Source organism: Streptomyces sp. NPDC059454, assembly GCF_042749965.1.
Taxonomy (GTDB): domain Bacteria; phylum Actinomycetota; class Actinomycetes; order Streptomycetales; family Streptomycetaceae; genus Streptomyces.
In genome coordinates, this window is sequence record NZ_JBHYVC010000003.1 from 169,317 (window position 1) to 226,987 (window position 57,671).

General features: G+C 73.3%; 26 protein-coding genes and 1 riboswitch (2 of these 27 cut by a window edge). Of the genes, 6 read left to right on the top strand and 20 right to left on the bottom strand.

Annotated elements, in window-relative coordinates; genetic code table 11:
• The 4 genes from ACFXAE_RS03360 to ACFXAE_RS03375 form a co-directional block, all read right to left on the bottom strand.
• Nucleotides 1-91: the 5' end (the start) of an ABC transporter substrate-binding protein gene (locus tag ACFXAE_RS03360; RefSeq protein WP_384707243.1), read on the bottom strand. The gene continues 1,580 nt to the left of window position 1, outside the view; the window shows 91 of its 1,671 coding nt (coding positions 1-91); its start codon is at nucleotides 89-91; its stop codon lies off the left edge, out of view.
• Nucleotides 92-532: 441 nt separating this feature from the next.
• Complete coding sequence (locus ACFXAE_RS03365; protein ID WP_384707246.1) at nucleotides 533-1,321, bottom strand: enhanced serine sensitivity protein SseB C-terminal domain-containing protein; 789 nt, start codon at nucleotides 1,319-1,321, stop codon at nucleotides 533-535.
• Between the two features lie 189 nt (nucleotides 1,322-1,510).
• Nucleotides 1,511-2,290, bottom strand: coding sequence for an enhanced serine sensitivity protein SseB (locus ACFXAE_RS03370; RefSeq protein ID WP_384707249.1), 780 nt, complete (start codon nucleotides 2,288-2,290; stop codon nucleotides 1,511-1,513).
• A gap of 53 nt (nucleotides 2,291-2,343) precedes the next feature.
• A complete protein-coding gene (locus ACFXAE_RS03375; protein WP_384707252.1) occupies nucleotides 2,344-3,012 on the bottom strand; it encodes an AAA family ATPase in 669 nt (222 codons plus the stop codon).
• A 222-nt stretch (nucleotides 3,013-3,234) separates the two neighbouring features.
• A riboswitch (glycine riboswitch) is annotated at nucleotides 3,235-3,335 on the top strand.
• A 170-nt stretch (nucleotides 3,336-3,505) separates the two neighbouring features.
• Here ACFXAE_RS03375 and gcvT point away from each other — a divergent pair.
• From gcvT to ACFXAE_RS03395, 4 genes are all read left to right on the top strand, one after another.
• The gene (gene gcvT, locus ACFXAE_RS03380; RefSeq protein WP_384707255.1) at nucleotides 3,506-4,624 is read left to right on the top strand and encodes a glycine cleavage system aminomethyltransferase GcvT; all 1,119 of its coding nucleotides are present in this window, start codon (nucleotides 3,506-3,508) and stop codon (nucleotides 4,622-4,624) included.
• Between the two features lie 113 nt (nucleotides 4,625-4,737).
• The gene (gcvH, locus tag ACFXAE_RS03385) at nucleotides 4,738-5,115 is read left to right on the top strand and encodes a glycine cleavage system protein GcvH (protein ID WP_384707258.1); all 378 of its coding nucleotides are present in this window, start codon (nucleotides 4,738-4,740) and stop codon (nucleotides 5,113-5,115) included.
• A 15-nt stretch (nucleotides 5,116-5,130) separates the two neighbouring features.
• On the top strand, nucleotides 5,131-6,390 hold the full coding sequence (glyA, locus tag ACFXAE_RS03390) for a serine hydroxymethyltransferase (RefSeq protein ID WP_384707261.1): 1,260 nt from the start codon (nucleotides 5,131-5,133) through the stop codon (nucleotides 6,388-6,390).
• A gap of 162 nt (nucleotides 6,391-6,552) precedes the next feature.
• Nucleotides 6,553-7,920 carry an L-serine ammonia-lyase gene (locus ACFXAE_RS03395; protein WP_384707264.1) on the top strand — a complete coding sequence of 456 codons (1,368 nt, stop codon included), beginning with the start codon at nucleotides 6,553-6,555 and terminating at the stop codon, nucleotides 7,918-7,920.
• Between the two features lie 433 nt (nucleotides 7,921-8,353).
• Here the strand turns inward: ACFXAE_RS03395 and ACFXAE_RS03400 are convergent, their stop codons facing one another.
• From ACFXAE_RS03400 to eccD, 11 genes are all read right to left on the bottom strand, one after another.
• The gene (locus ACFXAE_RS03400; RefSeq protein ID WP_384707266.1) at nucleotides 8,354-8,725 is read right to left on the bottom strand and encodes a hypothetical protein; all 372 of its coding nucleotides are present in this window, start codon (nucleotides 8,723-8,725) and stop codon (nucleotides 8,354-8,356) included.
• 54 nt (nucleotides 8,726-8,779) lie between these two features.
• Nucleotides 8,780-9,388, bottom strand: coding sequence for a type VII secretion system-associated protein (locus tag ACFXAE_RS03405; RefSeq protein WP_384707269.1), 609 nt, complete (start codon nucleotides 9,386-9,388; stop codon nucleotides 8,780-8,782).
• Nucleotides 9,389-9,419: 31 nt separating this feature from the next.
• Nucleotides 9,420-33,809 (bottom strand): lonely Cys domain-containing protein, encoded by a 24,390-nt coding sequence (locus tag ACFXAE_RS03410; protein WP_384707272.1) that lies wholly within the window; start codon nucleotides 33,807-33,809, stop codon nucleotides 9,420-9,422.
• Nucleotides 33,810-34,157, bottom strand: a complete 348-nt coding sequence (locus tag ACFXAE_RS03415) for a hypothetical protein (protein WP_384707275.1) — start codon at nucleotides 34,155-34,157, stop codon at nucleotides 33,810-33,812. It abuts the gene before it with no gap.
• A 2-nt stretch (nucleotides 34,158-34,159) separates the two neighbouring features.
• A complete protein-coding gene (locus tag ACFXAE_RS03420) occupies nucleotides 34,160-34,672 on the bottom strand; it encodes a YbaB/EbfC family nucleoid-associated protein (RefSeq protein WP_384707278.1) in 513 nt (170 codons plus the stop codon).
• Nucleotides 34,673-34,688: 16 nt separating this feature from the next.
• The gene (locus ACFXAE_RS03425; RefSeq protein ID WP_384707281.1) at nucleotides 34,689-38,051 is read right to left on the bottom strand and encodes an AAWKG family protein; all 3,363 of its coding nucleotides are present in this window, start codon (nucleotides 38,049-38,051) and stop codon (nucleotides 34,689-34,691) included.
• Between the two features lie 12 nt (nucleotides 38,052-38,063).
• On the bottom strand, nucleotides 38,064-38,510 hold the full coding sequence (locus ACFXAE_RS03430; RefSeq protein WP_384707284.1) for a type VII secretion system-associated protein: 447 nt from the start codon (nucleotides 38,508-38,510) through the stop codon (nucleotides 38,064-38,066).
• Between the two features lie 28 nt (nucleotides 38,511-38,538).
• Nucleotides 38,539-38,859 carry a WXG100 family type VII secretion target gene (locus ACFXAE_RS03435; RefSeq protein WP_384707287.1) on the bottom strand — a complete coding sequence of 107 codons (321 nt, stop codon included), beginning with the start codon at nucleotides 38,857-38,859 and terminating at the stop codon, nucleotides 38,539-38,541.
• A 69-nt stretch (nucleotides 38,860-38,928) separates the two neighbouring features.
• Nucleotides 38,929-39,279: a hypothetical protein gene (locus ACFXAE_RS03440; protein WP_384707290.1), complete on the bottom strand. Its 351-nt coding sequence runs from the start codon at nucleotides 39,277-39,279 to the stop codon at nucleotides 38,929-38,931.
• 372 nt (nucleotides 39,280-39,651) lie between these two features.
• Entirely contained in the window at nucleotides 39,652-41,124 is a 1,473-nt protein-coding gene (gene eccB / locus ACFXAE_RS03445; protein WP_384707293.1) for a type VII secretion protein EccB, read from the bottom strand.
• A 17-nt stretch (nucleotides 41,125-41,141) separates the two neighbouring features.
• On the bottom strand, nucleotides 41,142-42,539 hold the full coding sequence (gene eccD / locus ACFXAE_RS03450) for a type VII secretion integral membrane protein EccD (RefSeq protein ID WP_384707296.1): 1,398 nt from the start codon (nucleotides 42,537-42,539) through the stop codon (nucleotides 41,142-41,144).
• 300 nt (nucleotides 42,540-42,839) lie between these two features.
• Between eccD and eccCa the strand changes: the two genes are divergently transcribed.
• The gene (gene eccCa, locus ACFXAE_RS03455) at nucleotides 42,840-46,826 is read left to right on the top strand and encodes a type VII secretion protein EccCa (protein ID WP_384707390.1); all 3,987 of its coding nucleotides are present in this window, start codon (nucleotides 42,840-42,842) and stop codon (nucleotides 46,824-46,826) included.
• Between the two features lie 77 nt (nucleotides 46,827-46,903).
• On the opposite strand, the gene ACFXAE_RS03460 is transcribed toward eccCa, so the two are convergent.
• Complete coding sequence (locus tag ACFXAE_RS03460; protein ID WP_384707299.1) at nucleotides 46,904-48,121, bottom strand: S8 family serine peptidase; 1,218 nt, start codon at nucleotides 48,119-48,121, stop codon at nucleotides 46,904-46,906.
• 86 nt (nucleotides 48,122-48,207) lie between these two features.
• Between ACFXAE_RS03460 and ACFXAE_RS03465 the strand changes: the two genes are divergently transcribed.
• Nucleotides 48,208-51,540: a right-handed parallel beta-helix repeat-containing protein gene (locus ACFXAE_RS03465; protein WP_384707302.1), complete on the top strand. Its 3,333-nt coding sequence runs from the start codon at nucleotides 48,208-48,210 to the stop codon at nucleotides 51,538-51,540.
• Between the two features lie 54 nt (nucleotides 51,541-51,594).
• Here ACFXAE_RS03465 and ACFXAE_RS03470 read toward each other — a convergent pair whose 3' ends face one another.
• From ACFXAE_RS03470 to ACFXAE_RS03485, 4 genes are all read right to left on the bottom strand, one after another.
• Nucleotides 51,595-52,893: a hypothetical protein gene (locus ACFXAE_RS03470; protein WP_384707305.1), complete on the bottom strand. Its 1,299-nt coding sequence runs from the start codon at nucleotides 52,891-52,893 to the stop codon at nucleotides 51,595-51,597.
• Nucleotides 52,894-52,956: 63 nt separating this feature from the next.
• A complete protein-coding gene (locus ACFXAE_RS03475) occupies nucleotides 52,957-56,406 on the bottom strand; it encodes a hypothetical protein (RefSeq protein ID WP_384707307.1) in 3,450 nt (1,149 codons plus the stop codon).
• Entirely contained in the window at nucleotides 56,403-57,080 is a 678-nt protein-coding gene (locus ACFXAE_RS03480) for a type VII secretion system-associated protein (RefSeq protein WP_384707310.1), read from the bottom strand. Before ACFXAE_RS03480 ends, ACFXAE_RS03475 begins: the two co-directional genes overlap by 4 nt.
• 8 nt (nucleotides 57,081-57,088) lie before the next feature.
• Nucleotides 57,089-57,671 carry the 3' portion of a sugar-binding transcriptional regulator gene (locus ACFXAE_RS03485; protein ID WP_384707313.1) on the bottom strand. Its footprint extends 455 nt past the window's final position, so the window shows 583 of its 1,038 coding nt (coding positions 456-1,038); the start codon falls outside the window, past its right edge; the stop codon is at nucleotides 57,089-57,091.

The window sequence follows — 57,671 nt, forward strand, 5'->3', positions numbered from 1 at the left end:
CGTCCCGTTCGCTGGAGCAGCCCGTGGCGATCAGACCGACCGCCACCGCGGCCGTGATCGCCCGAGCGCCTCGGGACTTGAATATGCGCATACTGGGGCCACTCCGGGTCCGCTATGTGGATGCATCTTGACCGGCCGAACACTACAGACGATCGCAGGGCGTCAGGAACAGTCCGGATAGCGGTGATACCTACCTGAGATCTGAACAGTTGACATAAGGGACTGTTCAGGCGTCCCTTCGTCAGGATTTAACCCGCCGGACACAGAACGACCTTCCCGACCGCCGCCCAGGTGACGCCGGACGCCGTGAAGAACGAGTGAAACCGCAGGTGACAGGCGGTCAACGGACTGTCGCTGAGTGCGCATGGCCGAAAATCTGGCGTGAAGCCGACGGTGTGCGGCGGGCGGTACGGACGCACCGACTCCGGTTCGCGCCCCTGTCCACTCCGTGGACGGTGACACCCCGTCAGTACGGTGACGTCCGGGCCGGTCAGCCCCGGTGCGCGGGCGGTCAGCCCCGGTGCGCGGGCGGTCAGCCCCGGTGCGCGGGCGGGTAGCCGTAGGCCGCGGCGGGGGACGCCGCGGCGCCGTGGGCCTCGCGGTCGTAGAACGGGCGGGAGTTGGCGCGCAGCCACATCGCGACCGGGTCGTGCCCGTCGGACATCGCGACGGTCGACACGGGCAGCCCGTCCGGGACCGCTCCGAGGGACTGCTGCATCATCGCGCGTACGGCGTCCACGGCGGGCGGGGAGGTGTCGTACACGTCCAGGCCGATGGCGAGGTACGGGGCGCCCAGCGCGGGCTGCACCCAGGCCCGGCGCAGGGCGCGGACGGCCGGGGTGCGGTGGGCGTTCTGCGCGAGGAGGGCGTAGAACTGCGGGATCTCGATGGCCGGTTCGGACAGCCGCAGCGGTCCGGCGGGCTGACGGTCCAGGCCGCCGGCGATCCGGCGCAGGTCCAGCCAGGGGATGCCGACGCCGCCGCCGGGGGCGTGCGGATTGAGCCAGAGCCCGTAGTGGTCGGGATAGAGCGCGCGGGCCACTTCGAGGCCGTCGACCACCTCGTACGACCGGTTCCAGCCACTGGCGGACAGCTCCTGGGCCGAGGTGACGCAGGGCGCGTAGCCTAGGCCGTCGACCTCCATGTTCCCGTACTGGGCGTCCGAGGAGCCGGCCTGGCCGTGCCAGAGCAGCATCCAGACCTGGCCGGAGGCGGGGGTCGCGAGAGCGCGCAGCAGCGCCTCGTACGCGTCGTAACGCCCGGGCGTCACCTGGCGCAGCATGTGCTCGACCTGTCCGGCCGCCGCGGTGCCAGCGCTCACTTGTATCGCCCCTCCGTACCTCGCCAGCGGATGAACCTAGCTTAAGCCGACGCCGTGCGGCGGGCTGCTGTGCGGCAAGCGCGCAGAAGGGCTCGGGGCTGCGCGTCGTCCGGCGGGTGCGGGTGCGTTGTGGTTGACCGCGCCCGCGCGGCGGAGCCGCACATCGATACAGCCCCGCGCTCCTGGGGGCTACAGCTCGCGTCGGTAGAAAGGGTGAACCTTGGTGCGGAGCCAGTCGCCCACCGGGTCCTGGGCTATGTCCAGGACGATGAGGTTGACCGGCCAGGGGGCCGGGGTTCGGCCCAGGGCCCGGCCCAGGGCGTTCAGGGGGAGGGTGCGGGCGTCGCCCTCCCACTGGGAGAGTTCCACGCCGATGAAGAGGACCGGGTCGGCCGTCTCGATCGCGGCGAGGCAGCGGCGGGCGGTGGTCACCACGCCGAGGGAGTCGAACTCCGCCGAGGCCGCGGCGAGGAAGTCCAGCGGGTCGTCCTGCCAGTCGGGCTCGAACAGCCGGACCCGGCCGCCGGCCGCCGGACCGTCCAACGGGCCGCGTCCGGCCCGGCACAGTTCGGCGACGGCGGGCGGCGGCAGCGGAATGCCGACCACGCCGCCGGGGTTCACCGCGATCCCGGCCTGCGGCGGCAGGCCGCGGGCGAACTCCACGGCGGGCGCGACGGTGTACGCCAGGTGGGAGCCGACGACCTGGCGGAACTGCTCCTCGGAGCTGAAGACGGGGACGTAGGCCTGGCCGTCGATCTCCATGGTCGGCAGGTCCAGCGAGCCGCTGTCCGGGCCGCCGCCGTTCGGCAGCGGGACCCAGACGAAGCTGCGGCCCAGCACCTCGACGATCCTGCCGCCCGCCGAGGGGACGCCCAGGGAGGCCGAGAGCACCTCCTCCAACTCGTTGCCGGGCCATCCGCCGTGCGGGTGGGGGTGTGCCTGTGCCGGGAAGTCCGCCGGGAAGTCCATCTGCCTACCGCCTGCTGCCTGGAACCACTGCTGTGGCTGGAAAGGCTATCCGGTCAGCCCGTGAAGCCGACCCGGCGCAGCGTGTCCGCCGCGTCCCGGTCGATCAGGACCGCCGAACCGCAGCCCGCCGGCAGCGCACCCCGCTCCACCGCGCGCAGCAGCCGCTCGCTCGCCGCGCGGTGCCGCAGGAACGCGTACCGCGAGACACCGCGCCCGCGTTCGCGCTGGCCGGCCAGGGCCTGCTGCGGGGTGACGTCGAGCAGCAGCAGATGCAGGCTCGCGCCCCGGCGGCGGGCCTCGCGGGCCAGCCAGCGGCGCACCCAGGCCTGCGTACCGCAGTCGTGCACGACGACCGGTCCACCGGTCCGCAGCACGCGGCGCAGCCCGGCGTAGTGGGAGAGGCGGACCAGCGGGCGGTACACCGCGTACGGCAGGAGGCGCGGCATGCGGCGTTCCCAGCGGTCCCGGGTGTCCTGGGAGTCGACGCGGGTGCCGCGCACCGTGTGCCGCATCAGTGTGGACTTGCCGCTGCCGGGCAGCCCGGTGACCACGACGAGGTCCCGGGGTCCGAAGAGCAGGGCGCGCGGGCTGCGGCCGGCCCGCGCGCGCAGATCGCGGACAACGGGCGCCGGCAGCGCGCCGCGGGCCCCCCGGGCCTGAGCGGCCGGCTGCTGGGGCAGCGTGACGCCCGTGGTGGTGGCGCACGCCGTGGTCCTGTTCACCGTGATCGTCCTCCCCTGGGGCCGGGTACGAGTACCGATCCCCGCCGAGTGTAAAGAAAAGGTAATGCCGGGGTCTGTCGTTTCCGTCCGTTTCCTGAAACAGGCTTGTCACAGCCCCTTGTGACGGCGCCCGCACACCCTGTGCACCCCCTGGGAAGGGTCCCCCTGCCGCGCCCCCGCGATGCGTGCAATGATGGGCGCGCCAACTGCATACCGGCCGCTTGAATCCGCGCGGGAGAGTCCTCGGCACCGTTTGCCGCCGGGGCGCCGAAGGAGCAAGTCCCTCCCTTGAATCTCTCAGGCCCCGTTACCGCGCGGGCGAGGCACATCTGAAAAGCGGGCCACCGAAGGGCATCCAGCAGTGCTCCGGTGGCTCCACCCAAGGTGCAAGCCAGGACGCCCCCTGTGGGGGCGGTCATGGCGAACCTCTCAGGTTCCGATGACAGATGGGGAGGAAACGCCCTCGCCTGTCATGCCTTTGGGAGACCGACCGATGAGCAGTACCGAACCCCGCCGGACCGCGCTCGATGCCCTGCATCGTTCGCTCGGCGCGACGATGACCGACTTCGCCGGCTGGGACATGCCCCTGCGCTACGGCTCCGAGCGCGACGAGCACAACGCCGTCCGTACGAAGGCCGGCCTGTTCGACCTCTCGCACATGGGCGAGATCACCGTCACCGGCCCGGAGGCCGCCGCGCTCCTCGACCACGCCCTGGTCGGCAACATCGGGGGCGTCAAGCCCGGCCGCGCCCGCTACACCATGATCTGCCGTGAGGACGGCGGCATCCTGGACGACCTGATCGTCTACCGGCTCGGTGAGTCGGAGTACATGGTGGTCGCCAACGCCTCCAACGCGCAGACGGTGCTCGACGCGCTCGTCGAGCGTTCGGCCGGCTTCGACGCCGAGGTCCGCGACGACCGCGACGCGTACGCGCTGCTGGCCGTGCAGGGTCCCGAGTCCCCGGCGATCCTCGCGTCGCTCACCGACGCCGATCTGGACGGCCTGAAGTACTACGCCGGTCTGCCCGGCACGGTCGCCGGTGTGCCCGCGCTCATCGCCCGTACCGGCTACACCGGTGAGGACGGCTTCGAGCTGTTCGTGAAGCCCGAGCACGCGGTCGAGCTGTGGCAGGCGTTGACCAAGGCGGGCGAGGGCGCCGGCCTGGTCCCCTGCGGGCTGTCCTGCCGGGACACGCTCCGTCTGGAGGCCGGCATGCCGCTGTACGGCAATGAGCTGAGCACCTCCCTCACGCCCTTCGACGCCGGTCTCGGCCGGGTGGTGAAGTTCGAGAAGGAGGGCGACTTCGTGGGCCGTACGGCGCTCGCCGAGGCCGCCGGGCGCGCCGCCTCCGAGCCGCCGCGCGTCCTGGTCGGCCTGGTCGCCGAGGGCCGCCGGGTCCCGCGCGCCGGGTACGCGGTCGTCGCCGGCGGCGAGGTGATCGGCGAGGTCACCTCCGGCGCACCCTCCCCCACCCTGGGCAAGCCGATCGCGATGGCGTACGTCGACGCGGCGTACGCGGCGCCGGGCACCGAGGGTGTCGGCGTGGACGTCCGCGGCAGCCACGAGCCGTACGAGGTCGTGGCGCTGCCGTTCTACCAGCGGCGGAAGTGACACCGTCGTAGACGGCTTCACGCGCGTGGGGTGAGCACGTCGTGCCTGCTCACGGGCGCCGTACGCAGTCCCCTCAGTCATCAGCAGTTCCCCCGTACAGGAGAGTCCAGGCCATGAGCAACCCCCAGCAGCTGCGTTACAGCAAGGAGCACGAGTGGCTGTCGGCCGCCGAGGACGGCGTGTCGACGGTCGGTATCACGGAGCACGCGGCCAACGCGCTCGGCGACGTGGTCTTCGTCCAGCTCCCCGAGGTCGGTGACAGCGTGACCGCGGGCGAGACCTGCGGCGAGCTGGAGTCGACCAAGTCGGTCAGCGACCTCTACTGCCCCGTCAGCGGTGAGATCACCGAGGTCAACGAGGACGTGGTGAACGACCCGTCGCTGGTGAACTCGGCCCCCTTCGAGGGTGGCTGGCTGTTCAAGGTGCGCGTCACCGACGAGCCGGCCGATCTGCTGACCGCCGCCGAGTACGACGCCGAAATCGCCGGCTGAGGAGTCTGTAGCCGCATGTCCGTTCTGAACACGCCCCTGCACGAGCTCGACCCGGCGGTGGCCGCCGCGGTCGACGCCGAGCTGCGCCGCCAGCAGTCCACCCTCGAGATGATCGCCTCGGAGAACTTCGCCCCGGTCGCGGTCATGGAGGCCCAGGGCTCGGTCCTCACCAACAAGTACGCCGAGGGCTACCCCGGCCGCCGCTACTACGGCGGCTGCGAGCACGTCGACGTGATCGAGCAGATCGCCATCGACCGGGTCAAGGAGCTCTTCGGCGCCGAGCACGCCAACGTGCAGCCGCACTCGGGCGCGCAGGCCAACGCGGCCGCGATGTTCGCGCTGCTCAAGCCCGGCGACACGATCATGGGTCTGAACCTCGCGCACGGCGGGCACCTGACCCACGGCATGAAGATCAACTTCTCCGGCAAGCTCTACAACGTGGTCGCGTACCACGTCGGCGACGACGGCCAGGTCGACATGGCCGAGGTCGAGCGCCTCGCCAAGGAGAACAAGCCGAAGCTGATCGTCGCCGGCTGGTCGGCGTACCCGCGTCAGCTCGACTTCGCCGCGTTCCGCCGGATCGCGGACGAGGTCGGCGCGTACCTCATGGTCGACATGGCGCACTTCGCCGGTCTGGTGGCCGCGGGTCTGCACCCGAACCCGGTGCCGCACGCCCACGTCGTGACGACGACCACGCACAAGACCCTCGGCGGCCCGCGCGGCGGGGTGATCCTCTCCACGGCGGAACTGGCCAAGAAGATCAACTCCGCGGTCTTCCCCGGTCAGCAGGGCGGTCCGCTGGAGCACGTGATCGCTGCCAAGGCGGTCGCCTTCAAGGTGTGCGCCACCGAGGACTTCAAGGAGCGCCAGCGCCGCACCCTGGAGGGCGCCCGCATCCTGGCCGAGCGACTGGTCGAGGACGACGTCAGGGCCGTGGGCGTGGACGTGCTGTCCGGCGGCACGGACGTGCATCTGGTCCTGGTGGACCTGCGCGACTCCGAGCTGGACGGACAGCAGGCCGAGGACCGCCTCCACGAGGTCGGCATCACCGTCAACCGCAACGCGATCCCGAACGACCCGCGCCCGCCGATGGTCACCTCGGGTCTGCGCATCGGCACGCCCGCCCTGGCCACCCGCGGCTTCACGGCCGAGGACTTCGCCGAGGTCGCGGACGTGATCGCCGAGACGCTGAAGCCGTCCTTCGACGGGGAGGCGCTCCGGGCCCGGGTGACGGCACTCGCCGCGAAGCACCCCTTGTACCCCGGTCTGAAGTAATTTCGTACGCTTTTACACGTACGGACATCAGGGGCATCGCGCACACTGGGTCAGTGGGCGCGGTGCCCCGCACCATGCACCACTGCGTAAACGATCCCTCTTCTCCGAACCACCCCTCCCCCGGTGGACAGCGTCGTCCGCCGAACCCTTAGGAGTCCTCCCGTGGCCATCTCGGTCTTCGATCTCTTCTCGATCGGCATCGGCCCGTCCAGTTCGCACACGGTCGGCCCGATGCGGGCGGCCCGGATGTTCGCCCTGCGGCTGCGCAACGAGGACCTGCTGGACTCGGTCGCCTCGGTCCGGGCGGAGCTGTACGGCTCCCTTGGTGCCACCGGCCACGGCCACGGCACGCCCAAGGCGGTCCTGCTGGGCCTGGAGGGCGACTCGCCGCGCACGGTGGACGTGGAGTCGGCCGACGAGCGGGTGGAGAAGATCAAGGACGGCGGCCGGATACGGCTGCTCGGTGAGCAGGAGATCGCGTTCTCCTTCGACGACGACCTGGTGCTGCACCGCCGCAAGACGCTCCCCTACCACGCCAACGGCATGACCCTGTGGGCGTACGACGCCTCCGGCGCGGAACTGCTGACCAAGACGTACTACTCGGTCGGCGGCGGCTTCGTCGTCGACGAGGAGGCGGTGGGCGCGGACCGCATCGTGCTGGACGACACCGTCCTGAAGTACCCCTTCCGCACGGGCGACGAGCTGCTGCGCCTGACGCGGGAGACCGGCCTGTCCATCTCCGCCCTGATGCTGGAGAACGAGCGCGCCTGGCGGACCGAGGAGGAGATCCGCGCGGGTCTGCTGGAGATCTGGCGTGTGATGCGGGCGTGCGTCGACCGCGGCATGTCCCGCGAGGGCATCCTGCCGGGCGGTCTGAAGGTGCGCCGCCGGGCCGCGAACACCGCGCGCAAGCTGCGCTCCGAGGGCGACCCGCAGGCCCTCGCCATGGAGTGGATCACCCTCTACGCCATGGCCGTGAACGAGGAGAACGCGGCCGGCGGCCGGGTCGTCACCGCGCCGACGAACGGCGCGGCGGGAATCATCCCGGCCGTTCTGCACTACTACATGAACTTCGTCCCCGGCGCCGACGAGGAGGGCGTCGTCCGCTTCCTGCTCGCGGCCGGCGCGATCGGCATGCTCTTCAAGGAGAACGCCTCGATCTCCGGCGCCGAGGTCGGCTGCCAGGGCGAGGTCGGCTCCGCCTGCTCGATGGCGGCGGGCGCCCTCGCGGAGGTGCTGGGCGGCTCCCCGGAGCAGGTGGAGAACGCCGCCGAGATCGGCATGGAGCACAACCTCGGCCTGACCTGCGACCCTGTCGGCGGGCTCGTCCAGATCCCGTGCATCGAGCGCAACGGCATGGCCGCGGTGAAGGCGGTCACGGCGGCCCGGATGGCGATGCGCGGCGACGGCTCCCACAAGGTGTCCCTGGACAAGGTCATCAAGACGATGAAGGACACCGGCGCGGACATGTCGGTCAAGTACAAGGAGACGGCGCGGGGCGGGCTCGCGGTGAACATCATCGAGTGCTGAGGGACCGGGCCCGGAGCGGGTGGTTGTGGGCGGTACAACCTCGAACGCCTCGATGTGATCCATCGTTTCGTCCGGGCGGCGCTGCGGGACCGGGCGCCCTGGTACGACACCGGACAGAAGAGGACGGTGGTGGCTTGCCTCCCGGCATGGACCAGGCGAGCGAAGCCCCGTCACGAGATCCTCGCGACCGCCTCGTACTTTCGGGGCGACCTGGTCGACACCTGACCGCGCGCGGGGATGCACTGTTCGAACTGGCAGAACGCATCGCCGTGTACGGACGGGCCGGCGGTCTCACGGTGGAGCTCACGCCGACTGCTGCGTACCGGCGTGGGCACGGCGCGATGTACGGGGCGTGATCCCTCACCACACCACCGGAAGGCATGTGTCGCTTTGAAAAGCGGGAGCATTCCGATCTCCAGTGTTCACATTCCGCTCATTTGAGCGCACAAGTTACATGTGTCCGCCGGATGCTCACCCTTTTCGGCAGAGTGAGGCGTTCGGCGTTCACCACGTCCACGGCGTCCGCGGCGCCGGTGCCGCGGACGCCGAAACGGCTCCGCACCTCCTCACCGCGCTCGTCCACGCGTCGCGGCAGATGCCGCGACGCCGCCTCGACGGCCCCGGCGGGGCCTATGTCCTGGACGAAGCCGAGGCCGTCCCGCAGGACACGGACGTGGTCCGGGTCCGAGACGCGGAAGCCCTCGGGCACCACGCGGGTCATCTCCGGCAAGTACAGCGCGGCGGCTTTGATCCACGCCGGATCACGGAAGTGGACGTACGGGTAGTACAGACCGGTGCGCTGCACGGACACGCTCCTTCGTGGAAGTCCCCGAGCCCTGGGGGCCGTCACCCGGTGATGTCATGAGGGCCGGGTGCCGTCCGGTCGTGTTCCGTCCGCGATCGTCTCCGCGAGCCGATCGGACTCCAGCACGCTGCCCGCGGGACCGGCCGGGTTGACGTAGAGCGCGTGGCCGGGGGGCAGGCGGTCCAGGAGGGCCGGGACGGTGAGGCGTTCGAAGGCGAAGCCGCCCATGGTGTCGAGGTGGGGTGAGGCGGTGAAGACCGGGACGACGAGCCCGCCGTCCTCCACCGCGGCGGTCACCAGGGACCCGTCCGGCAGGGTCAGCACCGCCACCTCGGCGGTGGCCAGGGCGCGCAGGGCGTCCTCGGGCGGTCCGTAACCGGTGACGGCGAGCTGGAGGGCTCTGTCGACGTCGTCGGTGGGCTCGGGCCAGCCGAGCGATTCCGGGGAGGGGCGGTACGCCTCGTTGTCCTCCCACTCCTCGATCTCGCCGGTCGTTCCCGTGCGCCAGCGGCCGACCACGACCCGGGCGGGCGGCACGCCCTCGCCGTCCCAGCCGGGGTCGATCATGCTGATCCAGTGCTCCGGCGCGAGCCGTGCGGCCTCGACGATGTCGTCGGGGGGCGTGGGCATCGCCGTCCCGCCGCGCCCGGTCGTCCCGTTCATCCGCACGTGCTCTCCCCTGCACCCATGACGGTCACTCGTCGCTCCACTCGTTCACCGGTCCGAGGATCTCCCGGAACCGGGCGGCCAGGCGCGCGACCGTCCGGCGGTCCGTTCCCTCCGCCGCCAGGAGGTCGGCGAGGCGGCGTACCGCGTCGCGGTACGCCTCCGCGGCGTACCGCCAGTCCGCGAGCACGGAGTCCGCATCGCCCGGCAGGAGCAGCCCGAGGGCCGTCTCCCACACCCGGGCGGCGTCCGTGTGCGCGGTCGTGTTCTCGAAGTCCGTGAAGGCCGAGTGCCAGATCCGGCGCGACACGGTGGCCGCGACGGCGTCGAGGGCGTCCGGCCACGGGCCGGGGCGGGCCAGCAGCAGCCGCACCTGGTCGAGCGGTGCCAGTCCGCTGCCCCTGACGCCTCCGCCGAGCTGCGCCTCGACGTCCATTCCGGGAGTGATCCCGATGCCCGCGTCCCTCAGTTCGGCCAGGGTGACGAGCTCGCCGCCGGTGAATCCCGGCAGGGTGCCGGGCAGGTCGTCCGCGCTCACCTGACCGGCGACCCACTGACGCCGGGTCTCCTCGGACGGCGGCGCCTGGAGCGGGGTGTCGTCGCCGGCCGTGATGACATCGGGGGCGGGTCCGGAGGGCTGGTCCTCGGGCTCGGGCGGGCGGGTCTGCGACCAGTGGGCTCCCGTGTCGTCCTGGGGCGATGTCAGCACGAGGAGGCTCTCGTTCACCGCCGGCCGCCGGTCGAGGATCCGGAGGGGCCGCGTCGGCAGCCACACGGTCCTGGCGGCTCCCGTCCGGGCGGCGATCGCCTCGGCCAGGCCGGCGTCCCCCGTCCCGACGGGGACGACCGTGACGTCCCGGTCCAGCTGTGCCAGGACGGGATCGTGGGAGAGCAGTTCGGCGATCTCCTCGTAGGGCACCGGGCGGGTGGTGCCGTCCGGCCAGGGCATGTCGACCTGCCCCGGGGTGGTGCCGTTCATGTCCAGTACGTATCCGCCGGGATGTGCGCCCTTCGCGGCGCCCGTCCGGTGCCAGGGCGCCAGGGCTCCGCGGCTGTTGCCCAGACCGCCGTCGGAGGAGACCACGTAGCGGTCCACCCACATGCGGCCCGGGGCGGGCTTCCCCGTCCAGCTGCGGCCGGCGCTCGTGCCGTTCACGGAGGTGATGAGGGTGCGGTCGTCCAGCGCGCCGTTGCGTTCGAGGTCGTACGCGGCGAGCGCGGTGGGGTCGTGGGCGTCGCGGCCGAGGGCCGCCGCCGTGGCCGCCGTCCGCAGGAGCTCCGTCCGCAGGACCTCGTCCCGCGGGTCCTCGCCGGCGGGCAGGTGGAGCGCCTTCGCCGTCAGGGCGTCGGGGTCGGGGTGGTTCTCCACGCTCTCCACGGCCTGGACCGTGGCCCACAGCGCGTGCTGCCGGTCGGTCGCGGTGACGGGTGCCGACGTGCGCAGTCCCAGCACCTGGCGGGTCCACTGCTCCGGGTCGTGCCGGCCGATCAGTTCGCGGGCCCGGTCCACGGAGGGCAGGGGGACGAAGCCGGGCAGCGCGGACTCCGGGTCGGTGGACAGGCGCGCCGACGCGGCTTCGAGCATCGTCCGTACGTGGTCGGGGGCCGGCGGCGCGGGCCTGGTGCCGGGAGCGGTCGTCAGGCCGTGGTGTGCGCGGGTGACCCGGTCGAGCAGATCGAGCGTCAGCTCCCCGTACTCCCGCAGGTTCCCGTCCCCGCGGCGCATGACCTCCAGGGCGCCGATGCCGCGCAGCAGCCGGCGGTAGGTGCCGGCCGGGTCGTCCTTGTCCTTCTCCACGTCGACGCCGAACGTCGACCGCAGGGCGCGGACCAGGCGCAGTGCCGTGTCCCGGGCCATGGCGGGGGTGAAGTCCGGGGAGGTCTCCAGGCCTGCCTGCGCGGCCAGGGCGTCGAGTTCGTCGGGGGTCGGTTCGGGGCGCAGCTTCCTCATGTCCACCGGGTCGTTCGCCGGTGTGGTGCCGATGCCGTGGTCGTACAGCTTTCCCTTCGCGTAACGGCTCAAGTGCTCCCGGTCCGGGGCGTAGACGTCGCGCCGGGTCACGTTGGAGACGTCCTGGGCCGCCGACGAGACGGCGAGCGGGTCGGGGACGAACGGGCGGCTCCGCTTCAGGGCGGCGGCGGTGTGTCCCTCCGGTCCGCTCCCCCAGCAGGACAGGAACACGATGGGGGTGTCCCGGTCCAGCCGGGTCACGCTGCGGCGCCGCCGGAGGTAGCCGCCGGTTTCCGTGCCCCGGACCGGAACGTTGTTCTGGAACATGTTCTCGACCATGAGGGTCTGCCCCGGCAGGCCGTGGACCAGGAAGAAGTAGGGCTTGCGGCCCTTCCACGGCACCGGCCGGGGATTCCCGATCGGCTCGCCGGTGACCGGGTCGTAGGCGAACCACTCCGTCGACCGGGTCAGTTGCTGGAGCCACGGCTCGCGCCGGATCAGGTCCGATCCGTTGAGCACCGCGCGGCCGACGGGCCGGCCCTCGTCGGTGAGGGTGACCGACTTGACGTCCGCGTCCCGGAGGGTCTTCCCGTCGATCGTGCGCAGGACGCCTTCCCCGGGTTCCGGCCGTCCCTCGTCCGGCCCCAGGTCACCGGGGTCACTGGCGATCCACTCGCCCAACGGCTCGCCCAACAGCTCGTCCGCCGACTCGCCCATCGACTCGTCGCCGAGGGCCCGGTCGTCGGTCACCTCGATGCGGTGCCGGCCGGTGTCGGGGTGCGGCTTCAGGGCGACCTCGCCACTGTGCGACCACAGCGTCCTGTCGGTCCGGGCCGCGACCCTGCGGGGCAGGTCCAGTCCCATGGCACCGGCGTTCGGCGAGACGAGCACCACCTCGGCGGCGTCCTCACGGCCCGCCAGTTCCCCGTCCTGCGCCAGCAGTTCGGCGAATTCCTCCGGCGACAGTCGCCACCGCTTGCTGCCGTCCGGCAGGACCAGCCGGACCTTGGTGTGGTCGCCGTCCTTCGTCCCGATCACGTACGGGAGGGGAGCGCCGGGGCGGCGTGCCCACGGCGAGGGCCGGGGGTCCCGGTCGTCGCCGTCCACCACGTCGTACGAGGAGGGGTCCACGTCCCGGGCGGGCCGGCCCGTCCAGTTGCGGCCCAGCGGAGTGCCGTCGGGTGCGGTCAGGCGGGTGGCGTCGGACAGCAGACCCTGCCGGCCGAGGTGGTACGCGGTCAGTGCCGCCGTGCCGGTCGCCCGGCCGGCGGCCATCGCCTCGGCCGTCAGCTCGTACAGCCGGCGTACGCGGTGCGACAGGTCGTCGACGTCGAAGCGCACCGGGGCGGGAGCGGAGTCCGTGGACTCGCCGTCCGCGTCACTGTCCGAGCCGCTGTCCGGGTCGTCGTCCGAGTCGGGGTCGTCCCCGGGGTTGTCGTCGAGGTGCAGGAGGTTCCCGGCGAGCCGGTCCGGGCCGGTGAAGTAGTCCGGCCGGCCGAAGTCCTCCGGGCTCAGTTCCGCCAGCCGGGCGACGGCCTCCGACAGGGGGGAACGGTCGACCGTGACGACCGCCTGTCGCCGTGCCGCCCGCCCGGTGGCGCCGTCGACCGGGCCGACGGCGCTGATGTCCCGGCCACCGCTCTCCGTGGTGACCGTGAAGTCCTCGGCCCGGACCGTGCGGCCGCGTACGTCCGCGACGTCGCGCACGGCCTGCTCGTTGAGTTCCAGCCGGCGCCGGATCTCGTCGAGGAGGAGGTCGCGCACGGCGTCCGCCCGCTGCCGGCCGACCGTCCCGGCGTGCTCGACGGCGTCACCGGACAGCGCGAAGCGCGGGCCGTTGCTGTAGCCGGTGACCGTGATCGTGGGGAGCCGGAGACCCGCCCTGAGGTCCCGCAGGCCGGACAGCACGATCTGCTCGGCCAGGTCGGCGATCTGCCGGCGCCGGTCCGGATCGGTGATGTCCCGGTGGCGGTGCTCGAAGGCGACCCGGGACGGGGACGGGAGAGGTGCCGTGGCGGGTCCTTCGTCGTCCGGCGGCGCCACGCTCCCGGCCTCGTCGGCGGGGTCGGGGCCGGTGTCCGGCGGCGCTCCCGGACCCGCCTGCCCCGACGCCCCGTCCGCCGGGGCCAGGGTGACGGTGGAGACCGGCGGCGCGGCGGCGGCGGTGGGTCCCACGGCGTCGGAGGGCGACAGCCGGCCGGCGCGTGCGGTGTGCAGCAGGTGTGCCAGGGAGCCGGCGGTCAGCGACCGGTCCCAGCCCTGCCGTGCGGCGTACCGGCCGACGGTGTGCCGGAGCCCGCCCCAGGTGAGCAGGCCGGGGTCGGCGTTGCCGGCCGCCTGGAACCGCAGCCTCTCGAGGGCGCCGAAGCCCTCGATCAGCTCGTGGAACTCCTCCTCGCGGGCCGGGTCGGAGTCGATGCGCACGCCGTGGGTCTGGCGCAGGGCCCGTACCCAGTACCGGGCGCGGTCGGCGCGGTCCGGCAGCCGGTCGGGCAGTCCGCCCAGGTCGGCGAGCGCGTCGAGGGCGACGGTCCTGGGCTCGGGAAGGAACTTCTCGATATGGCCCACGGGGTTGTCGGGGTCGTCGTCCACGACCAGGCGCGGCGGCAGGCCGCCTTCGGCCTCGCTCGGCGAGATCTGCCGGTCCACGGTGAAGACGGTGCGGCGGGTCTCGTTGGCGACGTACTGGGCGGAGGAGGGGTGGGCGAGCAGGTCCTGGTCGGCGCGCGTCATGGACAGCTCGCAGATCAGCATCCACACCGGCTGCTCGGGAGGCAGCGCCTGCAGGCTCCTGCGCCGCGCCAGCATCCGGCCCAGCTGCCGGGGATGGACCGCCTGGTTGGCGCGGGTGCTGCGGCGGGGCACGGTGGTGCGTCCGCTGTCGCCGTGGCCGACGAAGACGTAGGAGTCGGCCAGGCCGCGCGGCAGGGGCAGCAAGCCGCCCTGCCGCGCGGCGTACACACCGGGCAGCCCTTCCACTTCGTTGGTGTAGTGCTGGATGGCGGACACCACCCGCAGGGCCTCCTCCCGCATCGCCATGTCGTGCGCGTTGAGGAACGCCCGCCCGGTCAGCGTCTGCCCGTCGACCGTGACCAGTGGGTAGGAGTGGACGTCGGCGTCGGGGAAGACGGTGCCGTTCGCGGCCCTGACGGTGGCCGCCGGGTCCTCCGGGACCAGCCCCGGGTCGGCGGGGATCCAGGTCCCCGCCGGATCGCTCCCGGTGGCCGGCGCGGCCAGGACCGGTACCCGGCGGCCGTCCGGAGCCCTTTCGAGTCGCAGGTCGCCGTAGGTGAACCAGACGCGGGTGCCGGTGCGGTCGGCGATCACCCGGGCGAGGGCCTCGTTGCGGCCGTCCTCCTCCCCGATCAGGAGCACCACGGGCTCATTCGGCCGTCGCTCGGGGTCGTGCAGCACCAGTTCGGCGAACTCCTCGTCCGACACCGGTCGTCCGTCCGCCAGCACCGCTCCCTCGGCGTCCCGTTCGGCCACCACCGTGTGGGCGGCGGGTCCCCAGGGCGCGGGGTGGACGCCCCGGGGATCGGCGACCATGTTCGTGTGCAGCTGGACACCGGGACGTCCGGTCCAGTTCCTGCCGTGCGGCGCGCCGTCGTCCCCGGTGAGCACGGACTGCTCCGGGTGACCCTGCCGGGTCAGTCCGTAGGCGGCGATGGCGTCCAGGCTGCCGCTCCGGCCCCGGCGATGGGCACTGCTCACGAGGGTGAGGGCGTCGTAGTGCCGGGCCGCGTCCACCGGTTCGTCCGGCGCCAGGTGCAACAGCATTCGGGTGATGCCGTCGAGGTCCAGACCGGCGCCGAAGCGGGGGTGCCCGGCGCGCACCGCCTCGATCACGCGTAGTGAGTTGAACAGCCCGTTGCGCAGCTCCGGCGGGAGCGGCTGGGAGCCGAAGGTGGCGTCGACGAGTGCCCACAGTTCCTGGAGGCGCTGTTGGACCGCGTCGTCGGTGGGCGGCGGTGCGGCGGCGGACTCCCCTGCCGGCAGCGGAGTGGGGTGCGGCAGCGGGGCGGGCGTGTGCGGCTGCGGCGCGTGCGCGCCGACGGTGCCGTCCCACAGGGCGCGGACGGCCACGGAGGAGTCACCGCCGTCACCCGGGCCGCCCTCGGCGACGTCCCACAGCGCACGGGCGCGGGCCAGCGCCTCGTTCTCGACGTCGGTGGCCTCGACGGGGTTGACGTCCGCGGGACGCGCCCCGCGGGGGCGGGCCGGTTCGCCGCTGCGCGGGTGGCGGGGCTCCGGCCGGGGGCCCTCGCCGTACAGCCGGCGCAGCAGGGGGTACAGGGCGGGCTGGCGGGTGCGCACCCACTCCGGTCCTGCGTTGTTGCGGGGCAGCCCGGTGTAGGGGTCGGTGCCGCCGTTGGCCATGAGGTAGACGTTGCTGAGCTGGGCGAAGAACTCGAGTTCGTCACGGCTGCTGTAGTTGGGGGCGCTGCGGCGGCCGTCGGCGTCGTAGCCGTAGAGGGGGCCGTCGGGCCAGTTGCCCGCCTCGCCGGCCCGGGTGGTGGTGCGGAAGGTGTTGGTGATGCGCTGCCGGTCGACGGGGCCCAGACCGTGCAGGTGGATGGTGTGGGCGAATTCGTGCAGGGTGGTCGAGTAGCCGTCGGGATAGGCGGACTTGCCGGCGCCGACGGTGGTGCGCTCGCCGAGCAGGTTCTCCTCGGTGACGGCCGCGGTGCGCGTGCCGGCACCGCGGACGTCGTCCCAGGGGCGGCCGTCGCCGGTGACGGCGCCCCGCAGGAAGCGGAAGGCGTCCAGGGAGGTCATGGCCTCGCTCCTGGGCACCACCAGGACCCGCGAACCGCCCTTGAGCAGCCGGGCCGCGACGTCGGGGTCCAGCAGCATCCGGGCGATCTGGGCACGGGCCCGGTCACCGGCGGAGACGGGCTGTTCGACCCCGTCGGGCACCTGCGTCATGAGGCGCGCCACGACCGAGGCGAACTCGGCCGGGGTGATCCCGGTCGGGGTGATCCCGGCGCGCAGGGCGTCCACGAGCGCGGGGTCGGAGGCCAGCCGCTCGCGGTGCGCGGGCGGCAGCGACGCCAGAGCCGCGTCGCGGTCGGCGGCGGACAGGCCGGGCAGCCGGGCGGCGAGCGCCCGGACCGGGTCCGCGGTCACCTCCGGACGGACCCGCAGCCCGTCGGCCAGTGCGGTCAGCTCGGCGCGCAGCGCGGGCAGGTCGGAGTCGGTGACGCCGAGGGCGCGCCAGGTCTTCTCGTGGCGGGCGAGGGCTTCGGGGTCCAGGGCGGCGGAGTCGAGCAGTTCACTGAGCCGTACGGCGAGGGTGGGAGCGGCACCGGCGGGCCGCGCGGCACGGTAGGCCTCCTCGCGCGCGAGGGCCGGCGTGACCGTGCGGGGGCCGTCGGCGGGGGTGCGGTGCAGCGCCCACAGCAGGTCGAGGAGGTCGCGGCCGCGCAGCTCCGGGTCGGTTCCGGTGGCCAGGGCGAGGGCGGCGTCGGCCAGGGAGTCCGCGGGGGCCGGCACGGTGAAGCCGTCGGCCGTGACCGTGCCGGAGGCCGGCCGGTCCACCGCCGTGACCGTGATGTCGACGCCGTCCACCGACAGGTCGAGGAACCGGCCGCCGCCCGTGCCGGGCAGGACCCGCACCGACGCTCCGGGTATCTCCCGCTCCAGCGCCGCGCGGATCCCGTCGACGGCGGGCAGGGTGGCCGCGGGCAGCTGGAACTCCACGGCGCCCAGCGGCCGGGGATGGCCGAACTGCACCCGGCCGCGGGCGGCTCCGGCCAGCACCACGGGGTGACCGAGGCCGTGCAGCACGGCGCCGACCCGGCGCGCGACGTCCAGCGTGCCGGTGTCGTCGCCGGACGGCGTGCCCGGCCGGTGCGGGGGGTCCGCGACACCTCGGCCGGCCGGGGCGGCGGCGGGGGCCGACGGCGGAGGCGGGGGTGCGGGCGCCGGGGCGGGCGCGGCGGTCTTCACCTGGTCGGTCCGGACGACGACGCCCAGCCGGGCGCTGAACAGGGCCGCCACGTTGGTCAGCCAGTCGGCGGCCTCCGCCGCGTCCAGCCCCGGGCGGACCGTCTCGCTCATGTAGCGGCCCGACTTGTCGTTCACCACCCAGGAGCGCAGCTTCTCGCTCCAGCGGAACTCGCCGGACACCCGGCTGCGGCCCGGCAGCGTCCGGCCGGCCGTCTCCCCGCCGCCGTCGACGAAGCCGGCGGCGATGCCGGTGTGGCCCAGGCCGTCCAGCGTCCTGCGCAGCGCCTCAGCCGTCAGATCGGGGTCCTTCTCCCGCATCCCCGCCAGCAGCGCGTCGAACTGCTCCGGCGTGACGATCCCGCTCAGGTCCTCCGTACCGAGGATCACCCGCCCGTCATCGGTGACCGTGTACAGCCATACCGCGTCCCGGTTGCCGGTGATCAGCAGGTCGGGATCGACCTCGTCCAGCGGCACCCACAGGGGGTTGAGCCGTACGTCGCCGTCCTGGTCGCGTTCCTCGTCCTTGATCCTCTTCGGGAGGACCGGGTCACCGAACCGGTCGCGGGGTTCGGCGTCGCTGCCGTCGTAGTGGTTGACGCCGTTGTAGTAGACCTCCGTCTGCCGCGTGGCGTTGTCGGGCCCGGCCTCACTGACCCGCCGGACGCCCGACGGGAGCGACCGCAGCACATCGACCCGCAGGTCGAACGCGTGCGCGAGGAGGGGCAGGAAGATCTCCCCCTCCGGTGTCCCCCAGCGGCGTTCCCAGTTGACGACGGCGTCCACGAGCGCGGGCAGCTCCGTGTCGTCCAGCGGCGCGGCGCTCTGCGTGTAGGCGGTACGGAGCAGACGGCCCAGTGCCGTGTCGTCAAGGTCGCGGGGCGTCGGCAGCAGGCCGTGCTGCTCGAGGTACTCGAACATCCGACGCGGACCCAGATCCTCGGCCTCCGCCTCCACGACGGCCCGGACGTCCTGCGGGGGGACGGCCGGATCGGCGGGCTGCGACGCCGTGCGGGCGTCGACGTACCGCCTGAGCAGATCGGCGGGGTCGAGGGCCTCGGGAACGGTGACGCGCCGGACTCCGTGGTGGTCGAGGAGGGAGAGCATCCCGGCCCGGTCCGTTCCCCGGACGCGGGCGGCGAACGCGTCGGCGACCGTCTGCCGGAACTGGCCGACGATCTGCGGATGCAGCCGCCCCGCGCTGCGGGCCACGTGGTCCTCCAGGTAGGACCGCATCGCCCGGAGCACGGTTCGCGACGGTCCGGTCGTGGAGCCGGTCGCGGCCTGACGGCGCAGGTCGTCGCGGACCGAGTCGGGGTCCCCCAGCCAGTCGTACGCGGCGCGGTCGGTGGCGGCGAGGCCGGGCAGACGGCTGCGGATGTGCACGGGGTCGCCGGCCATGAAGGAGTACAGAAGGCACTCCCCCGTGCCGGGCACCGGCACCCGGCGACCCCTCGCCCGACCGCTGTCGCTCTCCGGCGCGGCGTCCTTCTTGCCGTCCCCTTGGGGCGGGTCCGGCTTCAGGTCCGGCTCCGGCTTCGGCTCCGGCTTCAGGTCCGGCTCCGGCTTCGGCTCCGGCTTCGGAACAGGCGGCTTGGGCTCCGGCTCCGGCTTCGGCTCCGGAGCCGGGCTGGTCGGCAGGGCCAGTTGGTAGTGGCGGTCGTCGAGGCTCAGTACCACGTGTGCGCCGGAGTGGGCGGAGGTGCCGACGAGTGCCTGGAGGTTGCCGGCTCCCGCCGGTTCCTCGGGAGTGAAGTCCTGGAAGGCGCCGTCGCTCCCGACCACCGTGACGCGCACGCCGAAGGTGCGTGCGGCGAGCAGCGGGAGCAGGTCGGACGCGGCGTGGTTCCAGCCGACCTCGGACGGGGCGTCGCCCCGGCGGAGGAGTTGGGTGATCGCCAGTTCGGCCCGTACCTCGGGGGTCAGGTCGACGGCGTGCGGGATGAGGCCGCCGAGGGCGTCGAACTCACGGCGGGCGGGTGTGCCCGTGCCGAGGTCCAGGTTCGCCGCGGCGATCTCCTCCGCGCTGAAGGCGTCGAGGTCGTCGGGGACGACAACCGCCAGCAGGTCCTCGTCGGCGTGGTCGGTGAGCCAGGAGGCCATCCTCCGGCGCAGGTCGGACATCGCCCGTGGACCGGCGGGGTCGATGCCCTGCGCGGCCAGCAGCCCCGGGGCGGAGCGTTCGAGTCCCTGGGCGAACGCGCGGAAGAAGGCGTCCCCGTCCCTCGGCACGTCCTGGAGCGTGTACGTCTCGTTCGCGGGTGACGTGAGGACGGTGCCCGGTGCCGCACCGGTCCTGGTGTAGCGGGGCGGGGCCGGGGGCTTGGCCACGGGCTCCTTGGGCGGGGCCTGATACGTCACCGCGGGCGGCTCGGCGAGGCCGTCCAGCTCCTTACGGCCCTCCGCGGTGGCCGCGAGCCGGTGCCAGCGGGTGAGCTGGTCCGCCCCGGCCCGTACCCGGTGGTATTCGGCAGCGGCCTTCTCCGCCGTGTCCCTGAGCGCGTCCAGTTCGGCGCGCCGGGTCTCGAAGGCGTCGCGTGCCGTGTCCCGGCGGGCGGTGGCCTCGTCGAGGGCCCGGCCGGGCGCCCTCGCGGACAGCAGGGCCGCGTCGAGCCGCCCGTCGGCCAGCGCCTTCTCGGTGCGCGCGGTCTCCAGCCGCAGGTCGGCCGCCCTCCGCAGTTTCCCGGCTGCCTCTTCCGCGGCGGCCAGGCGTGCCAGGGCGGCGTCCCGTTCGTCCCGCAGGAGCTCCGCCCAGCCGTCGTGCTCGGGCTGGGTGTACTCGTCGTCGGCCAGAGCGTCGACCTCGGCCTGCGCGGCGGCCACGTTCGCGTCCGCGAGACCGTGGTCCCGGCGGGCGTCGGCCCCGGCCTGCGTCAGGGCCCTGTCCGCGTCCTCGACGCCCGTCCGGGCGAGACCGACCGGGCGTGCCGCAGCGCGGGCAGTCCCGGCGGCCTCGTCGAGGGAGGCCTGCGCGGCGTCGAGGTCCGCGCGCAGCCCGCCGGAGGCCCGCCGCTTCTTCCAGTAGGCCTTGTCCGCGTCGACCCACGCCTTGCTCGCGCTCTCGACCGCGTCCCACGCCTTCGAAACGCTCTCGGGGAAGTTCGCGTCGGTGATGATCCGCAGCTCCCGGGCGACGTCCTCCCGGATCCAGGTGACGACGTACGCCTCGGACCTCATCGCCTGCGGACCCGACCTGGCCTTGGCGAAGGTCCCGCCCCGGACCCGGTTCGCGAGCTTCGAGTCCAGGATGTTGCGGTGCACGTCGCCGACGCCGATCCAGGTGGCCGGTACGGCGAAGAGGAAGGACCGGCCCGTCTTGGGCTTGAGGTTGCGCGAGGTCAGGTGGTCGTCCCCGACCGGCATGCCATCGCCGTCGAGGTCGTTGGGGCCGGGACCGAAGGCTCCGATCTGGTTGAGGCCGGCATTGTGGGGAGAGTCGTACAGGAAGCCGCCGCCGAGGCTGGAGGACTGGCTGTGCTCGACGGACGACGTCGTGCCGGCGTTGTCCCCGTACCGTCTGAGCACCTCCAGCTTCTTGCCGTCGGCGACCGTCAGCAGCCGCGCGCGGCTGAAGTCGGGCGCCGAGCGCAGTGACAGCTGTCCGGTGTCGGTGCCCACGAGGGACTTCTCGGTCAGCCCCGCCACCTGGTAGCCGCCCGGTTCGGTGGTGCGCGGGAAGAACGCCGTGACCGCCGTGGAGCTGGTGCCGTCCTCCAGCGCCTGCGCCGAGCCGGTGCCCAGGCGGGTCAGCCCGGTCTCCCTGGTCCTGCGGAGCAGTTCGGTGAGGGCGGTGGCGCCGGAACCGTCCTCGGCCTCCAGCCTCTGGAGGGGGAAGCCGACGTCGTACGCCTTCGTGAGGAGGAGCTCGCCGGCCGTGCGGATGTTCTCGACACCGATGATCCCGCGGGGGTGCATGCCGTTCTCGGGGAAGGTGAACGGTCGTACGACACCGTCCCCGTCCCGGACCGTCAGCTCCTCCACCGCCCTGGAAAGGGGTATCGGCCGGGGCGGACCGGCCAGGGCGGGGTCGGCCGCCGGGTCGGGCGCGGGCAGCAGCCGGCCGGTCCCCTCGCCCTCCCCCGACCGCACCGGCTCCATCAGGCTGAGCGGCACGTGCTCGCGCAGCTCACCGACGTCGCCCTCCTCGACGATCCGCAACCGGCCCCGGAAGCGGCCGAGGGCCGTGGACTTCGCCTCCGCCGGCTCCGGGCCGGCCGGCGCGCCGGTGTTCGGGGTGGCGTCGGCCTCCAGGGTGATCCGCATCCGGTACGGGGTGACGACCTCCGCGTGCGGTTCGGTGGACGCCGCCCGGTAGATGGTGACGGTGGTGACCGTGTGACTGGACGAGATCGTCTTCCGGTTCGAGCCGCCCTCGGTGTACGTGGGCCCGGCGGCCGGGACCTGCGTGTTGCCGGTGTGCACCAGCTGGCTGGTCAGCAGGCCCAGGTCCGCCCCGGAGGAGGACTCCGAGTTCTCCTGGGCGGTCTCGATGGCCCGCCGGTTCTCCTCCAGCTCCGCGCTGTGGTCGAGTCCCTCGAACACGGGTGTCCCGGGGATCAGCTCGACGCGCGCCCGCACCTGCCGGCTGCCGATCCGGATGCTGTCCCAGCCCCAGCCGCCGGCCTTGACCAGCGTCGACGGACCGGTGGTCGTCATCTCCCCCTTCAGCGCCCGCGTGGCGCGGGCCGTCACCAGCTGCCGGATCCGCTCCCGGCTCTCGTCGTCGAGCCCCAGCTTCCCGATCCGCCTGTCGAACGCGAGCAGCACGTCGGTGGGGTCCAGCGGGCTCACCACGTACGTGCCGAAGGCGGCGCCGCGCATCCAGGGCTGCGGCGCCCAGACCTGATCCGTGTAGCGGGGGACGTCGCCCAGCCCGTCGTCGACCAGCCCCATCCGGTGGGCGCTCTTCTCCGGCAGGTGCCCCAGCAGGCCGCCCCGGCCGGTCAGTGCCGTCCCCGCCGCTCCGGCGAGGAGGCTCGGCACGAAGGTCCTGGCCGCCGCGGCCGTTCCGATCCGGCCCGTGCCCAGCCGGCTGGAGAACAGCGCGAACCAGTGCTGCACATCGCCGGCCACCAGCACCTGGTGGGTGAAACCCTTGCGGTTCATGTCCGCGACGACCGTGCGCACCACGCTGCGGCTCTGCGTGTGGGACGTCGACACGGGGTTGACGACGAGGCCGTACGCGCCCATGAGTCCGTGGCCCGGGTTCTGGGCGACGGAGTAGACCAGCTGGCCGCCGAAGACGAAGCCGGTGCTGTTGCTGACCTTGCCGGCCGCCTGCCGGGTCCCGCCGAGCGTCATCTCGGTGTCCATGGACATCGGCGGGGTGAGGGCCCGCAGGTCCCCGACCGTCGTGGCGTACCGGAAGGTTCCCCACAGCTCGCCGTACGGCCCCTTGCCCAGCAGGCCGCTGCCCACCAGGCCCAGCGGCCCCGAACTCTGGTCGAAGCCCGACGCCAGGGACTGGGGGGTGAAGGAGCGGACGATCGCGTCCCGGGTGGCGGCGCCCTCCCTCGTCAGTTGCCAGGCGTTGCCCGACGCCGCCCCCAGGACCCGGTCCACCTCCGCGAGGAGGACGGGTGACACCACCATGTTCACGATGACGAACGGGTGTTGCCGGAAGTCCCTGAACTGCTCCGTCCCGCGGTCGGCGAGCCGACCGGCCGGCTGGCTCGCACCGGGGTCCGCGGGCAGCACGAGGTCGCCCTTGGCCAGGGCGAGGGCCCGCTCGGTGGACATGTGCGTGGGGGCGGACTCGTCGGACAGGTAGGGGTTGAGCGCCCCGTCCGCGTGCGGGTCCGCGTCAGGGGTGTGCTGGACGGGGACACCGATGAGCACCTGTCCGGTCATCGGGCCGCCGCCCCGCAGGTGGCCCAGCGGCGTCCGGCCGAAGAGCACGTTGACCGGCTCGTCCAGCACCAGCAGACCCGGCAGCCCGAGGCCGAGACCGCGGATCAGGCCTCGGGGCCGCCAGTAGCCGCTCATGGTCGCGGCGAGGGACAGGTCGTAGCGGTACAGGTGGGTGGGCTGGTTGCTCACCGACATCGGCTCGTTGGTGACCGTCGAGCCGAAGCCGGTCTCCGTCTCCCACTGCCAGCCCCCGCGTGCGCCCAGGGTCAGCCCGAGCGTGTTGCGGGGCAGGCCGGCACCGTCCCGGTTGTTGTCACGGCCCGAGAACGTGCCCTCGAAGCCCAGCTCCAGGCCGCGTTTCGCACTCGTCTGGCCGTCGATCCGGTCGACGCCCTGGGCGCTGAAGCGCATGCCCTCGCTGTCGTCCCTGCCTTCGTACCGCCGCCCGGTCAGCGTCCCGTGCACCCGGACGGTGTAGTAGGTCTGTCCGAGGGAGTCGGGGTCCGTGAGCCTGATCGGCAGGCCGACCGTGGTCAGTCCCTCCAGGTTCGCGGTGACGTTCTGCTGGGACAGCACGCCGAGGGCCTGCAGGGTGTTCTGGAGCGCGATCCGGTACTTGACGGGGTCGGTCCAGCGGGGCGGCACGGGCAGGCTCCGGGCCGCCTGGAGCACCTGGTCGGGCTCGCGCCCCAGCAGGTCGCCCAGGCGGGCGCGCCAGCCCTTCGGCGGGTTCGGCGGCAGCAGCTGGTCGAGGGGCACCACCAGGCCTTGACGCAGGTGGGAGATGGCGTCGACCACGCCGTCGGCGAACGCGTCCAGCAGGGTGCGGCCGATGCCGTCCGCCGCGTCCGGGGTGACCCGGGTGCGCCGGCCGTCGTCGAAGGCGAACTCCTTCACCCGGTGCATGCCCAGGGTGCGCGGCCGGTCCACGGTCAGGTAGGCCGGCACGAACGGCGGGGCGACGCCGTTGCGCAGGGCGAGTGTGGTCCCGTCGTCCCATCCGGCCAGCCGCCGCGCCTCGGAGCTGGTCATCCGGTCCAGGCTCCAGGTGAGGAAGCGCGTCGGCGGCGCGTTGTCGCCGGCCCGCCGCACCCGCACCGACTTCACCACCAGGTAGAGCGCCGTTTTGGGGCCCTTCACCTGTCCGGCCGACTTGAGGGTGCCGGCCGCGCCGAGCCCGACCGACCAGGTCTTCGCGAACGAGGCCTGGAGGGTCGGTCCGAGCTGGAGCCGCAGGTCGAAGGGGGCCGTGCCGGGGTCGTGGAAGTTGAAGGCGGGTCCGGCCACGGCCTGCAGCAGCAGGCTCCTGCCGTGGGCCCGGCTCCGCTCACTGCGGACCGTCGAGGTGTTGATGTCCCGCATCTCGGCCTGGTCGGTCTCGCCGACGAGCACCGCCGCCCGCGGGATCAGTTCCTCCACCACGAAGGCGCCCAGCGGTGACTTCTTCCTGTCGTCGGCGAACAGCTGCGGGGTGGTGACGCGGCCGCGCGCCATCGTGCCGCCGTGCCGCTGGAAGCTGTCGCCGGAGAAGAAGCTGTCCAGCTCGATGTAGGCCGAGCTGCCGGGCAGGGCCCCGATCCGGGCGGCCGCCCAGTCACGGATCGCGGCGACCGGGCCGAACCCCTCGATCCGGACGAAGCGGTACTGGGAGTCGCGGTCCAGGGTCATCGACCGGGGGATGCGGCCCGGCTCCGGTATCTTCGTCACGCTGTCGGGCAGGCGCACGCGCACGCCGCCCCGGATGCCGAAGGCGAACCGGGCGGGCGCGGCCGGTTCGGTGTCGGTGCCGGTTCCCGTGATGTCCCGTCCGGCGGCGTCGGTGACGCTCATCTCGTAGTGGATGTCGTCCAGGTACGCCCGCGACTTGTCCAGCGTGCGGGTCTCCATCTGGTTCATGCGCTGGTCGGTCAGGGTGTAACCGACCTTGTCGATGAAGCCGAACCGCACGGCGAGCCGGCCGAAGCCGCCGAACGCCGCCGTGCCCGCCGGGCCGATCGGCCCGCCGAGACCGTACTGGGAGTTGGCCTGCATGTTCTTGGTCAGCCCGAAGGCCGCGGCCGCCCGGTGCATGCTGTCGATCTTCGTCGAGTCGCCGACGCCGTCGTCGAACGGGGCCCAGTTGCCGTAGTGACGCGCCCTGACCCACAGGACGCGCTTCTTTCCGTCCGCGTTGACGTACGGAAAGGGGCGCCCCTTTCCGTCCGCCAGCGTCTTCGGCTTGTCCCGGAGCGTCTGCCGGACGTCGTCCAGCAGCTGTGCGCCGTCCGCGGGCCGGGCCTCCGGCCGGCTCCCCAGTTCGCGGTCGATGGCGTCCAGGGCCTGTTCGTAGCCCCGCAGGACGACCGTGCTCTGGCCGAACGTGCTCGGATTGGCGAGGAGTTGTTCGAGCTCGGCGGCGGTCAGGCCGGACGGCAGCAGCGACTGGAGGTCGTCGACGTACGCGGGCATCCGCCTGCCGTCCTCGAACCGGGCCGGGGTGCGGCGCCTCGGCGGGGGCGTCATGGCGGGGTCGAGGCGCGGGGCGTTCGGGGACGGCGGGTCCGGCTCCGGGGGCTGGGGCGGGCTGGAAGGGGCCACGGCTGCGCCCCCGGCCGTGACCGTGGTGGGTGACAGGCGGGTGTCCGCCGGCGAGGCGGAGGCCTGCCGGACGGCCGACCAGTCGTCGGCCCGCTGACGCCGGCCGTCCGCCATGGGCAGCAGGGAGAGGACGTACGGCTTCGACGGGTCGTCCGGGGCGAGCAGCCCCACGGGCCCCGGTGAGGTCCACACCCCGCGGCCGGTCCCGGCGCCGACGAGGGCCCGCCGGTCGGCGGCCTGCGGGTCCGCCGGGGTCGTGGAGGCGAGGACGATGTCGGCCGGGCGCGGGAAGTCGTTCAGCGCCGGGTCCACCGCGAGCAGTTCGGCGATCTCCTCGTAGGGGACCTTGGCTCGGAATCCACCGGGCAGCTCCATGGTGAGGTGGTCCGGCCCTGCCTCGCCCCGCACCAGGAACGGGGCGGGCTTGGTGGTGTCGGTGGTCCACGGCATCTTCGCCCGGCGCAGCGGACGGTGGCCGCCGTCCGGTGTCGCCGCCATGACGTGGGCGGTGCCGACGTCCACCGCCGCACCCGGTGGACCCTGCGCCCAGCTCCGGCCGGCCGGGACCCCCGAGTCGTCGAGCAGCAGGGTGTCCGGCGCGAGGGCGCCCAGGGACTCCAGGTGGAACGCGCCCAGCACGACCGGGTCGTCCACGTCGACGCCGACGGCCGCCGCGCGCGCCACCAGGTCCAGGAGGTCGGGCAGCCGGGACGCGTCGGGCCGGCCCAGGTGCAGCACCCTGCCGGTGAGGGCGACCGGGTCGGGGGTCCGGCTCTCCCACTCCAGGGCCTTCACGGTCGCCCAGAACAACCGGGCCCGCTCGGGTGCCCCGATGACCGCCCGGTCCGGGTCCAGCCCCAGGAACCGGGCGGCCTCGTCGTTCACCTCCTCGTCCGTGAGACCGTCCAGTCCTTCGGCCACGGTGGTCACGTGCGGCAGGGTCACGAAGCCGGTGAGCACGGCGCCGGGGTCCCGGCGCACGGCGTCGGCGGCCCTGGCCAGCAGGTCCCGGTAGGCGTCGGGCCCCAACGCGCCGTCCGGGTCGCCGTGCTCCGTCGCCCGGATCTCGCGGGCCGCGCGCTCGAACAGGTCCAGGCCGAACGGCACGGTGTCGCGCAGCACCGGGTCGGCGTGGCGCATGGTCTCCAGCGCGCCGATGCCCGCGAGGAGTTCGCCGTAGCGGCTGTCGTCCTCGATCGCCGCCCCGAACGTCAGCCGCAGCGCGCGCACCAGCCGCAGCGTCCGCTCGCGGACCTCCTCCGGAGCCGGCCCCACCGGGTCGGTGTGCAGGCCCGCCGCGCGGGCGCGGTCGTCGAGCGCGGCGTCGGCGGGTTCCGGCCGGTGCTCCACCCACTTCCCGCGCCGCCCCCGCGAATCCGTGATGATGTAGTGGGCGACCCGGCCGTCCTTCTCGAACTTGAAGCCGACCTCCTGGGTGGCGCCGTAGACGGTGTGGCCGGTCTCGTTGGCCACGTGCTGGCTCTGGCCGACGTCGGCCAGCGGGTCCGGGACGAACGTGTCCGTGACCAGCTTGCGCCCGCGGGTGACGCCCGGCGGTGTCGCGGCAAAGCACTCCTGCATGACGATGGCGTGGTCCTTGGGGAGCCGCGCCACGCTCGGGCGGCGCCTGAGCATGCCGCCCACCGCCCGGTCCCGTTTCCGGTGGCGGGGGTTGGACCGGGTCGGCAGCGCCGTCTCGCCGGGCGAGCCGTGGCCGGCGAAGACGTACACCGGCTTGCCGGCGAACGGGACCGGCTCGTCGTCCTTGACCCAGGTCCCGTCCTGCCGGTTGACGTGGTAGAGCTCGGTCGCCGTCGCCGAGTGCCGGATCCCCGGCAGCAGCCGTGCGCGCTCGCCGTCCTCGAAGACGGCCCTGCCGATCGGCCCCTTGTCGGTGACGATGGTGTGGGACCGCAGGTCCTGTTCCCAGAAGGGGGCGCGGGCGGACTCCGCGGGGTCGGGCAGCAGACCGGGAGAGCTGCGGATCCAGTCGGTGCGGTCACTGCCCCGGCCGCTCCGCAGCGGCACGACGTACGGGTGGGAGGCGCTGCCGTCCGGGCCTTCGGCGACGTCCACGACCCCGTTGGCCGCCCAGACGTCCCTGCCGATCCGGTCCGCCGCCCGCCGCGGCAGCTCCAGGCCGCCCCCGCCGGCGTCGGAGACGAGCAGCAGCACCGGCACGTCCGCCGGGAGTCCGCTCAGCTCGGCGTCCAGAGCGAGGAGTTCGGCGAACACGTCGAGGGGCACCTCGCGCGGGGCGCCGTCGTGGCCACGGACGACGACCTGGTCACGGTCGCCGTCCGCCCGCACGACGTAGGGGTCCGGACCGCCGGGCCGGTGCCAGGGCGCGGGCCCCACCTCGTCGCGTGACAGGCTGCCGTCGGCCCGGGGCCCGGTCCTTCCGGTACGGGTGAGGTCCAGGTCGTCGAGCCCGTCCTTGCCCCGGGTCCAGTCGCGGCCGCGGGGGCGCCCGTCGAGGCCGGTGGTCATGGCGTGGGTGGGCGACAACACGCCCTGGCGCTGGAGGTGGAGCGCGGCGAGGGCGGCGAGACCGCCCGCCGCCTGTGCCTCCTGTGCCGTGGCCAGCCCCAGCAGTCGGCTGCGCTGCGCGTTGCTCACCGGGTCGGCGGGGTCCAGGAGCAGTACCCGGCGGGCCACGGCGTCCAGGTCGAGCGGGCCGGAGTCCAGCAGGGGGTCGGTCCGGCGGAGCCGGTCGAGGCGCGCGAGCCCGTCGCGGATGTCCGGGTACAGGGGGCTCGACAGGACGTCGGGGCCGTAGACGTCCGCCAGTAGTCCCCGGTGCCGGAGCTCCTCCGGGGTCGGCTCCTCCCCCCGGTCCCCGTCCGTGTCGTCGTCCTGGTGGTCCGCCAACGGGGTGTCGAGGCCGTCCAGTACGCCGTCCAGACTCGGCAACGGGGTGTCGAGGCCCCCGACCGGTCCGGGATCGAGAAGGCCGGCGAGGGCGGCGGGCGGCTCGGACGGGGTCTCGGTCTCCCGGCGGTCCGCGAAGGTGACGTCGTCCACTCCGGTGTCGCCGGCGCCGGGCGCGGTGAGGTCGCCGGGCCGCACGGCCGCCCAGTCGGCCGCCGCGGGACGCCCCGGCGCGCTGGGCAGCAGGGAGGGGACGTACGGCCGTGACGGCCCGGTCGGGGCCAGGCTCACACTGCCCTGCGAGGCCCATACGGCACGGCCGGTCCCGGCGCTGACGACGGCCCGCGGATCGGTGTCCGGGGTACCGCCGCCGACCTGTGCGGTGGATGGCGTCGGGGCCGCCTTCGGGACGGCCAGGACGATGTCCGTGGTGTCCTGCGGCCGGGTGTTGAGCACCGGGTCGCGGGCCAGCAGCTCGGCGACCTCGTCGTAGGGGACCCGGGCGCGGAAGCCGCCGGGCAGGGTCATGAGGAGGTGGTCCCGGCCGCCGCCCGCCCACACCAGGTAGGCCGGTGATCCGCCGGGGGCGCTCCACGGCGGGCGTTCCTGGCCCACGGCCTGGTAGCCGCCGCCCTGTTTCGGGGCGGCGACGACGACCCGGTCGGTGGCCGTGGTCGTGTTCGGCGGGGACGGGGCCCAACGCCGCCCGGTCGGGACGCCGCCCAGGTCGAGCAGCTGGGTCTGGGGCGCGAGGGCGCCCAGGGTCTCCAGATGGAAGGCGCCCAGTTCGGTCGGGTTGTCCACGTCGACGCCGACGGCCGCCGCCCGGGCCACCAGGCCGAGCAGTTCGGGCCGCCGGGCCGGGTCGGGCCGGTCCAGGTGCAGGACCCGGCCGGTGAGGGCGTCCGGGTCGGGTGTCCGGCTCTCCCACTCCAGGGCCTTGACCGTCGCCCAGAACAGCCGGGCCCGCTCGGGCTCCCCGACGGCCGCGGGACCGCCGTCGAGCCGCAGGACGCGGGCGGCCTCGGCGTCCAGGTCCTGGTCCGTCAGACCGCCCAGCCGCTGTGCGGCGGCGGTGACGTGGGGCAGGGCGACGAAGTCGGAGAGAACGGCGTCCGGTCGCCTGCGCACGGCGTCGGCGGCCCGGTCGAGCAGTTCCCGGTAGGCGTCGGTCCCCCGGTCGTCCGGCCGGTTCGCGTGGGCGGCGCGTTCGAGCAGGTCCATGGTGAACGGGCCGAGGCCGCGCAGGGCCGGGTCGGCCGCCCGCAGGGTCTCCAGCGCGCCGATCCCGGCGAGGAGGTCGCCGTACCGGCTGTCGTCCTCGATCGCCGCGCCGAAGGCCAGCCGCAGCGCGCGGACCAGCCGCAGGGTCCGTTCGCGGGTGGCGTCCGTGACCGGCCGCTCGGGGTCCGTGTGCAGGCCCGCCGCACGGGCGCGGTCGTCGAGCAGCTCGCCGGTGGGTTCCGGCCGGTGCTCCACCCACGTCCCGCGCCGCCCTCGCGAGTCCGTGTAGAGGCGGTGGACGAACGTCCCGTCCGGCAGCGTCGCGAAGCTGACCATGTGGGTGCCGCCGTACGCCGTGCGGCCGGTCTCGTTGGCGACGTGCTGGCTCTCGCTGACGACCGCCAGCGGGTCGGGGACGAAGGTGTCGTCGATGCCCCTGCGGGTGCGGACGATCCCCGGCGGCTTGGCGCTCGAGCACGCCTCCATCAGGACGGCGTGGTCCTCGGGGAGCTGCGCCAGGCTCGGACGCCGCCGGAGCATCCCGCCGGTCTCCCGCCCGTGGGTGTGGTGCCTCGGGTCCGTCGTGGTCGGCACCCGGGTCGCGCCCGGCCGGGCGTGGCCGCTGAAGACGTACACCGGCTTGCCGGCGAACGGGACCGGCTCGTCGTCCTTGACCGCGTCCTTGGTGACCGGGTTGTAGTGCCACAGCTCCGACGACTCCGTCGCGAGCTTCAGCGCCGCGATCCGGCGCGGGGCCTCGGAAGCCTCGAACACGCCTCTGCCGATGGTCACGCCCCCGTCGCCGACGACGCTGTGCGACAGCACCTCGCGCTCCCACTCCGGGGCGTTCTCGCGCTCCGCCGGGTCGAGCACCTGGCCGGGGGTGCTGCGGATCCAGTCGGCGCGCGGCAGCCCCTCCCCGTGCAGCAGGGAGACGACGTACGGCTGTGCCGGGTCCCGCTGCGGGGACACCTTCACGGTGCCGTTGGCCGACCAGACCTCCCTGCCGACCCGGTCCGCCGCCTCGCGCGGCAGGTCCAGGCCGCGGGCACCGGCGTCGGGGACGAGCAGCACCACGGGGGTGTCCGGGGGCAGCGCGGCCAGCCGGGGGTCGCGGGCCAGCAGTTCGGCGAACACGTCGATCGGCACCTGGCGCGGGGCACCGTCGTGACCGCGCACGACGATCCGCCGGTGGTCGCCCTCCGCCATCACGACGTACGGCTTCGGCTCACCGGGCCGGTGCCAGGGCGCGGGCTGCACGTCGCCGCGCCCCAGGGTGCCGTCGGGCTGCCGGACCACCTTCCCCACCTCGGTGAGGTCGAGGTCGGGGATCGTGGCGTTCGTCCAGTTGCGGCCCCACACGCCGCCGTCGTCGGCGGTCAGCGCCTGGGTGGAGGACAGGACGCCGCGGAGTTCCAGGTGGAAGGCGGCCAGGGCGGCCAGGCTGCCCGCCGACTCCATCTCCGGGTCCATCGCCACCCGGAACAGTTCGCTGCGCTGCGCGTCGGTCACCGGGTGCGCGGTGTCCAGGAGCAGCACCTGGCGGGTCAGGGCGTCCAGGTCGAGCGGGCCGTCGCGGAGCGCGGGAACGGCCTGCCGGAGCTGGTCGAGGTGCGCGAGGGTGTCGCGGAGGGCGGGGTGGAGGGGGTTCGTCCCGATCGCGGGACCGAAGACGTCCGTCAGCAGCCGGTCGTACAGCGCCTCGGTGGCCGGGTCCGGCTCGTACTCGGGCTCGGACGTGTCCTGGTCGTCCTCCCAGTCCATGATCATGTCGACCGAGTCCGGGGAGCCCGGCCCGGAGGATTCCCCGGTGGGGATCTCGGCCGGTGCCCGGGAGCCGAGCGGCGTCTCGTCGACGGTGACGGGCTGGGCGGGCGGCACCTCGCGGGAGACGACCGGGGTGGGGTCCACCGTGGAGCCGGTGGTGACCGGCGGTTCCTCGGACTCGGTCCGCACGGGCCGGTAGGGCTGCGGGTCGTCGGACGTGGCCCGGATCTCGGCCTTCGGTACCGCGGAGGACGAGCGGGACTGCTCGGACTCCTCGGGTGCGGGGGTACGGGTGTCGTCCGGGGCGACGGTGTCCGGGTCCGACGACCCGGCGGTGACCGCCGGGTCGCCGGACGGTGTGGTCTGGGGCCGTGGCTGCGGGGTGGCGTTCGGCGAGGCGTGGCCGCCCGGGGACGTGCCGCTCGACGGGGCGGGTGCGGTGGGGGGCGCGAGGGGCGCCTGCGGGTTCTGCTGTTGCTGTTCCCGCTCCTCAGGAGCGAACCGGGGCGTGCCGTCGTCCGTCGACCGCTGTCGTTCGGTCTCGTCCGGTGCGGAGTTGTTGCCGCCCGTCTGGGTCGAGGGCAGTCCGGAAGCGGCGGAGCCGGCGGTGTCCTGCTTGTTCACCGGCAGGGTCTCGTCCGTGCCGGCGGACCAGTCGGTCCCCGGACTCCTGGTCACCGACGGGTTGAGGGTGGAGAAGACGGTGTCGGTGTCGGTGTCGGTGTCGGTGTCGTCCACCAGGGAGTCCTGGTAGGGGTCGTCGTACGCGTTCGACGGAGAGGTGGAGGACGACGGCTTGCCCGCGCCCGTCGCCCCCGGGAGTCCGTAGTCGTTGACGTTGTTGTCGACGCCGTGAACCGTGCCGTGATCCGGGAGGGACGAGACCGACGAGACGGACGAGGCATCACTGGTGTCGCTGAAGACCGACGGGGCATCACTGGTGTCGCTGAAGACCGACGGGGCATCACTGGTGTCGCTGAAGACCGACGGGGCATCACTGGTGTCGCTGAAGTCGCTGAAGACCGACGCGGTGTCGTCGATGCCGCCGGTGTGGGAGACCGAGTCGTCGCTGTCCGACCGGTACGGCGCTGTGGAGGAGGAGGTCGGGACGCTGTAGGGGTCGCTGTAGGGGGCGGCGTACGTGTGATCGTGGATGTCCTGGTACGGACTTCCGCCGTCGTACGTGTCGTCGTACCGGTTCCCGTACTCGTACCGGTTGCCGCTCGCGTTCCTGTCGTCATATCGATTGCCGCCGCCCGGCAGGTCGTTGACGTCGTCGGAGCCGAAGCCGGTGTTCTGGAAGTAATTCTTGTAGACGAACTTTCCGCCGAACTCCGCCCCGGTGGACGCCGCTTCGAAGACGAGGCCGCTGAGGCCGGCGCTCAGGAACGTGCCGGGGTTGAGCGTGAACGTGCCCAGGAAGATGAGGCCGGTGAACGCCTCCGCGAAGGTTTCCGCCTGCCCCTCGTTGATGAAGCTGAACGGGAGCTCGGAGGTTTCCTTCCAGAAGTTGTTGTTCTTGAAGTACTTGTTGATGAACCTTCCGCCGACCTCGCCGAAGATGCCCCCGAAGAGCCCCGCGAACGCGCCGGCGACCGCCGACTGGCCGATGTCCTTCCAGTCGAAGCTGTGGCGCCTGCGCTCCGGGTCGTCCGGCGCGGTCATGGAGATCAGCTGCGAGGCGAAGGAGACGAACGCCTCCTGGATCGCCTCCAGCAGCACCGACAACGGTGTGGGGACGGCGCGTCCCAGCCGCTGGAGGATCAGCAGGATGGTGAGCGCGGTGCGCGCCTTCTGGATGGCGATCTCGGTGAGCGACGTACCGCCGGTGAAGACCGCCAGCGCGGCGATCAGGGCCAGCTCGATGTTCATCAGGATGAACTCGATGAGGATCTGGTACTTCGCCTCGGACAGCTTGATCGAACGGTCGATCTGCCGGGACCCGAGCTCCCGGAGTTCGTCGGAGAACTTCTGCAGGTGGTTCTGGCCGTTGTCGTCGACGAAGAGCTTCATCGCGGCGACGAACTCGTCGGCGATCCGCGGCGGGAGCGAGCTCCCGGCGGTGGAGATCGCTCCCTTCATCGCGTCGGACAGGTCCCTGACGTCGTCGGCCAGCCGCTTGTAGGGGTTACGGCTGTCGAAGCCCAGGTCCTCGTTGCCGGTGGCGACGTTCGCGCCCACCCAGACCTCGATGAACTCCCGCAGGCCGGGCGGGAACATGATGGCCATTCAGCGCCTGTTCCCGCTCTCCGAGCCGTGCGCCTCGATGTCCTCCACCGCCTGGGTCTGCGGCCGCTGCACGTGGTCGGCCTCCGCGGCGACCGCGTCGACCAGTGCCATGAACCCACTGGTGATGGCCAGGACCGTGTCCGTCACCTGCTGCTGTTCGCGCCGGACCTGCTCGCCGACCGCGTTGGCGAACTCGTCGTCGCCGCCCTCCTCGCCCCACCAGCCCGCGTACTGGGCGTTGCCGGTCTCGAACCGGGGCAGCATCTCGTCGCCGTAGCGCACGGCGTCGGCGAGGTGCCTGGAACCCTGCAGAATCGCCTGGATGTCGGCGGAGTAGTTGCCGGCCATGGTTACGCGCCCTCCTGCCGTTCCCGTCGTCCGTCGTCCGTGCCGCGGGCCGCCCCGGGCGGGGCGGCGGGTTCCTCGTCGTCCTCGACGATCTCGTCGCGGAGCCTGCTCATCGCCGTGGGCCCCTTCGCCACTTCGGTCTCGCTGAGCAGCGTTCCGAAGAGGGACTCCCAGTCGACGCCCATGCGTTCCGGGGCGGCACCGCGCGCGGTCATCCTGGTGAGCGGGTCGAGCGTGGCGACGACCCGGCGGGCCATCTCGGCCCGTGCCTTGTTCGCGGCCTCCAGCACCGCCGCGGAGAGCTGGGCGGCGGCCATGGTCCGGTACTTGCCGTCGAGGAACTCCAGGCCGGTCAGTTCGCCCTTCGCCCCGACGGAGACCCGGACCGACCGGTCCGTCGACCGCGCGGTGACCGAGGCCGCGTCCAGTTCGGCGCGTGCCGAGGCCGCGGCCTGCTCCGCCGCCTTGAGGTGGGCCATCGCCTGGGCCACCCGGTCCTCCATCGGCCGGTTCATCCCGCTCCCCTTCCTCTCAGCGTCCCAGGGCCTGCGGCGCGCCGCCCTCGTCGGTGCCCCAGACGTCCTCGTCCTCGGCCAGCCACGTGGTCCGTTCCCTGTCCCCGCTCTCCGTCTGCGGCCTGTCCCCCGCCCCGCCCATGCCTCCCATGGGCGGCATGAAGGGCGTGCTGCTGCTGGTCTGCGTGGACCTGGGGACGACGCGGTGTTCCTCGTCGTCGACGGTCGGCGTGGTGGCGGCCGTCCGGCCGGAGCGGCCGACCCCGGGCTCGATGACGGTCCTGGTGCGCTCGCCGCTGCTGCCGCCGGCCTCGCCGCCCGCGCCGCGCGCCATCGGCGGGTACATCCCCGGCGATCCCGCTCCCGTGCCGGTGCCAGTGCCGGCGGAGGCGCCCGCCAGGGCGTCGCTGCCCTGTGGACGGCCGAGCGCCGAGGTGAGGTCGTCCTGATTGTAGAGGTTGTCGTTGAACGCGGAGGAATACGCGGAGCCCGCCGAGCCCGTGGAGCCGCCCGGGTTGTAGGCGGAGAGGTCGGGGGGCTCGGGGAGGTCGGCGATGCGCTGCCGGATCAGCTCGTCGATGTCCTTCTGATCGGCGCTGATCCGGTCGTACTCGGCCTGGATGTCGCCCATGCGCTGGTCGTACTCGGCCTTGGCGTCCTTGCGCGCCTGCTCGGCCTCGGTGCGCGCCTCCGCGCGGTCCGCCTGGGCGTCGGCCTTCGCCCGGTCGTACTCGCTCCTGGCCTCGGCCTCGGCGGCGTCCGCCCGTTCGAGGGCCTCCCGTTCGGCGGCGTCGATCTCCTCGATCCGCCGGTCGTACTCCTCGCGGGCCTCTTCCTCGTCGGTGCCGGCGGCGATCTCCCGCTCGTACTCCCGGCGTGCCTCGGCGCGTTCCTGTTCGGCGTCCTGGCGCGCCTGGTCCCGCTGCTCCTGGGCTTCGGCCTTCTCCTGCTCGTACTCCTGTCGCGCCGCCGCCTCCTGGCGGTCGGCCTCCTGGAGGGCGGCGTCGCGCTCGGCGCGGGCCTCGGCCTTCTGCTGCTCGTAGTCGGCCTGTGCCTCGGCCTTGGCGTTCTGGGCGTCCAGCCTGGCCTGCTGCTGCTCCTGCAGGGCCTCGCGGCGGGCCTCCTCCTGCTGGGCCTCCGCCCTGGACCGCGCGTCGGTCTGGTCCCGCTTGGCGGCTTCCCGCTCGGCGGCGGCCTCCGCCTTGGCGGCCTCCTGCTCGGCCTTGGCCCCGGCCTTCTCCTTCTCCGCCTCGGCCTTGGCGGCCGCCTGCTCCTGCTTCGCTTCGGCCTTCGCGGCCTCCTGCTCGGCCTTGGCCGCGGCCTTCTCCTTCTCGGCCTCTTCCTTGGCGGCGGCCTGCTCGGCCTTCGCTTCGGCCTTCTCCTTCTCCTGCTCGGCCTTGGCCTCGGCCTTCTCCTTCTCGGCCTCCGCCTTGGCGGCCTCCTGCTCGGCCTTCGCTTCGGCCTTCTCGCGCTCCTGCTCCGCCTTGGCCGCGGCCTTCTCCTTCGCCGCCTCTTCCTTGGCGGCCTCCTGCTCCGCCTTGGCCTCGGCGCGGTCGGCTTCGGCCTGGGCCGCGGCCCGTTCCCGTTCCTTCTTCGCCTCGTCCTGAGCCTTCTGGTTCTGCGCGAGGACGAACGCCTGCTGTTGCCGGGCCTCTTCCTTGGCGGCGGCCTGCTCGGCCTTCGCTTCGGCCTTCTCGCGGTCCTGTTCGGCCTTGGCCTCGGCCTTCTCCTTCTCGGCCTCCGCCTTGGCGGCCTCCTGCTCGGCCTTGGCCTCCGCCTTCTCGCGCTCCTGCTCGGCCTTGGCCTCGGCCTTCTCCTTATCGGCCTCCGCCTTGGCGGCCTCCTGCTCCGCCTTGGCCTCCGCCTTCTCCTTCTCGGCCTCCGCCTTGGCCTCGGCCTTCTCCTTATCGGCTTCGGCCTTCTCCTTGTCCCGCTCGGCCTTGGCCTCCGCCTTCTCCTTGTCCCGCTCGGCCTTGGCCTCCGCCTTCTCCTTCTCCGCCTCCGCCTTGGCCTCCGCCTTCTCCTTCTCGGCCTGGGCCTTGGCAGCCGCCGCTTCAGCCTCCGCCTTCTTCTTCTCGGCGTCGGCCTCCGCCTTGGCGGAGATCTCGGAGAGGGGGCGGTTGTCCTTGTCGGTGATGCTGGTGTCGAACGCCTTCTCGGCTTCCTTGAACGCCTTGTTGATGGCCACGATGGCCTCGGCGCCCTTCGTGCTGAGCCAGTCCTGCACGGACTGCTCCCACCGGCGCACCGCCTCGTCGGCGATCGCCTTCCACGTGGTCATGTCGCTCGGCTTGCCGTACGACTTCTCCCCGATGACGATCTCGTTCCGGAAGCCGGCGGTCGACACCACGTAGTTGTTCCAGGTGGTGTACGGCCCGGAGCCGCTGGACACCGTTTCGAAGTCCGTCTTGTCGAACTGGTTGTCGATGAGGTTGAACCGGGCGTCCTGCAGCATGTCGTAGAGCCAGCGCTGCGGATTGCTCTCGGCCCTCCACGCCCCCCAGGCGTCGCGCAGATTCTGCGCCTGCTCGAGGACGACGGCCTGGGCCGCGGCCAGCGCCCGGGCCGGCTCGGACGTCACCGTCACCGTGTCGATGGTGACCGCGGAGCCCCCGGTGCCCTTGCCGTCGATCTGGTCGGCGTACCCCTCGTAGTTCCGGGCCAGCTTGTGGATGAGCTCCTTGAAGATGGCGGCCGACGTGCCGTCCCAGGAGTCGCTGCCCTCTCCGATGTTCTCGGTGTCCCACTTGCCGATGGTGACCGCGCTGTCCTGGAAGAACTTGACGACCCGGTCGAACGCCTGGGCCGTCTTCGTGAAGGTGAGCAGGTCGACGTAGGTGCCGTCGCTCACCTTGATGCCGCGGTTCTCGAATCCGTGGGTGGAGTAGGGCCACATCGTCAGTTGATCAAGGGCGGCCTTGGAACCGTAGATGTACTGGACCAGGGCGCTGGTGTCCCAGTCGAGCTTCTCGCCCTCGCTGTTCGAGCCGCCCTTGTCCATCAGGACCTTGCTCGTCTTCTCGAACTTCGCGATCACGTCCTCCCCGCTCGGGGGCGCGGCCGAGGGCGTGGCGAGGAAGGTGATGTACACGCGGTACTGGTAGAGGTAGCTGCCTTCGGAGACGTCCGTGCCGTTGCCGGACGGCTGGTAGTACGGGATGGTGTAGTTGGTGTTGTGCGTTCCCCAGCCACCCGAGGACAGGAAACCCGACGAATAGCCCGGACCGCCCTCGTCCTCCACCCGGACGTGGATCATCGGGATGTCGTCGTTGCCCTTGAGGGTGTCGAACAACGTCTTCCGCTCCGGCAGGACATAGCCGGTGAGCAGGTCGACTGCTTTCTTCCAGTAGTCGTCGTTGTTGTCCTCGGGGTTGGCCATCGCCGAACTCCGCTACTCTTCCTCTTCGTTTCCGCCGGAATTGTCGAGATCACTGTCGACATCCTCGAAAATGTCCATGAACTCGTCCGCGGTGATGTTCTCGAGGTTCTTTCCCTGGGCCTTGGCCAGCTCGTCGATCGTGTCCCACAAAGCCTGTTCGAGATCCTCGAAGAGAACCGTCTGGTCCTCCAGGATGCGCTCGACCTCGCCCGCACCCTGCTGGATGACCTTGTTCAGGGCTCCCCCGCCGACCACGCTGTTCTCGTCGGCCATGGGGCCGAGGACGAGCGGCTTCGAGGACAGGATCGTCGTGGTCGAGATGCTGTCCGCGATGAACGTGATCGCCGGACCGGCGGTCGGGCTGTCCTTGAGGATGTTCTCCAGGGTCGTCCGGAAGCCGTCGATCTGGTTGTTGATGAAGTTCTTCAGGAATGTGCTGTCGAGGACCGTGACGGCCACGTGATCACCCTTCCGTCACCGGCCGGCGTCAGCGGCTGCCGATCCTGATGTCGCCCCACCGCTGCGACAGGTTCTGCTCCGTGTAGCGGTAGTTGGTGGAGATCTCGGTGAGCAGACCGGAGTGGTTGGCCAGCAGGATCTTGATGTTCTCGACAGCCTTGTCCCACTTCGCCTGGACGTCGCTGTAGACGTCCCGGTCGTCACCGATCCAGCTGTTGCGGAGTTCGGCCAGTTCCATTTCCAGGTTGGCCAGGATGCTCATGATCGCCTGGGACTGGCCGACCATGTCGTCCGCCGCGCCTTCGGCATGGTTGTAGTCGACGTAGATGTAGCCGTCGGAGAAGTCCATCGGATTCCTCTATTCACCGGGAGAACGACGTGAGGGGAAGGGCTTGGAGATCTGCTGGGTGCGCCGGGGTCAGTTCGACGACGTGTTGGTGCCGTTGAGCTCGTCGAACACCTGCGTGGAGCGTGAGTACTCCGAGTCGATCGCGTCACTGGTGGATCCCTGCACCAGCCCGTGCTCCGTGAGGGTGCCGTTGAGTTCGTCGACCATCCGGTCCAGGTTGATCAGGATGGTGTCGACGTGCTCGTCCCACTGCTCCAGCAGCTTCTTGTACTTTCCGCCGTCCACGCCGCCGTAATTCGAGGCGAGCGTGTGCGACGTGGACTGGACGTCCTGCTGACAGCGCTGGACACCGGTGAAGGCCTGTTCCAGCGCCATGATCCCGTTGCGGGTCGCGCGTTCTTCGGACTGCTGCATGGCCATGAGAGAACTCCCTTTTCGGCGACACTCACCGGACTGCGGCCCCCACGTCACTCCGTGGGCAGACAGAGCGTCCCGGCGATCACGACGGACGCGCCGGGGCATGGGGTGGCCAGATGCTATGCAGGCCACAACTTGTTTGGCAATTGCCCGCGGAACCGCGAAGTCCCCTTTCCGGAAGCTCAATTGAGCAATTCCACGGAATTCACGCCGCTCAAGTGAGCGGCGTGGGGGTGTCCGGCCGGACAGATCGGGCATCGGCGCCGTCCGCAGGAGACCGCCGGGGGTCCGGCTGAACGTGAGGTGACCGGGCGGACGCCAAGAATTTCCCTTGCGGACGATTGCCGACGGGGCCCGCTCACCCCCTCCCGCCCGCTAGCGTCCGGGGCACCTCAGCGTCACCCTCGCCTCGCCCTCGGCCGCCGCCTCGGGGGTCAGGTCCGGTCCGCTGGGCAGCATGGCCAGCATCGGGGACGGCATCGTCCGCGCCTCGACGCCCTCGTAGCCCAGCGCCTTCACCGCCTCCTGGGACAGCAGCCGGTACTTCACGCCCTCGTCCGTCACCAGGTACGTGGTGTCGCCCAGTGCGCTGCCGCTCGCGCTCAACGCCCTGACCAGCGCGCCCTTTCCGGCCCGTACGGCGATGGAGTCGACCTTCAGGCAGGCCGGTTCGATCTCGGGCGCCGGCGCCTGCACGGCCTCGGGCAGGGCGTTCTCGGGCAGCACCGAGGCGCCCACCCGCACGCCGGAGTCCGCGGAGTCGACCTCGGCGCAGGCCACGGAGCCGGTGGCGACGGTGACCGCCTTCGGCGGCGTCGCGGGCAGCTTCGCCGACTCCGAGCTCCGCGCGTCGGGAGCGAGATGCCCGGCCAGGGTGTCCGCGCCGAGCGTCGCCACGGTCGCGGGGCCCCCGCCGTACGCCTTCTCGCGCGTCTGCGGGTCGCCCAGCAGGAGGGCCGCCCCGGTGTCGGTGAGGGGGACGAGACCCTCCCGCGTGAGCAGGTGGTGGCGGGCGGCGGAACCGGGCACGTCGACCTTGAAGAGCTGGCCGATCCTGGTGCTCCGGCCGGCCAGCTCGGGGCCCTTCCCGCCCCGGCCGGGCACCGCGGCGGGGGCCAGGTCGGGTCCCAGCGGGAAGGCGTCGAGGAACGCCGCGGCGACGGGACGCGGGGTGACGTCGCCGTACCCGAGGGCCTCGGCCGACTTCGCCCGCTCGTCCAGCCGCAGCCGGCTGCCCTGCCACAACAGGTACGTCGCGTCGTCCGGGCCGGTGACCAGGATGCCCTCGCCCTCGCCCAGCTGCCTGCCGCCGGGCACGTCCTGCGGGGCGTCGGTGCCGAGGGCGAGCGTCGTGGTCGCCGTGACGACGCCCGTCGTCCGGGGAAGGACGCCGGAGCACACCAGCCACGGGGTGCGGTCCAGGTCACCGGTGGCCGGCAGCGCCTCGGGCCCGTCGGGGATGCCGACGGGCGTTCCGTGCGGGGTGCCGGCCAGCGAGGACGTGCCCACCGTGGTGACGCCGACCTCGCCGCCGGTGACCAGCCGGGCCGACGCGTAGTTGCGCACCGGGCGCAGCCGTCCGTCCAGGTACAGGTAGCGCGCGCCGGTCTGCTTGTCGACGATCAGGTCCTCCCCCGAGCGCCACGAATCGTTGCCGCCGGGCCGCAGGAGTCCGAAGACGAAGGCGCCGGCGCACACCAGCAAGGCGATGATCACGCCGATCGCGGCGCCGCGGTTGGTCCGGCCCAGCGGGCTCTCCGGGGCGTCCGGCTCGGCGCGCAGCATGGCCGAGGCCAGCCGGCCCATGATGAAGAGGTGCGCCTGTACTTGGTCGCGTTTGCTGTGCATGTCGCCGTTCTCCCGGGTCAGCCGTTGATGCCGCGGAGCCAGCCGTAGACGCCCATCGACCAGAGCGTCAGCGGCAGGATGCTGAGGGCGGCGAGCGAGTGCAGCAGCTCGGCCGCGCGCCCCCAGTACGGGACGAGCCGCCGCCCGGGCACGGTCCACGAGGCGATGGTGATCGCGGCGGCCAGCCCCATCAGACCGGCCGTCAGGGTCAGCCGGTCCGCCGGGGCGAGGGAGCGCGCGGAGACGAACAGCAGCAGGACCACGCCCCAGGCCCCGGCGCAGGTCAGCGCCAGCCGCTGCCAGACGTTGCCCAGCCCCCGGCTGTGCAGCAGCAGGAGCAGGGAGAAGGCCACGACGGTGAGGATCTCGGCGAGACCCGGCGCGGCCATGAGCGCCACCAGACAGGGCAGGCACACCAGGCCGATGGCGCCGTAGAGGGCGGTCATCCAGCCGTCCGCCAGCGCCGAGCGGGCGTCGACGTCCGAGGAGGAGTACGGGTCGATGCCCTGCTGCAGCTGCTGGACGTTGGTCGGCAGGGGCGGCATCCGCATGCCGGCCAACTGGAACGACAGCGACGGGACGAACCCGCCGAAGAGCACCACCACGACGGCCACCACGCCGGCCGCCTGCTGCGGCGCCAGGTCCAGGGTGATCAGGGCGGCGCCGAGCGCGCCCGCCGCGGCGACACAGGCCGCGCCGATGAACAGCGCCGGGTACACGCCGACCGCCGCCAGGGCGAGCACCGCGCCCGCGCCGCCGGCCGCGGACGCCGCCAGCAGCCGGGCGCCGAGGACGGCCTCGCCGTCGGCGCCGCCCAGGTCGCCGCCGGGCAGCAGCCAGCCCGCCAGGGCGAAGTAGGGGGCCGCCATCAGGCCGAGCACCGAGCCGGCTCCGGCATCCCCGACGGCGCGGGAGGCGGAGCCCGCCCCGGCGATCAGCAGCAGTCCGGCGGCCGAGGCGGCGACGGCCCGTATCCAGCCCGCCGTGCCCGGCATGGCCAGCAGCACGATGCCCAGCGTGAGGGTGGCCGCGGCCAGTCCGCGCAGCAGGCGCCGGCCGGCCTCCGGGCTCCAGCCGTGCGGTCGGCGGCCCATGCCGTCGGCGATGCCGTCGACCAGGTCGTCGATGTGCACCTCGGGCAGCGCCTCGGTGCGCGGCCGCAGATAAAGGTCCTCTCCGTCCCGCAGACCGAGGGAGTCCAAGGTACTCTCGGGGTCGAGCGGTGGACCGCCGAGGCGTTGGAGCACCCAACCTCCGTGTTCCAGGCCGGATTCCTCCAGGTCGTCCCCTCCGTAGCCGATCACTGTGGGCAGCAGATCGGCGACGGGGACGTCGGAGGGCACGGCCAGGTCGACGGTCCTGGCCGGAGCACGTACGGTGACGCGGCACAGGCTTGCCGTCTGAATCTCAGTCATGGGCTCGGGATTCACGCTTTCTGGCGGACCACGCGATACGCGGTGGCTGGAAGGTGGCAGCGGCACACCGGCCGGTCGCCGAACGCGACGGAGAAGTCGGACGGGGCATGCGCCGACGAGTTTGACCGTACGCCGGGCTTTTCGCAACACCACTCCGGGAGTTCAGCGTTACGGAACCCCATGGTAATTCTCCCGCCGCCGTCGCGCGGGACTCTGAACTCTTTACGGAAAACCCGCGACGTTCCCGCGAGGTTCCTCCGGAATTCCTTCCGAAATCGTTGAGGAGGACGTTCGTTGAGCGTGATCCTGTTCCGCCGGCCGGCCCGCCGCAAAGGGCCCGAAATGCCGTCGGGGGAACTGAGCCTTCAGGAACCGCCGACGCTTCCGGAAGTCGTGCCGGACAGTTCCGCGGTGTGGACGTATCTGCCGATGGCGCTGATGTCGGTCTCCATGATGCTGATGTTCATGCGTCCGGGGATGAGCCGGGACAGCGGCGGGTTCATCTACATCGCGCTCGGTGTGATGGTGATCGCGTCGGCGGGCATGATGCTCGGTCAGGTCATGCGCCGCAACGGCGAGCGCAAGCAGCGGATGAAGGGCGAGCGCCGCGACTACCTGCGGTACCTGCGGCAGACCCGGCGCATGGTGCGGGCGTCCATCGTCGAGCAGCAGCGCGCCCTCGCCTGGCGCCACCCGGAACCCGACGCGCTGTCGTCGCTGGTGCGCAGCACCCGGCTGTGGGAGCGGCGGGCGTCGGACGAGGACTTCGCCGAGGTGCGGATGGGCGTGGGCGACCAGCGTCTGGCGATGAAGCTGACGCCGCTGTCGACCAAGCCCGTCGAGGACCTGGAGCCGCTGTCGGCACACGCGCTGCGCAGCTTCACCCGGGCCTACTCCACCGTCAGGGACCAGCCCATCGCGATCTATCTGCGAGCCTGGTCGAAGGTGCTGTTCCGCGGGGACGAGGAGCGGATACGCGCCCAGGCGCGGGCCCTGCTCGCGCAGCTGGCGGTGTTCCACTCCCCCGACGACCTGTGGATCGCGCTGTGCGTCTCGGACGAACGGCGCGCGGAGTGGGAGTGGGCGAAGTGGCTGCCGCACAGCCTGCACCGGCACGAGGAGGACGGCGCCGGACCGGCCCGCATGATCGCCTCGGCCTTCACCGAGCTGGAGAACCTGCTCGGTGCCGAGTTCCTGGAGCGGCCGGGCGCCGACCCCGACGCGGTCCCGGGACGTGAGGAGCCGTACACGGTCGTCGTGATCGACGGCTGCACGGTGCCGGCGGGACACCGTTTCGACGGGCACGGGTTCCGCAACGCGGTGGTGCTCGACCTCACCGGGGCGCTCGCGTGGAAGCCGGGCCGGACCACGCTGCGCCTGGAGGTGGACGAGGGTGGTGTCGCGCTGGTGCGCACCGACCGCGACCGCAAGGAGCAGTCGACGGTGCTCGGCCGGCCCGACCGGCTGGGCACGGTGGGGGCGCTGGCGCTCGCCCGGCTGCTGGCGCCGTACCGGATGAGTGTGGGCGGCGACGACTCCAAGCCGCTCGCCAACGACGTCGAGCTGACCTCGCTGCTGAACATCCCCGATCTGCACCGGCACGAGCCGGCCACGCTGTGGGAGAAGGCGACCGGCAGTGCCCGGCTGCGGGTGCCGATCGCGGTGAGCGGTGAGGGCAGGCCCGTGGAGCTGGACATCAAGGAGTCCGCGCAGGGCGGTACGGGACCGCACGGCATGCTGATCGGCGCGACCGGTTCCGGCAAGAGCGAGCTGCTGCGCACGCTGGTGCTGGGGCTGGCGCTGACGAACTCCTCCGAGACGCTGAACTTCGTCCTCGTCGACTTCAAGGGCGGCGCCACCTTCCTCGGCCTCGACGAACTCCCGCACACCTCGGCGGTCATCACCAACCTCGCCGACGAGGTGTCGCTGGTGGCCCGTATGCAGGACGCCCTGCACGGGGAGCTGATCCGGCGGCAGGAGCTGCTGCGCGCCGCCGGGAACTACACCTCCGCGCTGGAGTACGAGAAGGCGCGGCAGTCCGGGACGCCGTTGCAGCCGCTGCCCAGTCTGTTCGTGGTGGTCGACGAGTTCAGCGAACTGCTGGCCTCGCACCGCGACTTCATGGAGCTGTTCGTGATGATCGGCCGGCTCGGGCGCAGTCTCGGGGTCCATCTGCTGCTCGCCTCGCAGCGGCTGGACGAGGGCCGCATGCACCAGCTGGAGAGCCATCTGTCGTACCGGATCGGTCTGCGGACGTTCTCCGCGATGGAGAGCCGGGGTGTGCTGGGCGTGCCGGACGCCTACGAGCTGCCCGCGCAGCCGGGTGCCGGTTTCCTCAAGAGCGGCGTCGACGCGCTCACCCGGTTCCGGGCCGCGTACGTCTCGGGGCCGTACCAGCGGCGCCGGGCCGTCGTGCAGGCGCAGGTGGCGCGGCAGGTGGTGCCGTGGACGGCGGAGTGGGTGGTGCCGCGCGCGCCCGCGGACCCGGACCCGGCGGGCGGGCCCGGCGAGCCGGAGCCCGAGCCGGAGGGCGAGGGGGACGGCGGCGGGGAGACGCTGCTGTCGGTGGCGCTCGACCGGTTGCGCGGAGCGGGACCGCCGGCCCACCAGGTGTGGCTGCCGCCGCTGGGCCGGCCGGCCACCCTGGACCAGATCCTGCCCCCGCTGTCACCCGATCCGCGGTACGGCCTGACCACGGCGGACTGGCCGCTGCGGGGACGGCTCACGGTGCCGGTGGGCGTCGTGGACCGGCCCTTCGACCAGTTGCGCGACCTGCTGACGGTGGACCTGTCGGCGGCCGGGGGGCATGTGGCCATCGCCGGGGGGCCGCAGAGCGGCAAGAGCACGCTGCTGCGGACCCTCATCACCGCGCTGGCCCTCACCCACACGCCCCGCGAAGTGCAGTTCTACTGCCTGGACTTCGGCGGCGGCACGCTGGCCGCGCTGGACGAGCTGCCCCATATGAGCGGGGTCGCGGCGCGGGTGGACACCGAGCGGGTGGGCCGTACGATCGCGGAGGTCACCACCCTGCTCGCCCGGCGGGAGCGGTTCTTCCTGGAGCACGGCATCGACTCCATGCCGACGTACCGCAAGCGGCGCGCGGCGGGGGAGTTCCCCGACGAGCCGCACGGGGACGTCTTCCTGGCCATCGACGGCTGGGCCACCGTGCGCCAGGACTTCGACCGGCACATCCCCACCTTCAACGCGCTGGCCGCCCGCGGGCTCAACTACGGCGTCCATCTGATCGTCACCACCGCCCGCTGGGTGGAGCTGTCGTCCTCGGTGCGCGACCAGACCGGGACCCGGCTGGAGCTGCGGATGGGTGATCCGATGGACTCGCAGATCGACTCGCGGAAGGCGGCGACGATCCCGCGCAGCGCGGGGCGGGGGCTGACCTCCGACAAACTGCACTACCTGTCGGCGCTGCCGCGCGTCGACGGGGTCGAGGACGCCGACGACCTCGCGGACGGGGTCGCGGGGCTGGTGGCCGCGATCGCCGAGAACTGGACGGGGCCCACCGCGCCGCGGGTGCGGATGCTGCCGGCGAAGCTGCCGGTCGAGGAGCTGCCGGAGGCGGAGGGCGAGAACGGCCTGCGGATCGCCATCGGCCTGGACGAGAACGAACTGGCGCCGGTGTGGCACGACTTCTCCGAGAACCCGCATCTGATCGTGGTGGGCGACACGGAGAGCGGCAAGACGAACCTGCTGAAGCTGGTCGCGCGCGGCATCACCGAGCGGTACACGCCGGCCGAGGCGCGGATCATGACGGTGGACTACCGACGGGAGCTGGTGGAGAGCGTTCCCGAGGCGTACCGGCTCGGGCACGCGGTCTCCCTGGACATGCTGCGGGACCTGGTGGACGGGGCGGCGCGGGCGGTCAAGCAGCGGGTCCCGGGCGAGGACATCGCTCCGTCGCGGATGCGGCTGTGCGACTGGTGGCAGGGGCCGCGGCTGTTCATCCTGGTCGACGACTACGACATGGTGGGCGGCGGGCCGATGACGCAGCCGTTCGCTCCGCTCCTCGACCATCTGGCGCTGGGGCACGAGGTGGGGCTGCACCTGGTGGTGGCGCGGTCGTCGGCGGGGGCCGGGCGTGGGCTCAACGAGTCGTTGCTGCGGAGGCTGCAGGAGGTCAACACGCCCGGTCTGCTGATGTCGTGCCCGCCGAGTGAGGGGTATCTGTTCGGGAGTGTGAAGGGGCGGGAGCTGATTCCGGGGCGGGCGGTCCGGATCGCCCGGCGCAAGACCCTGCAGGTGCAGACGGGGCTTGTGGGGGACGCGTCGTGAGGCGTCCGTACGGGGCGGGCCGGGAGCGGGGCGCCTCCCCCGCTCCCGGCCGCGCCCGGGCGGGGGCGCGGCTGCGGCTAGAGGGCTGTCGGGGGGCGCCAGTTGCGGGTGCGGCCCCGGGGGATCACCGCGGCCAGGGCTGCGAGCAGGAGGACCGTCGTCAGGCCTACGGCCGCGATCGTCAGGGCGCGGGTGTGGGGGGTGGGGTCGGCGGGGGCCGGCATCTGTGCGGGGACGGGGGCCTGCGCGGAGGGCGCCGTGCGGTCCTGGATCAGGGACAGGGCGGCGTACGGGTCGAGGCGCGGGGTGTCCGACGGGTAGGCGGTGTCGAGGAGGCGGCGGGCGACCTCGGCCGCCGTGAGGTCGGGGTGGTAGGCGCGGACGAGCGCGGCGGTGCCCGCGACGCCCGCCGCGGCCAGCGAGGCGCCGGAGCCGATGTAGTGGCCGGTGCCCCCGGGGCCGACGCTGACCATCTCGCCGCCGGGCGCGGACAGGTCGGGCTCGTGGGCGGGCGGCGCCTTCTCCTGCCGCACGCCGCCGGGGCCGAAGTCCACGACGGCGAGCGCGCCGGGCGCCGCGGCCGGCCAGTACGGGCCCTCGGGCATCTCGCCGTCGGGCCCCAACTCCTCGCGGGGCACGGCGTCCGGGGCGGCGGGGGCGACGACCAGTGCGTCGCGCCGGGCGGCGTGGGCGACGGCATCGGTGAGTTCGGCCTTGCCGGTGCGCAGGGTCTGGCCGACGTAGATGACCTGTGCGCCGCGGTCCGCCGCCGTCCGGATGCCGGCGGCCACGCGTTCCACGGAGGGCACTCCGCGGTCGTCGGTGCCCCGCAGGGCGAGGATCTCCGCCTGCGGGGCGACCCCGGTGATGCCGCTGCCCGTCTGCGGTGCGGCGGCGATCAGGCCGGCGGCGAACGTGCCGTGGCCCACGCAGTCGTCGGCCGCCGCGTCGAGGGCCTCCACCCTGCCGGACAGGCTGGGGACGCCGGTGGAGACACCGGTGTCGACCACCGCGACGGTCACGCCGCCGCCGCGCGAGATCCGCTGGACCCGGGAGAGTCCGAGCGCCGTCTGCGACCACGCCGCTCCGGTGGCCGTCTGTCCCGAGATCCCGGTGCAGGGGTTGTCCTCGCCGAGCCGGACGGGCAGCGGGGGCAGCAGCGTGGCCCCCGGATCGTCGGCACCCGGGCTCGCCGACGGCGCGGCCGGCGCGGCGGGGAGGGCGAGGGCCGGCCCGCCGGTGACCGGCAGGACCACGGCGATCGCCAGCACGAGACCCGCGCTCCGACCTTTCATGACATTCCGCATAGCCCGCATGATATGCACACAAGATGTACGGCGTACAACGCCAACTACCGCAGCAGCACAAGGAGGTTCGAGGCGTGGCACGTCACATACTCACGGTCGGCCCGGAACGGTCGGACGGCTTCCAGACGATCGGTGAGGCACTGGCCCAGGCCCGTACCGGGGCGGTGATCCGGGTCCGTCCCGGCCGCTACGCCGAGAACCTCGTCATCCGGCACCGGGTGACGATCGTCGGCGAGGGCGAACCGGGCACCGTCGAGCTCTGCCCGCGGGACGGCACCGCCGTCACCCTCATGGCCGACGCCGTGATGCTCAGCGCCCTCACCCTGCGGGGCCGTGACAAGGAGGCCGCGGTCGTGGACGTGCCGGCCGGCCAGGCCGCGCTCGACGACTGCACCGTGACCGGTGCCGGATGGACGGCGCTGCTGGTGCGCGGCAAGGGCTCGCTGGCCGCCCGCGGCTGCCGGATCGGCAACCCCGGCGGCGCCGGACTCGTCGACTCCTCGGAGTCCGAGAGCATCGTCGAGGACTGCGTGTTCGAGAACTTCGGCACCTCCGCCGTGGTCATCGGCGAGAGCGCCGGGCCCCTGGTGCGCGACTGCCGCATCCGGGGCGCGCGGGCCAACGGCGTCCTGGCGAGCGGCGAGGCCCGGGGCACCGTGGAGGGCTGCGACATCTCCGGCACCGACAAGCCGGCCATCGCCCTGGAGGGCCACAGCTCGACGCGCGTGCTGCGCTGCGCCGTGCACCACACCTCGGTGGGCCTGCTGGTGACCAGCATGTCCCGCCCGGAGATCGAGGAGACCTCCTTCGAGTCGATCGCGCAGAGCGCCATCGTCATCTCCGGCGGGGCCGACCCGATGCTGCGCGGGTGCGTCACCCGGCGCACCAAGACCAGTGGGCTGCTCGTCCTGGACCGCTCGCGCGGAACCCTGGAGGACTGCTCGTTCCACGGCTCCACCGAGGCCGCCGTGCGGGTCGTCGAGGGCAGCGCCCCGCTGCTGCGGGACACCGTGGTGAGCGACTGCGCCGACACCGCCGGGGCGGTGCAGCTCGCGGACGACTCCACGGCCGAGTTCGAACGCCTGGAGGTCCTGGACGCGGCGGGCGTCGGCATCTCGGTGCGCTCCGCCGCCAACCCCCTGCTGCGCCACGCCCGGGTCACCGGCGCGGGCGGCCACGGCATCGAGTTCACCGACGACGGCCGCGGCCGGCTCGAGCACTGCGAGATCGAGTCCGCCGGCGGCTGCGCGCTGCACATCGACGACGACTCCGACCCCGAGATCAGCGACACCGTACTGAGCTCCGCCGCCCGCTCGGGCCTGCTCGTCGGCGAACGCGGCCGGGGCACCCTGCGGGACTGCGAGATCGGCGACAGCGCCGACGCCGGGGTCGGGGTGCGGGACGGCGCGGAGATCACCCTGGAGCGGGTCCGGGTGCACGGCTCGAGGGCCCACGGCGTCCAGGTGTCGCGCGGCGGCCGGGCCGTCCTCAACGCCTGTGAGATCACCGGGAGTACGGGCGACGGCGTACGGATCGACAGCGCCGAACCGGTCGACGTCACCCGGTGCGTCGTACGCGACAACCGCGGCGCGGGACTGCGCCAGAGCCGTGCGAGCGAGCGGCTCACGGTCGAGCTGCTGACCAGCGCGGACAACGGACTGCCGGACAGCTGGGGCGAGTCGGCCGAAACGGCCGGCGAGGACGGCGCCCCGGGCGGGCCCGGCAAGGAGCCGGAGCCCGAGGGCCCGCTGGCCGAACTGGAGTCGCTCGTCGGCCTGGAGAACGTCAAGCACCAGGTGAACACGCTGGTCAACCTGAACCAGCTCGCGGAGCGCCGGCGCCGGCTCGGCATGCCGGTCCCGTCGATGAGCCGGCACCTGATCTTCGCCGGGCCGCCCGGCACCGGCAAGACCACCGTCGCCCGCCTCTACGGCAGCATCCTCGCGGACCTGGGCGTGCTCAGGAGCGGGCACCTGGTCGAGGTCGCCCGCGCCGATCTCGTCGCACAGGTCATCGGCGGTACGGCCATCAAGACCACCGAGGCCTTCAACAGCGCGCTCGGCGGCGTGCTGTTCATCGACGAGGCCTACACCCTCACCGTCGAGGGGACGTCCAACGACTTCGGCCGCGAGGCCGTCGACACCCTGCTGAAGCTGATGGAGGACCACCGCGACGACGTGGTCGTGGTGGCGGCCGGCTACTCCGAGCAGATGGAGTCGTTCCTGACCGCCAACCCGGGTCTCGCCTCCCGGTTCACCCGCACCATCGAGTTCGGCAACTACGCGGTGGAGGAGCTGGTGACCATCACCGAGAGCATGTGTCTCAGGCACCAGTTCGAGCTCGGGCCGCTGACCCGGGAGGCCCTGGCCGTACGCTTCGAGCAGATGACGCGCGACGCGTCCTTCGGCAACGGCCGGGCGGCCCGCGGCGTGTTCGAGGACATGGTGGACCGGCAGGCGTTCCGGCTCGCGGCCATGGCCGACCCGGCGGAGAACGACCTGACGCTGCTGCTGCCGCAGGACGTCGGCGACGCGGAGGCGGCGGCCGTCGGCGGCGGCACGGCACAGGACGCCGACGACGCGTCCGACCCGATGGCCGAACTCACCGCCATGGTCGGGCTCGCGGCCGTGAAGCGGGAGGTCGCCGACCTGGTGAGTCTGCTGACCAACGCCCGGCAGCGGATCGCCGCGGGACTGCCCGCCCCCCGGATCAGCAACCACCTCGTCTTCAGCGGGCCGCCCGGCACCGGCAAGACCACCGTCGCCCGGCTGTACGCCAGGCTCCTGCACTCGCTGGGGGTGCTCCCCCGCGACTCCCTGGTGGAGGTGGCGCGGGCGGACCTGGTGGGCCAGTACGTCGGCCACACCGCCCAGCGCACCAAGGACGTCTTCACCAGCGCGCTGGGCGGGGTGCTGTTCATCGACGAGGCCTACACCCTGACCCCCGAGGGATCGTCCAACGACTTCGGCCGCGAGGCCGTCGACACCCTGCTGAAGCTGATGGAGGACCACCGCGACGAGATCGTGGTGGTCGTCGCCGGGTACACCGAGGAGATGAGTCGTTTCCTCGCCTCCAACCCCGGCCTGACGTCCCGGTTCTCCAAGTTCGTGACGTTCGAGGACTACAGCACGGACGAACTGGTCACCATCGTGTCCCGGCACGCCGCGGCCTCCGGGTACGAGTGCGCCGACGCCACCGTCGAGGCGCTGCGCGCCCATGTGGACGCCATCCCGCGCGACCGGTCCTTCGGCAACGCGCGGCTCGCCCGGCAGCTGCTGGAGACGATGATGACGAGCCAGGCCCGCCGGCTGGGCGGGCTGAGCTCGCCCAGCCTCGCCGACCTGACGACGCTGCTGCCGGAGGACCTGCCCGTCCGGCAGGTCCTGGGGCAGCGACCCGCCCGGTGAGGACGGACGCCCGCCGGCCGGTGCCGGCGGGCGTCCGCTGCGCTGTCGCGCCCCTCAGACGTTGAACTTGACGGACTCCAGCCACAGGTCCGGCTCCAGCGACCCGCCGAACCTCCAGCCCTGGGACGACTCGCACATGTAGGCGCCCCAGTCGTGCCCGCCGAGCTTGTGGTGGTGGCAGACGTTGCCGTCGTCGACGCCGATGGCGTAGCCGCTGAGGTTCGGCGCGTTCGAGGCCGCGCTGCCCAGCGTCAGGTCCGTCCCGTCGGCCGCACCCGACCACGCGGTCGTCCAGCCGTCCTTCTGGACGAACTCGTTGGCGGACACCCTCTTGACGCCGACCACCGCGATGTTGATGGCCGTGATCGGCAGCCCCTTGCCCGACATGGCCCCGTCGCACCTCGGGGTCGTCCAGCCGGCGCCCTTCCTGTGGACCCGGTAGCAGATGTGCCGGCCGGGATCCGAGGCGGCCAGCCGCTGGACGGCGTAGGCGGCGGTGTTCGGCGGGACCTCGGGAGCCTCACGCTCCTCGACCCGGGCCTTCGCCTTCTCCGTCTTCTTCTCCGTCGCCTTGGGCGACTCGCTGACCGGGGCCGCCGGACTCGTCACCGGAACCGCCTTCTCGACGACGGGTTTCGGCTTGGCGGACGGCTTCTTCGTCGAGGGCTCCGGTGTGGGTTCCGCCGGGGCGTAGTCGCCCTTCGGCACCTCCAGGGGCTCCTCCTCGAGCAGGGTGTCGGACCCGGCGGCCACCGCCACGTCCTCCTTCTTCTTCTCCCGCGAGTCGTCCGTGGCCCAGATCAGCAGCGGCACGGCCAGGAGGACGACGCCCGCGATGCCGGCGGCGGCGAGCAGGGGCTTCTTCGGGTTCCCGGACGGCGGTCCGTCCGCACCGGCACCGGCCGCGGCGGTTCCACCGACCCCGCCGATCCCGCCGGCCGCGCCGGCTGCGGCGTCCGGGGCGACCCGGGCGGCCGCGGCCGGGTCGGCGGCGCTCCCGCTCTCCGCTTCCGACCGTTCTTCCGACCGCTCCTCCGGCCGCTCCTCCGGCCGCTCCTCCGCGGCGGACGCCACCGACGCGGTGGCCGCCCCGGCCGGTTCCTCGGCCGTGGCGGCCGTGGCGGCGGGCTGCTCGGGGGCGGCCCCGCTCTCGGAGGTGTCCGGGGCCGGCCGGGCCGCCTCCGCTGCCCCGCCGCCCTCGTCCGGCTCCGGTGCGGCCGTACGCCGTGCGGCCGGTGCCAGCATCGGGCCGGGGTCGGACGCCGCCGACCCGAGGGAGACGGCCCTGCGGACGGACGAACCGCCCGTGCCGTCGGGCCCCTCGGAGGCGGGCGGCTTCTTCTGACTTGCCATCGTTCTCCTCGATCTGTGTGGACTGTGGGGTGATGGGTGGTCGTGCGGCGCGGCCCCCGCTCGCTATCCGTCCTGGCCCACAGGCCCGGAACAGCGCTCCGGCCACTGCGGGTCGTCACCTGCGCGGAAGCCCTTGGCCAGCGCCTCCTCGAGGTGCGTGAGGGCCTTGAGGTCCAGCCCGCTCAGTTCCTCCGACCCGTCCATGTAGGCGGTCGCGTTCCCGGGGAGCTCACGCAGCAGGACGACGGACGGGCCCGCGGGCACGGTCCGTACCCCCAGCACCCGGAAGCCGGTCCCCGGCACGAAGACGATCTCCTCGTACGTCTCCGTGGAGCCGCCCGGCCGGTCGAGCAGTTGCCGTACCTTGCGTCCGGTGACGGACCAGATCGCGTAGCGCACGGGGGCCCCGGCGGGGAGTGCCGAGGTCCCGGCCAGGGCGCTGACCGGGGCGGGATCGTGCAGCAGCGTGCCGACCGCCGGTTCGGGTCCGTCGGCGTCCCCTCCGCGCAGGGCCACGCCCCGGTAGGAGGGCAGCCGGCGCAGAGCGGACGCCAGACAGCCGGCGTACGGCAGCAGACGTCCCTCGCCGGTGTGCAGGTCCCTGATCAACTCGCGGTGGTGCAGGGGCCCTTCCTCGGCGGTGAGGTAGGCGTGCGCGGCGATGAGATCGGCCCGCGCCGCCTCCAGTTCGTGACCGCGCAGGGCGGGCATCCGGGTGAGCACCCGCGACACGGCGGCGGCGTGTCCCTCCCAGGCACCGGCCGCGGCGTCCCGGAACGCGGCACGCTCGGCGGCCCCGCTGACATGACCGGGCACGAACGGAAGGGCGGCACGGTCCGGGGCGGGCGCCGCACCGCTCCGACCCCGTGGTCTCGTTCTCGTCCCCGCCTCGGTACGCACGGTCCGGCCACCGTCCGGCCCCGGGCCGCCCCCCTCACCGGCGGCGCGCCCCGCTCCGCCGACGACACCGTCGGCCCCGGGGCGCGCCCCGGCCGAGGAGGCGGACCGAGGCCCCGCGGCCTCCGGACCCGCCCCGCCGTCCGGCGCCGCCCCGGGCCCGGAAGCCCCCTGCTTGCTCCCCGTGTCGGCCTCGGCCCCGGTCTCGGGCAGTCCGGCAGTGGCGGGCCGTCCGGTGGGCCGTCCCTCCGGACGGGGTTCCGAGGACTCGGCGGGCACGGACGCCCCGGGCTCCGCTTCCCCGGGTTCGGCGACCTCCGGCAAAGACCCCGGCGGCACCCCCTCCGCTCCCCCGGGACCGGCGGCATCCGCATCCGCTCCGGCGGGACCGGCGGCATCCGCATCCGCTCCGGCGGCCCCGCCGGCCGGAGGGGAGTCCGGCGCCGGGACGGACCCGGCGACCGAAGGACCGCCGGCGGCACCGCTCGCCTCGGCGGCGGGCGCGGGTGCCGGTACACCGGGCTCGGCGGTCTCCGGGTCGGTGGCGGCCGTACCGTCACGGCGTGCCGTCCCACCGTCGGACTCGGCAGCCGGCAGGGCCGCGGTCGTACCGGACCCATGGGCCACCCCGCCGGACGACGAAGCCCGGCCGGGTCCGGCAGCCCTCGGGCCACCAGCGGCCGTACCGGCCCCCCGGCCCGGCACACCGGACGACGAAGCCCGGCCGGGTCCGGCCACCGGCGGATCGGCGGCAGCCCCACCGCCGGATTCGGTGGCCGGGAGAGCGGCGGCCGTACCGGGCCGATGGCCCACGCCACCGGACGACGAAGCCCGGCCGGGCCCGACGACCGGCGGGCCACCAGCGGCCCCACCAGGCCGACGCACCATCCCACCGCCGGACCCGGCAGCCGGCGGGGCAGACGTCGTGCCGGGCCCATGGGCCACCCCACCGGACGGCACAACACGACCGGGCGCCATGACCGGCGGACCACCAACGGCCGTACCGGCCCCCCGGCCCGACGCGCCGGGTTCGGCGGCAGTTCCGCCGACGCCGGCGCCGGGCAGGGCGGCGGCCGTACCGGGCCGATGGCCCACGCCACCGGGCGGCGCGGCCCGGCCGGGCTCCGCAGCCGTGACCGGCCGCCCGGTCGCCGTACCGGACCACGGCGACCGGGCGGTGGTGACGTAGCGGATGTTCGGTATGCCGTGTTCGGCGGCCAGGCGGCGCAGGGCGCCGTCGCCCGCCAGGAGTCTGCCGCGGACCAGCAGGGTGGCGCGTGACCGGACGTCGGTTCCGAGGCCACGCACGAGGCGGGACAGCGCGGGCAGCAGGGTGTCGTCCAACGGCTGTCCCGGCATGCCCAGTTCGATGGCGCACACCTCCGGGTCGACGGCCGGTCCGAGCGGTCCGGGACGGGGGCCGTCCGGTGCCCACAGGGCGAGACCGGCCCGGGTCACCGTCGCCTGCCAGCGGTCCGTCAGCCGTACCGTCCCCCGCTCGCTGCCGCCGAGGATCCAGTCGGGCGGGTGGAGCTCCGTCGGCCTGGGTACGGGAGCCCGTCCCTCGGAGTCGACCGGCCCGCAGACCACGGACGACACGAACGGCCGCCAGCTCGGCCTGCCGTCCAGCCCGACCAGCGTGGGCCGGGGAGGTGTTCCGGGCGGTGCGTGGTCGTCGAGCAGCGGCAGGCCGGTGAGCACCTCCACCTCGGTGCCCAGCAGATCGGCGACCGACTGCCCGGTCCTCAGCAGGTCGCGCCGGCCGCCGGGCGCGAGCCGGGTGCGGGCGCGCTCCGCCTCCGGCAGCCCCGCGAGGACGGCGGCGACCTCGTCGGCGGCGACGTCCTCCGCCTGCGGAGCGCCGACCAGCACCGTCAGGCGCTCGAAGTCGACGGGCACGGAGAAGCACAGGTCGTCGGGGGCCGGTCCGGGCGCCTCGGCCGGGCGGATCACCACGCCCGCCGGGATGCGGTCCACGACACAGCCGCCGGCCGTGCGCGCGGGCACCCCGTCCAGCGCCTCCTCCCAGGCGGGCGCCGGTGCGCGCCGGCCCGCCCTCCGGGGCTCCGCACCGGGCGCGAACCGCCACCAGGAGCAGCCGGGGCGGGAGTCGCCGTGGACGAAGAGCGCGCCGCCGGGCGTGATCAGGACGGCCCCGTCCGGAGCCGTCACTTCCAGTTCCCAGGCGTCCGCGATCCTGCGGGCGACGCTGGGCCGGTCCGGCCGGTCGTCACCGGCGCCGGACATCACGAGCCGGACCCGGCCGGTGCCCCGCGCGCGGAGGGAGTCGAGGAGCGCGCCCAGCCGTGCCCAGTGGTCGGCGTCGGGCGCCCCACCCCCGGCGGCGGAGCCCACGATCACCGTGACGACGTCCTCCTCCCTCCCGACGGCGCCCGCCACCTCGGCCACGACGTCCAGCGGGAACGAGTCGTCCTCGACCGAACGCACCAGCAGCACGCCGTCGACGTCCTCGACCGGCGGACCGCCGACGCCCCGGTTTCCGGTGCCGTTCGCACCGTCGTTCGCGCCGGCGGCCGGGCTCGCCGTGCCGCGGCGGCCCGTACCGGAGCCGGACCTGCGGCCCCGGCCCGGCATCACGGACGACCAGCGGCTCACGCGTCCGTCCCCCGCACCGGGCGAACGGCCTCGGTCAGCACCCGCGCGGTACGGCCCACGGGCACGGCGGCGGGGGGCCGCTCCCGCGCACCGTCCCGGACCGCTTCGCGCACGGCGCCGGGGTCCAGCAGCATGCTCACCGCGGCCGAGGGGTTCAGATACAGCACGTGTCCCTCGGGGACACGCGTCACGAGGTCGTCCGCGCCGACGAGCTCGAACGCGAAACGCCCCGAGGTGTGCAGGAACACCGACGAGGTGAACACCGGCACGACCGGCGTCCCGTCCGGCGCCACCGCACTCAGCGGGCCGCCGTCCGGCGCCGTCAGCACGGCCACCTCGCGCCCCACCAGCGCGGCCGGCACCGCCTCACCGGGCCCGTATCCGGTCGACGCGAGCTGGACGGCGCGGTCCACCTCGTCCGCCGGCTCGGGCCAGTCGAGCGCACGCGGGGACGGCCGGTACTCGGGGTTGTCCTCCCACTCGACGATCTCGCCGTCGAGGCCGGACCGCCACCGGCCGGTCATCGCCCACTCCGGGGGCTTCCCCTCCCCGGACCACATCGGGTCGACCACCCCCAGCCAGTGGTCCGGGGCGAGGCGGCCCGCCTCACGGATGTCGTCCGGAACGGGCGGAAGCGCCTCGTCCTGCGGAAGCGCCTCGTCCTGCTGGCTCATCACGGTCCTCATTCGGTGGATCGGGACGACGGTGCGGTCCGTGCCGGGTCGTCCGGGTCGTCGTGCCAGAGGAGGCGGCGCGCGGTCGTGGCGTCCGTGACGACTCCGGTGAGCAGTCCGGACCTCAGTACGGCGCGGACCGCCCCGGCGCCGCGTCCACCGGCCGTGACACCGATCAGCTCCGCGACACCGCGGAGTTCGGCGGCGCCGACGGCGATCGTGCGGGCGCTCAGCTCGGTGGGGATCACCCGGCCCGCGGCGTCCAGGACATGGCCGGCCACCTCGGCGCACGCTCCCGCCTCCCGGAGCCTCTCCCGCTCCCGCTCGGACAGGGCGCCGTACACCGTGGAGTGCGGGGCGTCCCACGCCGCGATGCCGACGACGGCCTTGGTGACCAGGCCGAACCGGTCCAGCGTCTCGGCGGTGGCGGGCTGGCTGCGCAGGACGGCGGCCGTCGCCGCGTCGGGCAGGAGGAACGGGGTGTGGAGCGGGAACGCCCTGCCCCCGCCCGCCGCGGCCGTACGGCGGACCGCGGTGATCGCGGCGTCATGGGCGAGGTCCCGCCCGTGCACCCCGGTCAGCTGGACCACG

Excerpts from the sequence above, each read along its gene's own strand:
- ACFXAE_RS03370 (WP_384707249.1), bottom strand. The coding sequence starts at position 2,290 with ATGGACTTCCCGGCGGACTTCCCGGCACAGGCACACCCCCACCCGCAC.
- gcvT (WP_384707255.1), top strand. The coding sequence starts at position 3,506 with ATGAGCAGTACCGAACCCCGCCGGACCGCGCTCGATGCCCTGCATCGT.
- gcvH (WP_384707258.1), top strand. The coding sequence starts at position 4,738 with ATGAGCAACCCCCAGCAGCTGCGTTACAGCAAGGAGCACGAGTGGCTG.
- glyA (WP_384707261.1), top strand. The coding sequence starts at position 5,131 with ATGTCCGTTCTGAACACGCCCCTGCACGAGCTCGACCCGGCGGTGGCC.
- ACFXAE_RS03405 (WP_384707269.1), bottom strand. The coding sequence starts at position 9,388 with ATGAACGGGACGACCGGGCGCGGCGGGACGGCGATGCCCACGCCCCCC.
- ACFXAE_RS03410 (WP_384707272.1), bottom strand. The coding sequence starts at position 33,809 with ATGGCCATCATGTTCCCGCCCGGCCTGCGGGAGTTCATCGAGGTCTGG.
- ACFXAE_RS03415 (WP_384707275.1), bottom strand. The coding sequence starts at position 34,157 with ATGGCCGGCAACTACTCCGCCGACATCCAGGCGATTCTGCAGGGTTCC.
- ACFXAE_RS03420 (WP_384707278.1), bottom strand. The coding sequence starts at position 34,672 with ATGAACCGGCCGATGGAGGACCGGGTGGCCCAGGCGATGGCCCACCTC.
- ACFXAE_RS03425 (WP_384707281.1), bottom strand. The coding sequence starts at position 38,051 with ATGGCCAACCCCGAGGACAACAACGACGACTACTGGAAGAAAGCAGTC.
- ACFXAE_RS03435 (WP_384707287.1), bottom strand. The coding sequence starts at position 38,859 with ATGGACTTCTCCGACGGCTACATCTACGTCGACTACAACCATGCCGAA.
- ACFXAE_RS03440 (WP_384707290.1), bottom strand. The coding sequence starts at position 39,279 with ATGGCCATGCAGCAGTCCGAAGAACGCGCGACCCGCAACGGGATCATG.
- eccB (WP_384707293.1), bottom strand. The coding sequence starts at position 41,124 with ATGCACAGCAAACGCGACCAAGTACAGGCGCACCTCTTCATCATGGGC.
- eccD (WP_384707296.1), bottom strand. The coding sequence starts at position 42,539 with ATGACTGAGATTCAGACGGCAAGCCTGTGCCGCGTCACCGTACGTGCT.
- ACFXAE_RS03460 (WP_384707299.1), bottom strand. The coding sequence starts at position 48,121 with ATGAAAGGTCGGAGCGCGGGTCTCGTGCTGGCGATCGCCGTGGTCCTG.
- ACFXAE_RS03470 (WP_384707305.1), bottom strand. The coding sequence starts at position 52,893 with ATGGCAAGTCAGAAGAAGCCGCCCGCCTCCGAGGGGCCCGACGGCACG.
- ACFXAE_RS03480 (WP_384707310.1), bottom strand. The coding sequence starts at position 57,080 with ATGAGCCAGCAGGACGAGGCGCTTCCGCAGGACGAGGCGCTTCCGCCC.